This is a genomic window from Saccharibacillus sp. O23 (genome assembly GCF_002205895.1).
Classification (GTDB): Bacteria; Bacillota; Bacilli; order Paenibacillales; family Paenibacillaceae; genus Saccharibacillus.
On record NZ_NJDE01000003.1, the window covers coordinates 1 to 57,671 of the forward strand.

A 57,671-nucleotide genomic window follows, 5' to 3' on the forward strand; every position below is an offset into this window, starting at 1 on the left:
GCTCGTCGAGCAGCAGCAGATTGGGCTTCTGCCGCATGAGCACGGCGAGCCTCAGGCGGCTCCATTCGCCGCCGGACAAGCCGGCCACGGGCTTGAACACGTCCTTGCCGTAGAACAGGAACTTCGCCAAGCGGCCGCGGGCCTCGCCCTCTTCCATCCTCGCGTGCTCTTTGTAATACTCGAGCACGCTCGTCCGGTCCGCCGGGGGCGCTTCTTCCTGCGCCAGATAGCCGACGCGCACCCGCGAGCCGAGGCGCAGTTCCCCGCCGTCCGGCTCTTCTTGCCCCAACACCATTCGCATCAGCGTCGTTTTGCCCGCGCCGTTGCCGCCGATCAGCGCGGCGCGCTCGCCGTAGCGGAGCAGAGCCTCCGCCCCGCTCAGCAGCGTCCGGCCGTTGTAGGCTTTGCGTACTCCTTCAAGCACGAGCACGTCTTCGCCGGTCCGCTCCTCGGTCTGAAGCGACAGTCCGATCGCCGGACGTTCCATCACCGGACGTTTGACTTTCTCCATCCGGTCCAGCGCTTTCTGCATGGAAGCGGCTTTGCGGAAAAACTTCGGATTGTCGCCCTGCTTGCCCCATTCGATCAACCGTTTGATCGCTTCTTTCATCTGCTTGATGACTTTCTGCTGTTCTTTGTATTCTTCGAATTGACGCACCAGCCGCGCTTCTTTCTCTTCGCGGTAAGCCGTATAGCCGCAAGGGTACACGGTCGCTTCGCCGTCTTCCAATTCGATGACCTTCCCGACGGTCTGGGTCAAGAAATACCGGTCGTGGGACACGACGATGATCGTCGCGGCGGAATCGCGGATAAAGCTTTCCAGCCAAGCCGCCGCTTCCATGTCCAGATGGTTGGTCGGTTCGTCGAGCAGCAGCAGATCCGCTTCGCCCAGCAGCAGCGCGGCCAGCGAGACTTTGGTTTTCTCGCCGCCGGACAGCTCGGCGAACGGGCGCTGCCGCTGCTGAGGCGAGATGCCGAGGCCGGACGCCACGGCGTCCAGCTTCGATTGGATCTCGTAGCCGCCGGATCGTTCGAATCCTTCTTGGGCTTCGCCGTATTCTTTGAGCAGCCGTTCCAGCGCGGCTCCTTCGGCAAAGCTCATCTCGCTTTCCAATTCGCGCAGCCGCGTTTGCAGCGCGAGCGCCTCGGCGAACACGCCGAGCAGCACGTCTTCGACGCGGTCGTCACCGTAATCGGGAATCTGGTCCAAGACGCCGATCTTGGCGCCCCGGCGCAGAGAGACCGTGCCTTCGTCCGGCGGTTCGGCTCCGGACAGCAGCCGGAACAACGTCGATTTGCCGGCTCCGTTACCGCCGAGCAGGCCGACTTTTTCTCCTTCGTAGACGTCGAACGAGACTTCGCTGAGCACCTCTTGCGCTCCGTAATACTTTTTCGCCTGATGGCAGCCGATCATTAACATGGTCGTTCATCCTTTCGTTATCGAGGGTGGAGGCCGATAACAAGAGGCTTTTCCCCGGCGGCCGTCCGGCCCGCGCGAAACGGGCGGAGAGACGGCGCGGACTTCGTTCACGCGCAAAAAGGCCGCAGGGGAAATGCCCCCTGCGGCCTCGAAGTATTCGAATCGGGTACGGCTTGATACGCGCGGCCCGGCAAGCCGGACCTTTGCTTATCGGAACGGAAACGTCCGATAACAGGTCAAGGCTGCGGATAGCAAAGCGGCCGCGCGAAAAGCGCAGGCCCGATCCGCAGACGCGAGACAGGAGCGGCATTTCGCTGTTCGTTTTCGATTGCGGACAGACGGGTAGCGTCGACCAAATTTTTCGTCGTTGGCTCAAATTTGGACAGACTGATCCCGTTGTGCAATTGAACATGAACAATGCCGCACAGCGCCATCGGCAGCTGGTTCAGCACCACAAACAAACTTGCAAGCGAATCGTTCCTTTTCATCCTGTCTCACCTCCTTGTCGTCGTATGGCTCCATATTACCCGCCTCAAGCGGAGGATGGCAAGCTTTTTTTGGTCCGCTTCTCCTTTTCGGACGTTCGGTTCCGGCTTCGCCGCCGCTCGGCCGCCGCCGCGAATGCTCGCCGTTTCGTTTCTGAATCCGCCGGAGTGGTAAATAAGAAAGGTAGAGTTCATCCAATCCGACCGACCGAGGAGGTCCCCACCCATGAGCGAAAAATTCAACGTTCCGTCCGAACTTCCGAGATATCCGAGATCCATGTGGCGCACAGTCACGACTTTGCCGACCTTCCCCGAGCTGCGCGAAGACCTCAAGGTCGACGCGGCTGTCGTCGGCGCGGGAATCGCGGGCATCACGACGGCTTATCTGCTGTCGCTCGAAGGCTACAAAGTCGCGCTGATCGACGCGGGCCAGATTCTGGACGGCACGACCGGCTACACGACGGCGAAGATCTCGGCGCAGCACGGGCTGATCTACAGCGAATTCCTGACCAACTTCCGTCCCGAGATCGCCAAAGGCTATTATGAAGCCAACGTCGAAGGGCTGCGCTTTATCCGCGAGATGGTCGAAACGCACGGCATCGACTGCGATTTCAAGGAAGAAACGGCGTATCTGTATACCACCCAAGAAGACAAGCTCGACGACCTTCGCAAAGAGTTCGATGCTTATCGCGAGCTGGGAATCCCGGGACAATGGCATGATTCGCTGACGATTCCGGTCGACGCCAAAGGCGCGATCTCCATGCCGGGACAAGCGCAGTTCAACCCGCTCAAATATCTGAAATTCCTCGTGGAGAAGATCGTCGAGAACGGCGGCCTGATCTACGAAAACACGACGATCGAAGACACGAAATACGGCAAGCCGATCGAACTGTACACGAGCGACAACGCGAACACGATCTTCTGCAACGAACTGGTTGTGGCTTCGCACTATCCGTTCTGGAACAAAGCCGCGGGCTACTTCTCGCGCCTGACGACCGAACGCTCTTACGCGCTGGCCGTCAAGCCGGAAACGAGCTTCGAAGGCGGCATGTACCTCAGCATCGACGACGCCAAACGCTCGATCCGCTCCGCCTCGTTCGAAGGCGAAGAAGTGCTGATCATCGGCGGCGAGAACCATCCGACCGGCAAAAGCGACAATACGTTCGAGCATTATCTCGAACTCGAAAAATTCGCGGGCATGACGTTCGGCGTGCGCGAGATCCCGTTCCGCTGGTCGGCGCAGGACATCACCACGCTGGACAAGATCCCGTATATCGGCCCGTTCTCCGCGGACTATCCGTTCACGTTCGTCGCCACCGGCTTCAACAAATGGGGCATGACGAACGGCACATTCGCCGGCATGCTGCTGCGAGACAACATTCTGCGCCGCTCGAATCCTTATATGGATCTGTTCAATCCCGGACGGTTCAACGACAAGAGTATGAACCAGAATATCGCGACCGGCTTCAAGATGGCCAAAGAGATGATCGCGGGCAAATTCGCCGGCGCCCACGAGAAGATCGACAATCTGGAACCGGACGAAGGCGCGATGGTTCGCCACCACGGCAAGAAAGTCGGCGCGTACCGCGATCCGAAAGGCGAATTGTTCCTCGTGGATACGACCTGCACCCATATGGGCTGCGAAACGGCGTGGAACGAAGCGGAACGCTCTTGGGACTGCCCTTGCCACGGCTCGCGCTTCTCGTACACCGGAGAAGTGCTCGAAGGACCGGCGAAAGAGCCGCTGAAACGCGTCGAAGAATAAAATTTCGCGCTCGCGGCTTGGTTAACGCGGACGCAACTTCCGTTTTTCCCGCTTCTTTTTAAGCACCCGAGTTAAGCTCACCGGCAAGCGATTCGAAAAGGCCTTTTTCCTTCTTGAGAAAAAGGCCTTTTTCGAGCGTCGTTTCCTGTTTCTCCGCCGCCGATTCGCCGGGAAACGGGGTTCTTTTGGCGAAGTTTATCCTGTAGAATGGAAACAAACACAAATAATGAAAATTGCGCAAACCGAGGTGGCCCATGACTTCTCCCAAAAAATATCGCAGACCGAAACAAATTCCTTACGTGTTTTTAAGTTTCCTTTCTTTGATCGTATTGGCGTTGATCGGCGTAGGGGCATGGAAGCTGCTCGCTCCCGATACCGGAACGGACACGGCCAAAGGCAGCGGCGGAACCGAAGTCTCGTCGGGCGTCGCCGCCGCCGTTTCGCTTCCGATCTTCGAAGAGAACGGCATCAAGAAGACGGCTTCCGTCGTGGACGGACAGCTGGCTCTCTATGACGGCAAAGAATGGAAGACGTCGTTCTGGCCCGGCATCAACTTCGGCGCCACGACGCCCGGCCATTATCCCGGTCAGGTCTCGCCGACCCGCGAAGACTACGACCGCTGGTTCCCGATGATGCGCGACATGAACGTCAAAGCGCTGCGGATCTATACGATCCTTCCGCCCGACTTTTACGAAGCGCTGGCGGAATACAACGCTTCGCAGAAAGAACCGCTCATGCTGCTTCAAGGGATCTGGTCGCCGGAAGAAGAGCTGATCGGCGAAGACGGCGAAGGCCGGGACGCTTTCGATCCGTCGATCAAGCAGAGCTTCGAACAAGAGATCCGCGACGCGGCCGCGGTCGTGCACGGCAAAGCCGATCTGCCGGAGAATCCGGGACACGCCTCGGGCAAATACACGACCGACGTCTCGCCTTACCTGCTCGGTTGGGTCGTGGGCACGGAATGGTATCCGTACACCGTGCAGACCACGAACGAAGCCCATGCCGGACTGGCTCCGTACAAAGGCGAATATTTCCGCGCCAAGACCGGCGCTTCTCCGTTCGAGAGCTGGCTGGCGGAGATGCTCGACGTGCTGGCCAAAGAAGAGATGACCTACGGTTGGCAGCATCCGGTTTCTTTTACCAACTGGGTGACGACCGATCCGCTCGACCATCCGAACGAACCGCTGGAGCAGGAAGATCTCGTGCCGGTCGATCCGATGCATCTGGGGCCGACCGAAGCTTGGACCGCCGGCTACTTCGCGTCGTATCACGTCTATCCGTATTATCCGGACTCGCTTCGCCGGGACCAGAAATATCTGGATTACGTCAATTCGGAAGGCGTCAAAGACCCTTACGCCGGTTACCTGCACGAACTTCGCGCGCATCATAAAGGCATCCCGCTGGTCATCGCCGAATTCGGCATGCCGAGTTCGCGCGGCCTTGCCCACTTCGGACTGCTGGGCCGCAGTCAAGGCATGCACAACGAGAAGCAGCAGGGCGAACTGGACGCGGGCATGCTGCATCAGATCTACAACGAAGATTACGACGGCGCGCTGCTGTTCGAATGGCAGGACGAATGGTTTAAATTCACGTGGAACACGATCGAACTCGAACTGCCCGGCGATCGGCGCGCCATGTGGCGCAACCGCCTGACGAACGAAGAACATTTCGGCGTGCTGGCGATCGAGCCGGAAGAGAGCGCCGACAAGCTGATGACCATCGACGGCAGGACCGACGATTGGGAGAAACGCGGCTTGACGCCCGAAGACGTCGGAAACGGCCTCAGCATGGCGATCACCAGCGACTCGTCGGATCTGTACCTGCTGCTCAAAAAGAAAGACGGCGCTTGGAATTTCGATCAGGACGTGCTGACGCTGGGCTTCGATACGACGCCGGGCGGCAGCCCGAAAGCCGATCTCGCGCCGGGCGTCCGCTTCGACGGCGGACAGGAATTCCTCGCCCGATTCGAAGGCGGCAAAGGCGGACGGCTGTACGTGAACAGCGCTTACGATCCGTTCACGTGGCAGTACGGCTATAAGCTCAAGTCCGTGCCGTACAAAGCGGAATACGCCGACGATCAGGCGGGCATCTTCCTGCCGTGGAAACTGGCGTTGAACCGCGAATTGTATCTGCCGCAGAGCAAGGTTACCGCTCCGTTCGAAGCTTACGACGTCGGCAAGCTGCATTGGGGAATCAACGACCCAGACAGCGATCAGTTCAACAATCTGTCGGACTGGTATCTGCAAGGCGATACGCTCGAAGTCCGCATCCCGTGGATGCTGCTGGGCTTTACCGACCCGAGCCGTCTGCAGGTCTGGAAATATCCGTACCAAGCCGACGTGCTGACGCCGATCGATACCGAAGGCGTCTCGGTATCCGCGGCGCTGTCGCGGAGCGGTTCCTCCGCTTCCGGCGCCGTATCGCCGACCGCGCGCAGCTATACGTGGGACGCTTGGGATCTGCCTCCTTATCACGAACGCAAAAAGAAGAGCTTCGATATTCTCAAAGACGCGTTCGCCGAATACGTCGGACCGGTCGAAGGATCGACGCGTTAACGCGATCCGCCGGTTGTCGTTTCGCCCGAACGAATCGAAAAAGGCTGCTCCGCAAGTCCGATACCGGACCCGGGAGCAGCCTTTTTTCGCTTGCGCGCTGCCGTCTATACTTTGAATCGAGCCAGCAGATCCAACAATTCCTGCACGAGATGGCCCAACGATTCGGACGCGGCGCTGATTTCTTCCATCGTCGCCAACTGTTCTTCGGACGCCGCGGCGACGTCCTGCGCGTTGTGGCTCGAACTTCTCGCGATGCCGGCCAACTGCTCCACGGTCGCCAAGACCTGTTCGGTGCTCGCCGACATCTGCTCGGAGGCCGCCGACACTTCTTGAATTTGTTGATACACGTTCGACATGTCCTGCGTGATCGAAGCGAAGAGGGTTCCGCTCTCGGAGACGACTTCGACGCCTCGCGTCACTTCGGCCGTCCCTTGATCGATGCTCTGCACGGCCAGCTTCGTATCTTGGTTGATCTCGCCGATCAGATCGGCGATCTGCCGCGAAGCCGCGTTGGACTGCTCGGCCAGCTTGCCGACTTCGGCCGCCACGACGGCGAATCCTTTGCCGTGCTCGCCGGCCCGCGAAGCTTCGATCGACGCGTTCAGCGCAAGCAAGTTCGTCTGCTTGCTGATTCCGGCGATCACGCCGATGATATTGCCGATCGCGTCGGAACGCTCTCCGAGGCGGCGAATGACCGCCGACGTATCGCCGACTTTCTCGCGCAGCCGTTCCATTTGGCGCACGGCCAGCTGGATATTCTCGTTGCCCGCCGTCGTTTTGGCTCTGACGTCTTCGGTCGACTCCGCCACGATCGAAGTGGATTCCGCGATTTTCTGCACGCCGATCGCCATTTCCGTCATGGATCGGGCCGTTTCCTGCGCGTCGTTCACCTGCGTCTCGGCGCCGCCGGCCATCTCTTGAATCGAAACGGCGATCGTCTCGGCCGCCCGGCTGGTCTGTTCCGCGCTCGCGGTCAGCTGTTCGGAAGTCGCGCCGACCGACATGGCGTGCTCCGTCACCGTATGGATCATCGTGCTGAGCTCATCCACCATCGTATTGAACTGTTCGGACATCAGCCCGAATTCGTCCCGGCTTTTCACGACCAGTTTCTCCGTGAATTCGCCTTGAGCCAGCTTCGAAGACAGCCGGTTTACGGATTTGATCGGATTCAGGACGGCCAGGCGAATAATCAGGAACAACACGACGCCCATCACGATCAAGCAGACGGCCGCGATGGTCAGCGAAGTCGTCAATCCCGCGTAAAAGCCTTGCAGGATCGTCTGCTTCGGAATGACCGATTCCATGTACCAAGTTTTGTCGGAACCCGCGATACGAACCGGCGTGAACAAGTGGAGCGCTTCTCCGCCGCTGCCTTTCGCGTACTCGGCATATTGCCCCTGCTGCACCTTTTCCCACATCGCTTTGGCTTCGGGCGTGTCTTGATAAGGTTGGCCTACTTTGTCCGGTTCCGCGCCGTTCGCGACATACGTGCCCGCGGCCGATACCATCGAAGCGTAGCCGCCGAGCGGCTTTACCTGCCCGATCTGCTGCTGCAAGTCGCTCAGCGCCATATCGGCGCCCACGATGCCGAGGAAATTGCCTTGCCCGTCCAAGATCGGCAGGACCACCGACGTGATCAAGACGTTTTTGCCGCTGATCGGATAATCGTACGGCTCGATCAACGTGTTGGCTTTCGTCTTTTTGGGAATCTGGTAATAGTCGCCCGGTCCTTCTTTTTCGTAATCCACCAAAGGCTGAACGTCGATCGTATCCCCGGTACGAACCACGTAAGGAATAAAACGTCCGGTCCCGTCGTCGTACTTCAGTTTGTTGACGTGCGCGGCATCCTGCTGGTCGAATCGGTTCGGCTCCCACAGCGTGTAAAAAGCCAATACTTTCTCGTGATTGACCAACTCTTGATTCAGGATTCGGACAACGTCTTCCCGCGTGAGCGACTTGGAGACGCTCGCGTCGACGATCGTGCTTCTGAGCGTCGATAAGGTGGCGATCGTCTCGTTCATCTGATTCTGAAAGTCGTTGGACACGACGGACGAAGCTTCCTTCGCCTTCGATTCCCCTTGACTTAAGCTGCTATCATAGATTTGTTTGAGATTTACGCCGATCAGACTTCCGAAAGACAAGAGAAGAACCAGACCCATCGCGATTCCCAGTTTAAAAGACAACTTCCGATTACGTAACCACATGATCTTCAGTCACTCCCCTCTACACAGCTAATAACTATTTATCGACAACCGCTTATTCTTTTTAAATAGTCTCCAAGCAAAAAAAGCCCCGAAAAAGCCGAGCCGGGATATCCCGACTCGGCGTTCTTGCGTTTCCTTAATTATATGATCGGCGCGCCCGCTCAACTCTCGATGTTCTCCTCGGCTCCCGAAGCGGGCTTCAACGAATCCGGTTTCGACATATTCAGGTAATCGGCGAAATTCTCTTGCAGATAAGCCGCGTTGATATCTTCGTGCAGATGATGTTCGACAAGCTCCGCGATTCGCGAAGCGTCTCGGCGAAGCACGCAGTCGAGCAGCAGGCGATGTTCCGCCAGAATCGCTTCGAGCTTCTCTTTCTTGAGCATGTGCAGTCTCCGGTAACGCGCGTAATGCACGTTCGATTGCTGGATCAGGTCCCATAAGTAGCCTCGTCCGGCCAGCGCGAACAGCTTTTTGTGAAAAGCGTCGTCCCAATGCAGAAAAGTCTCGTGCGCTTGTTCCTCCCGGATCGCCTCTTCCTGTTTCTCCAGAATCTCTTTCAATTCCAGCGTTCCCCGGAGCGGAAGAGCGGCGGAACCCGAAGCCAGATTGCCTAAAATGTCTTTCTCCAGCGTGCTGCGCAAATAAATCATCTGTTCGACCGATTCCAGATCGATATAGGAAACCAGATTGCCCCGTTTGGGGTAGACGTCGATATATCCTTCGTGCGCCAACTGTTTCAACACGTCTCTCAGCGGCGTGCGCGAGATTCGGAAACGTTCCGATAGGGCGGTCTCGCTGAGGATGCTGCCCGGCTTCAGTTCCAGATTCAGAATCTCGCTTCGCAACTGGCCCAAAATAGCCGCCTTGCTGGTCATGCGGTCGCCCTCTTTCGTCGAGTAATTGAGTCTAGTATACAACCTGCGGAATAAAAGAAAAATAAATATTTCGGAAACTCGATAACCGAGTGTCTTGACCGAATAAAACCTTTAAAATATCCAATTGACAGGAAGAGCCGATCGCAATATGATAAGGCTGTTCTTGTATACAAGAAAATCGATCTTGCTATGCAAACAGCCGAAAACAAAGATTTTCGCTGAATAAGGAGGCTGCGTTATGAAGATGACCTGGCGTTGGTACGGCGAAGGCAACGACAATATCACCCTTGATCAGATTCGCCAAATTCCGGGCATTCACGGAATCGTCTGGTCTTTGCATCACAAAACGGCAGGCGAAACGTGGGAAGCAGAAGAGATTCGCCGAGAAGCCGAGCTGATCTTGTCCAAAGGATTCTCCGTCGACGTGGTCGAAAGCGTCAACGTGCATGACGATATCAAGATCGGACTGCCGTCTCGCGACCGTTATATCGAGATCTACGCGGATACGGTTCGCAAGCTGGCCGCGGTCGGCGTGAAAGTGATCTGCTACAACTTTATGCCCGTTTTCGACTGGACGCGCACCAATCTGTATTATCCGCTGCCGGACGGCTCGAACGCCTTGTTTTATGAAAAGGCTTCCATTGCCGCCGATCCGTACGAAATGGCGCAGATGATCATTCGCGGAGGCGGGAAATTCACCATTCCGGGCTGGGAACCGGACCGCCTCGCGCGGCTGGACGAACTGTTCGCGGCTTACGCCGACGTCACGGAAGAACGATTATTCGAGAATCTCGTTTATTTCCTGACGAAGATCGTTCCGGTCTGCGAAGAATGCGGCATCAAAATGGCGATCCATCCGGACGATCCGGCTTGGCCGATCTTCGGCCTGCCTCGCATCGTTCGCAGCCAAGAGACGATCCGCCGGATTCTGCAAGCGGTCGACAGCCCGTCCAACGGCCTGACGTTCTGCTCGGGATCGCTCGGCACGAATCCGGCCAACGACCTCCCCGCCATCGTGCGCGAGTTCGCCGACCGTATTCCTTTCGCTCATCTGCGCAATATCCGCGTGTTCGACAACGGCGACTTCGTGGAAGTCTCGCATAAAACCGGCGACGGAAGCGTCGATCTGACGGAGCTGGTGCGCGCGCTGCACGAGAACGGATTCGACGGGTACGTCCGTCCGGATCACGGACGCCATCTGTGGGGCGAAGAAGCTTACTGCCGCCCGGGATACGGGCTGTACGACCGGGCGCTGGGCGCCATGTATCTGCAAGGAGTCTGGGACGGATTGGAGAACGCCCGGATCGCGGGATCGCAAGGAGGCGGGATCGTTGCTGGAACTGAATGAACGCGGACTGCTGAACGTCGAAGCTTGGGAAGCGGCCGGCATCGAACTGCCGCGCTTCGACCGGCGCGCGGCGGCCGAGCATACGCTGGACCATCCGCGCTGGGTCCATTTCGGCGCGGGCAACATCTTCCGCAGCCTGATCGCCAAAGCGCAGCAGAAGCTGCTGAACGAAGGGCTGACCGACACGGGCATCATCGCGGCCGGCACTCCCGATTCGGAGACGATCGATCTGGTCTATCGGCCGCACGACAATCTGACGCTGCTCGTGGAGATGGGCGCGGACGGCAAGCTGCGCAAAGAAGTGCTCGGCAGCGTCGCCGAAGCGCTCTGCGCCGATCCTTTCCGCACCGACGACTACGTCCGGCTCGTGCGCGCGTTCGAGAATCCGAGCCTTCAGATCGTGTCGTTTACGGTAACGGAGAAAGGCTACGCTCTGACGGAAGCGGGCGGCGGATTCACCGAAGAAGCGATGCGCGACTTCGAAGCCGGACCGAACCGCGCCGAGCAGGTCATGGCCGTCGCCGCCGCGCTGGTGTACCGCCGTTATCTCAAAGGCGCTTATCCGCTGGCTTTCGTCAGTCTGGACAACTGCCCGCATAACGGGGACGTGCTGCGCGAAAGCATCTTGACCGTCGCCCGGGAATGGGCGGCGCGGGGCCATGCGCAAGAAGGCTTCGTGCGGTATCTCGAAGAACGCCGCAAAGTGTCGTTTCCGTTGACGATGATCGACAAGATCACGCCTCGGCCTTCGGCGCTGATCCGGGAAGAACTAAGCCGGGACGGACTGGTCGGTTTGGAAGAGAAAACGTCTTCCCGCCATACGTATTCGGCTCCGTTCGTGAACGCGGAAGCGGCCGAATATCTGGTCATCGAAGACCGTTTCCCGGCGGGACGCCCGCCGCTCGAAGCGGCCGGCATCCTGTTCGCCGATCGGGAAACGGTCAACCGCACGGACACCATGAAAGTCACCGCCTGTCTCAATCCGCTCCATACGGCGCTGGCCGTGACGGGCTGCCTGCTCGGGTACGCCTTGATCGCCGACGAGATGCGCGATCCGCTGCTGCGCGAACTGGCCCGGCGGATCGGCGAAGACGAAGGGCTGCCGGTCGTGGTCGATCCCGGCATCTTGTCGCCGGCGAAATTCTTGGACGAGGTGCTGAACGAACGGCTGCCGAATCCGTTTATCCCGGATACGCCGCAGCGCATCGCGTCGGATACCTCCAAGAAAGTCGGTATCCGCTTCGGCGGGACGATCCGCGCTTATACCGAGCGCGAAGATCTGGACGCGGCGTCGCTGACCGCCGTTCCGCTGGCCATTGCCGCTTGGTGCCGTTACCTGCTCGGCACCGACGACGAAGGCCGCTCTTTCGAGCCGAGCCCGGACCCGATGCTCGGGGAACTGCAAGAGCGGCTCGGGCATACCGTTCCCGGCCCGGACGGCCGTGCTTACCCGGACGTCCGCCGGATTCTGGCGGACGATAAGCTGTTCGGCGTCGACTTGTACGCCGCCGGGCTGGGCCCCAAGATCGAGCGGATGTTCCGCGAGATGCTGGGCGGCTCCGGCGCTGTGCGCCGGACGCTGGAGCGCGAATTGGGATTTACGCCGAAAGGAGCGAACGACCCTGATGAATAAGAACTCGAGAGGTTATCGGGCTTGGCTGCCCGCCGAACGGTGGACGGACAAGAGCCGCATCGAAGCTTGGAGCCCCCTGCTCGGCCGGATCGCCGCCGGCATGGAACTTCGCCCGGACGAAACCGGCGGTCCCGGAGCGTCCGCGCTTCGCGAATTGGTCGGCGGCATCGGAACGCTGACCGGACTGACGCCGGAGACGAGCCTGCAGGCCGGCCCGCCGGTCGTACTGCTCGGCTCGCTTGCGGCGGCGCGGCGCGCGCTGAACGAGCAGGCCGCGCTTCCTTCGGCCGAAGAAGCGTACGCGGTACGCGTCGGCCGTGACGGTTCGGACGACTCGTCCGGCGAAGGCTGGTACGCCGTGCTGCGCGGCGGCTCGGAGTGCGGTCTGCTGCAAGCCGTTTTCGCTTTCCTCCGGCTGCTGGGTACCGCGACGGGCGGGCCGAGCGAGCTGGAGATCGTCGAATCGCCGCGCAACCGGCTGCGCATGATCGACCAGTGGGATAATATGGACGGCAGCGTGGAACGCGGGTATTCCGGCGATTCGATCTTCTACCGGAATAACCGGATTCTGCTCGAATCGCCGCGCATCGCCGATTACGCCAGACTGCTCGGTTCGGTCGGCATCAACGCGATCTGCATCAACAACGTCAACGTGCACCGCGAAGAAACCAAGCTGATCACCGCTTCGCTGCTGCCCGACGTATCGCGCCTGACGAAGATCTTCGCCGATTACGGCATCAAGCTGTTCTTGAGCGCGAACTACGCCGCGCCGATCGAACTCGGCGAGCTCGAGACCGCCGATCCGCTGGACGAAGACGTGCGGCGCTGGTGGTCGCGCAAAGCGGAAGAAATCTACGCGGCCGTGCCGGACTTCGGCGGTTTCGTGGTCAAAGCCGACTCCGAAAACCGCCCCGGTCCGTTCACCTACGGACGCGATCATGCCGACGGCGCCAACATGCTCGCCGACGCGCTCGCGCCGTTCGGCGGCCTGGTGCTGTGGCGCTGCTTCGTCTACGACTGCCATCAAGACTGGCGCGACCGTTCCACCGACCGGGCGCGCGCCGCTTACGACCACTTCAAACCGCTGGACGGCCGTTTCCGGGAAAACGTGGTGCTTCAGATCAAGAACGGTCCGATGGATTTCCAAGTCCGCGAACCGGTCTCGCCGCTGCTCGGCGCGATGCCGAACACCAATCAGATGATGGAATTCCAGATCGCCCAAGAATACACCGGGCAGCAGCGGGACGTCTGCTTCCTCGTTCCCCAATGGAAAACGTATCTGGACTTCGATACTTGCCTGAACGGACCCGGCACTACCGTGAAACGGATCGCCGCGGGCGAAGTGCATCCGTTCGCGCACAGCGGCCTCGCCGCCGTCTCGAATATCGGAGACGACGACAACTGGACCGGCCATCATCTGGCGCAGGCCAATCTGTTCGGCTTCGGCCGTCTGGCATGGAATCCGGAACTGAGCGCGGAGAGCATCGCCGAAGAATGGAGCGCGCTGACCTTCGGCGCCGGCACGAAGGCGGCCGCGTTCGTCGAAGAACTGCTGATGGCTTCGTGGCCGACGTACGAAAGCTACACCGCGCCGCTCAGCGTGGGTTGGATGGTCCAGCCGCATTATCATTATGCCGTCGACGTCGACGGATACGAATACTCCAAGTGGGGTACATACCATTTCGCGGATCGCGACGGCGTCGGCGTCGATCGCACGATCGGCACGGGTACCGGCTATGTCGGCCAATACGCGCCGGAGAACCAAGCGCTCTACGGCTCGCTCGACTCGTGTCCGGACGAACTGCTGCTGTTCTTCCACCACGTGCCGTATACGCATCGATTGAAGTCCGGCAAGACGGTCATCCAATATATCTACGACAGCCGCTTCGAAGGCGCGTCGAAGGTCGAAGCTTGGCTCGAACGCTGGCAAGAGCTTGAAAGCGGCGTCGATCCGGAACGTTTCTCCCATGTGCTTCGCAGATTGGAGATGCAAGCCGAGAACGCCCGTCAGTGGCGGGACGTCGTAAACACTTACTTTTACCGCAAATCGGGTATTCCCGACGAACAAGGACGACAGATCTACGCTTGATTCCGCAACCATTTTGCACGTCGAGGAGGACGATCGGATGGGCAATATCACGGAGAATACGGAGAAAATCGCGAGTTACAAAGAAAGGGCCAAGCAGCTGGTCGCGCAGATGACGCTCAAAGAGAAGATTCATCAGATGGTGCATTCCGCCCCGGCCATCGAGCGGCTGAACGTCAAATCCTACAATTGGTGGAACGAAGGACTGCACGGCGTGGCGCGGGCCGGCACGGCGACCGTGTTCCCGCAGGCGATCGGCCTCGCGGCGACGTTCGACGAAGAACTGCTGGAAGAAGTGGCGGACGCCATCTCGACGGAGACCCGTTCGAAGTTCAATATGCAGCAGCGCTTCGGCGACACGGACATCTACAAAGGGCTGACGCTCTGGGCGCCGAATGTCAACATTTTCCGCGATCCCCGTTGGGGCCGCGGGCACGAGACGTACGGCGAAGATCCGCATCTGACGTCCCGCTTGGCCGTTCGCTTTATCCGCGGCCTGCAGGGCGACGACGAGAACTATCTCAAAACGGCGGCCTGCGCCAAACATTTCGCCGTCCACTCCGGTCCCGAAGATATCAGGCACAGCTTCAACGCCGTCGTCTCGGACAAAGACCTGCGCGAGACTTATCTGCCGGCTTTCCAAGCCTGCGTGGAAGAAGCGAAAGTCGAAGCGGTCATGGGCGCTTACAACCGAACCAACGACGAACCCTGCTGCGGCAGCGAACTGCTGCTGAAGCAGATTCTTCGCGGCGAATGGGCCTTCGACGGCCATGTCGTCTCCGACTGTTGGGCGATTCGCGATTTCCACCTGCATCACAAAGTCACGGCGAACGAAGTCGAATCCGTGGCGCTGGCCGTCAATAACGGCTGCGACCTCAACTGCGGCAGTCTCTTCTTGTTCCTTCAAGACGCGGTCGCGCAAGGACTGGTCGCCGAAGAACAGATCGATACGGCGGTTACCCGCCTGTTCACCACCCGCATGAAGCTCGGCTTATTCGACGAGCCGGCCGACGTGCCGTTCTCTTCGATCGGCTATGCGGAGACCGATTCTCCGGCCATGAAGCAGCTTAACCTCAGAGCTTCGCGCGATTCGCTGGTGCTGCTCAAGAACGAAGGCCTGCTGCCGCTCGACAAGAGCAAGCTGAAGACCGTCGGCGTGATCGGACCGAACGCCAACAACCGCCGCGCGCTGGTCGGCAACTACGAAGGAACGGCATCCCGCTACGTCACGCCGCTGGAAGGCCTGCAGGATTACTTGGGCGACGACGTGCGCGTGCTGTATTCCGAAGGCTGCCATCTGTTCCGAGAAAAAGTCGGCGGACTCGGCGAAGCGGGCGATCGGCTCGCCGAAGCCAAAGGCGTCTGCGCCGAAAGCGACCTGATCGTCGTCTGCCTCGGTCTGGACTCCGGTCTGGAAGGCGAAGAAGGCGATCAAGGAAACGCGTTCGGCAGCGGCGACAAGCCGAACCTCGAACTGCCGGGACAGCAGGAAGAACTGCTGCGCATCGCTCGCGAGAGCGGCAAGCCGGTCGTGCTGGTGCTGCTCGCGGGCAGCGCGCTCGCCGTCAACTACGCCGACGAGCATATTCCGGCGATCGTGCAGGCTTGGTATCCGGGCGCGCAGGGCGGCCGGGCGATCGCCGAGCTGCTGTTCGGCGAGTTCTCGCCGTCGGCCAAGCTTCCGGTCACTTTCTATCGCACGAGCGAAGAACTGCCGGCGTTCACGGACTATTCGATGGAAGGCCGCACTTACCGTTATATGCGCCAAGAAGCGCTGTATCCGTTCGGCTACGGCTTGACTTACGGCGGCATCGAGATCGAATCCGCCGAATTGAGCGCCGCCATCGTCGGCGAAGAAAGCATCCGAGCTTCGGTCCGTCTGGTCAACAACGGCAGGATCGCCGCGGCCGAAGTGGTGCAGGCTTACGTCCGGTCCGAACAAGAAGGCGCGCCGAACGCCCAGCTCAAAGCGTTCCGCAAAGTGCATCTGGAACCCGGCGCTTCCGCCGAAGTCGAATTGACGCTTCCGCTCGGAGCGTTCGCGCTCTATGCCGAAGACGGAACCGCCTCGATCGCCGAAGGCGACTACACCGTATCCCTCGGCTTCAGCCAACCGGACGCGCGAAGCGTCGCGTTGACCGGGCAAACGCCGAAGTCTTTCGTTCTCAGAGCCTCCGCCGCTCCGATCGCGGCAGCCCGACCTCGTTCCTGATTCCGATTTCAGTCAAGCGATACTGCGTATCGCTTGACTTCGCTTTCATAACTGGGTAATCCGCTGCGAAAAGTATAGTTAATCGTTTTTTGTCTACGATTTCCACTTTTTCTCAATAGGAGGCGATCTATCCATATGGGGATCTTGACCCGCAAGCAAGTCCGCGTTCGGCAAACCGAGCAGGAGTCGTTGATGCGCCACGTCCGCAAAGAATGGGTGCTCTATTCGTTCCTGATTCTGCCCGTGCTCTACTTCCTCATCTTCAAGTATGCGCCGATGCTCGGCAACATCATCGCTTTTCGCAAATACCGGGGCGGTCCGAATTTTCTCGGCACCGAATGGGTAGGCCTCAAATATTTCGAGATGTTCCTCAAAGACCCGACCTTCTGGCGGGCGTTCCGCAACAATCTGCTGCTCAGCGTCTTCTACCTGCTTGTCCGTTTCCCGTTGACGCTGATCTTCGCGCTGCTGATCAACGAGCTGAAGAATATCGGGATCAAAAAGTTCGTGCAGACGGTCTCCTACCTGCCGCACTTCATCTCGACGGTCATCGTGGCGGGCATGGTCAAAGAACTGCTGTCGCTCAACGGACCGATCAACGGCCTGCTTCAACAATTGGGCTTGCCCAAACTGGCCTTTATCTCGCTGCCGGAATGGTTCCCGACGATCTACATATCCTCCGGCATCTGGCAGGCGCTCGGCTGGGGCACCATCTTGTATCTGGCCGCGATGACCACCATCAATACGGAGCTGTACGAAGCGGCCCGCATCGACGGCGCGAACCGGCTCAAGTTGGCTTGGCACGTGACGATTCCGGGCATCCTGCCGACGATCATGACGCTGCTTATTCTCGATATCGGCAGCATTCTGGGCTCCAATTTCGAGAAAATCCTCCTGCTGTACAATCCGCTCACCTACGAGACCGCGGACGTCATCTCCACTTACGTTTACCGGATCGGGATCAGCGGAGGCAGCTTCAGTTACGCGACCGCCGTGGGACTGTTCGAAGGCATTATCGGCCTGATCCTCGTCACGACGGCCAATTACGTCTCTCGCCGAACCACCAAAACCAGCCTTTGGTAGAAAGGAGCCTTCGTCATGGACAATTCCTTATCGTACCGGATCTTCCGGGTGTTCAACGCCGTCGTCATGCTGCTGGTCGTCCTGTTCACGCTGTATCCGTTCTTGTATCTGGTCGCCCAATCCTTCAGTTCGGAAGAAGCCATCTACGCCGGCAAAGTCAGCATCTTCCCGGTCGACTTCACCGCGGCTACCTATAAGCTGATCTTGGGCAAACCGGACTTCTATCTCTACTACTGGAACACGATCCTGTATTCCGCGCTCGGCACGTTCATCGCCGTCATGGGCACCGCGATACTGGCTTATCCGTTATCCAAAGACAAACTGCGGCTGAACAAATTTTTCATTCCTTTCGTGCTGTTTACCATGTATTTCAGCGGCGGACTGATCCCGAACTTCATTCTGATCTCCAAAACGCTGCATATGCGCGATACGATGTGGGCGATCATCATCCCCGGCGCGATCAGCGCGTTCAACGTCATTTTGATGAAAACGTTCTTCGCTTCGATTCCGAACGAAGTCGAAGAAGCCGCGAAAGTCGACGGGCTCGGCGGGTACCGCATCTTCCTGCGCATCGTGCTGCCGCTGTCCAAACCGATCCTCGCCACGATGACCCTGTTCTGCATCGTCGGCATCTGGAACAACTGGTTCGGTCCGGCGCTGTTCCTGCAATCCAAAGAAAAATGGCCGGTCGCGCTGTATCTCAGACAGATCATCGACAGCACGGTCAGCACGGCGGAAGTCGGCGCGAGCGCCGAATCGACCACGCAGATCGCCGCGACCATCAAGTCCGCCGCCATGGTGCTCACTTCCCTGCCGATCATCTGCATCTATCCGTTCGTGCAGAAATATTTCGTTCAAGGCATGATGATCGGCTCGGTCAAAGGTTGACGAACCGCGCAATTCGTAAAGATAGAGCCGGAGACTCAAGCCCGAAAGCGGCCGATGCCGCTGTCCGCTTTTCTCCGTTTCTATAAAGCCAAACCAATACACGGGAGGTCTTTATGAACAAGTTCAGCAATTTCGGCAAAATCGCGCTGGCGGTCCTGCTCGCTGCCGGCACCGCCGCGTGCGGAAGCTCCGACGGCGACACCGCGGCCAATGCCCCCGATCCGGAAGGCAAACAGGAAGCGCAAGGGTATACTTACGGCGCGGGCAAGACGTTCCGTTCCGACGAGCCGGTGACTTACTCCATGATGTTCAGCGACAACGAAGCGTATCCGTATCAAGCGGATTGGCCGTTCTGGTCTTCGCTCAAAGAAAAAACCAACGTCTCGTTCGATCTGTCGATCACGGCGCGCGCGGAATACGAAAATCAGAAAGCGCTCGTCATCAACTCCGGCGACGCTCCGTACATCATTCCGAAAACGTACGACGAAAGCGCGTTCGTCGCCGGCGGCCAGATCGTGCCGATCAGCGAATGGACGCAGTACATGCCGAACTACACGGAAGCCGTGGAGAAATGGGGCATGACCGACGATTTGAAAGCCAAACTGCGCGAAGACGGCAAATATTACGTGCTTCCGGGCATGTGGGAATCCGCGGGCGGCGGTTATTCGTACGTGATCCGCAAAGACGTGTTCGAAGCGGCCGGCGTCGACGTCGAAGCGTTGGAAAGCAAATGGACCTACGAAGATTTCTACGAAGCGCTCAAAAAAGTGAAAGCGTATACAGGAGCGGATTATGTCTGGTCCGATCAGTACGAAGGCGACTCCACGCTCGGGATCACCGGCGTCGCTTACGGCGTCACCGGCGGTTGGGGACTGGCGAACGGCGTGAAATTCGACGAAGACAAAAAAGAATTCTATTTCGCCGACTCCACGCCGGAATTCAAAGAGTATCTGACTTATCTCAACAAATTGGTCAAAGACGGCCTGCTCGATCCGGAATCGTTTACCCAAGACGACGAATCGGCGCGCGCCAAATTCTATAAGGGCGAAACGTTCGTCATCAACGGCAACTACCAGACGCTGGCCGATTCCATGAGCAAAATGCAGGACAAGAACAGCGAATTGTACATGGTCGTGCAGCCGGGCGGACCGGAAGGCCTGCTTCAGATCGAAAACTCGCGTCTGGAGAACGGCATCATGATCAGTCAGAACGCGCTCAAAGAACTCGGCAAAGAAGACTTTATCAAAATGCTCCGCTTCATCGACTGGCTCTGGTATTCGGACGAAGGCCAGACCTTCGCTCTATGGGGTAACGAAGGCGAGACCTATACCCGCGACGACAGCGGCAAGATCGTGCTGAATCCGGACATCACGTATAACGGCCTCAACGCCGATACCGGCACCAAGAAACTGAACGTCGATCTCGGTTACGCCGGCGGCGTGTTCGCTTACGGCGGTTCGGACGAACTGCGTTTCTCCAAGATGACCGAAGGCGAGCAGGATTATATGGAACGGATCAAGAAATACCGCGAGCCTAGACCGATCCAACCGCCGATCATGGCGACGACGGACGAAGCGGAAGAAATGAACCTGATTTCCAAACCGCTGATGGACTACGTGGATACGATGACGCTCAAGTTCATTACCGGGCAGGAAGACTTGAACGCCGGTTGGGATGCGTACGTCGCGCAAGTTCAAGCCAACGGCGCGGACCGTTATATCCAGACGGCGAACGAAATCTTCAATCGCACCAAAGAAACGCTGGGTTATTAAAACGAGATTCACGCCCGGACGCCGCTCAGGCGTTCGGGACCTTTTTTTGAAGAACGGAATCGAACAGGAGGAATGTTTATGGATATTTCGCACCGCGAACCGGTCACCGTACGAACAGTGATCGATTCCCTGCTCCGCCCTCTCGCTTCTCCCCTGCCGGAGAACACCTCGGACCGGCTGCTGATCGGCGACCTCGACGCTCCGGTCACGGGTATCGTTACCGCGTTCATGCCGACGCTCTCGGTCATCGAGCGGGCGGCGGAATCGGGCGCCAATCTGGTGATCGGGCACGAAGGATTGTTTTTCTCGCATCATGAACGCAAGGAAGAGGTTCCCGAAGGACGGATCGCCGCGCTTAAACGGCAGAAGATCGAAGCGCTCGGCATGAACGTGTTCCGTTTCCACGACGGCCTGCACCGTTATGCGCCGGACGGCGTGACCGAAGGACTGATCCGAGCGTTGGGATGGACTTCACATGTACGCGAACAGCGTCCCGAAGCGGCGCTGCTGACGCTGCCGGAAGCTTCGCTCGAAGAAATCGCGGCGGAGATCAAGCAGCGTTTGGGCCTTGCCTCTCTGCGGATCGTCGGCGATCCGGCTATGCGCTGCTCGCGAACCGGCGTGCTGGTCGGTTACCGCGGCGGCGGCGAAGCCGTCATTCCGCTGCTGGAGCGGGGCGACGCCGATCTGATCGTCTGCGGCGAAGGCCCGGAATGGGAAACGCCGGAATACGTGCGCGAAGCGAACCGGCTCGGCCGCCCTTGCGGGCTGATCGTGCTCGGTCACGCCGAAAGCGAAGTGCCGGGCATGCAGCTTTTAGCCGAACGTCTCGCCGAGCAGTTCCCCGGCCTTCCGGTCAGCCATCTGCGGGAAAACGCGATCTTCCGGACGTTGTAGCGGCATGGGCATCTGCCCGACGTGCCGAAAGCGAAGCGAACGATTGCAAAAAAGACAAAAAAATTCCGGCCCGCCTCCTTCGTGCAAGGATGGCGAAGCCGGAATCTTGGATGAATCGACAGCGGACGGACCGCTTTATGCCGTCGTGGCGGCAGACTGCGTATACTCGGCATATTCGGGCAGAACCTCGTAATAGCTGTACAGCGATTGCCCCATGATCGTATCGAACATGGCAGGGTTCTCCATACGGATCAGGTCGTTCGCATAGCGCCAAGCATTCTCTTCCAATCGCAGCGATACGCGGGTTCGAGACAACCTGCCGCGAATCTTCATCAGACGTTCCGATAGATATTCCAATTCCGGATCGTTGGCGTGCCCGAGTTCATGCGCCAACACGACGCGCACGTATTCCTCGAAAGACTCCAACGTTCCGAACAAAAGCTTGCATTGTTCTTCGAGCACGCCGAGATAAAGCGTGATTCGACGATCATCCAGACTGTACTTGCCGCCGACCAACCGTTTACCGGGGAAAAGATTCTCCAGCACCACTTCGATTTTGCTGTTCGAACGGGTTAAAACGTCTAGGACGGTATGTTCGATAAGGGTTCTGTTCATGCGGCTGCTCCCGTTCCTTTTTTTACTCTAAATATCGGCATAAGCTCCCTTTTTTTATAGGGAAGACGAAGAATAGTATACCGCTAATCAGAGAAAATGGAAACAAACAATAATTTTACCCGCTTTCTAACTTTTTGAAACAACTTACCAAGTACGATACGCAAAAAAATCATCTGTTTCTTTTCTTGGCGGTCGTTCGCTTGGAAAATCCGATCCGGTCCGTTACACTTTTCAAGGAGAGATTTTTTATTCCTAAGGAGGATACGAATCGTGGCTATGCTAGAACTTAAGAATCAGACGGCCGTCATTACCGGAGCAGGCAAAGGCATCGGCCGGGCCGCTGCCGAAGCGTTGGCTGCCGAAGGCGTGCATCTGGGCCTGATCGCCCGGACGGCTTCCGATCTGGACGCGCTCGCCGGCGAACTGAAAGAGAAATACGGGGTCAACGTCTTCACGGCAGCGGCGGACGTGTCCGTTCGCGCCGATATCGAAGCGGCGGTCAACTCGCTGCATGATCAGCTCGGCGCGATCGATATCTTGATCAACAATGCGGGGATCGCGACGTTCGGCAAACTGGCGGAGATGGACCCGGAAGAGTGGGAACGCATCATTCGCGTCAATCTGATGGGCGCTTATTATACGACTCGCGCCGCGCTTCCGTTCATGTTGGAGCAGAACAGCGGCAGCATCCTGAACGTCGCTTCGACCGCGGGCGAACGCGGCTTCGCGACGGGTTCGGCGTACTGCGCGTCCAAAGCGGCGCTGATCAGCCTGAGCGAATCGCTGATGCAGGAAGTCCGCAAATCGAACATCCGCGTGACCGCGCTGACTCCGAGCACCGTCAACACCGAACTGGCCTCCAGCAACAACCTGCCGATCGGCGACGAAGACCGCATGATGCAGCCGGAAGACGTAGCCGATCTCGCGATCGCGACCTTGAAGCTGCCTGCGCGCGTATTCGTGAAATCCGCCGGCATCTGGACGACGAACCCGCAGTAAGTCCGCTGCGCGCACGGCGAAAAGGCTTCGGATTCGCTTAACGAATATTCGAAGCTTTCTCGTTTCGCTTTTAAGAGCTTTTTGCCCGATCGGCAAAAAGCTCTTTTTTTAATGGAAAGGACAGCCGCTCGGCGCTCCGGCCGCGCCGCTATGCGCCGAACGGCCGCGAAGCGTTTCGCGCGTTTCCGGCTGTTCGCGCGGTTCGCCGGCCGCTGCCGCGGATTCTTCGCTTTTGGCTCCGGTCACCGGACAAACGCCTGCCGTAGAAGCGGAGACCGCTGCGGCGCCGTAAGGCTTTTTCCCGTAGAAAAAGTTCGGCTTCACGATCGTATTGTCATAGCGCTTGTGGAACACATGCGTAGTCGCGGGCGACATCGGCGGAATCAGCCAAGCCCAGTTGCCTGTCACGTCGCGGCCCGCTTCTTTCTCGCGACGCTCGAACGTCTCGAACTGCGCGGCCGCCGTATGGTGGTCGATCATGCTCACGCCCGCTGCCCGATACGATTCCAATACCGCGACGTTCAGTTCGACCAGCGCCCGATCCTGCCAGAGCGTGCTGCGGCGGCTGCGGTCGAGTCCCATCAGATCCGCGACGGCGGGCAGCTTATCGTAACGTCCTTCGTCCGCGAAATTGCGCGCCCCGATCTCGGTTCCCATATACCAACCGTTGAAAGGCGCGCCTCCGTAGCGAATGCCCCCGATCTCCAACCTCATGCCGGAAACGGCCGGAACGGCGTACCAGCGCAGGCCGAGTTCGTCGAAACCCGGCAGGCCCGCATGGCGTATCTCCACTTCCAGCACCTTTTCGCGCGGCAGTTCGAACCACTTGGGCGCTCCCCCGTCAAGCTGGATCACCAGCGGCAGCACGTCGTAATCGGTCCGCTCGCCTCGCCAACCGAGTCTTTCGCAGACCTGCGTGAATTCCAGCGAAGCCGGATCGCCGATTCGTTCGCCGTCTTCGCCTCCGTAACCGGCATAGCGGATCAACTGCTCGTTCCAGACGCGCGCGCCCGGACGTTCGCCGCGTTCCGGCTTCAGAATCGTGATCGTCGGACGGATCCTTCCGCCGTTCGTCGCGTAATCCAGATGCTCGATCAGCGCTTCGGCGATCTCTTCTTCGGTCCCGGCTTCTCGCTTATCGATGACGTGCAGGCTGTCCCACGGCAGGCGTCCGATGCAGCGATTGCTGTTGCGCCAAGCCATACGCGCTCCGTGCCGAAGTTCGTCGTAGGTATGGGTATACGTTCCGCTTGCTTCGATCTCCCGAACGATCTCTTTCAGTCGCAGCTCGGCCTCTTCTTCCGTACGTTCCAATTCCGCATAACACCGACGTATAAATAGTTCCGCTTCCGCAAGCAGAATCGAACGATCGTCCATACCTCTCACACTCCGTCATGTAAATGATCTGAATCACATCTATCTGTATCATAAGGCAGTAAGGTAAAAAATAAGCAGATCATTCGGGGCGATTTGGTGTCGAAAAGGCGGGTAGATGACTTCACGTCAAAAACCGGTCCGGAAGCTGCATACGCAGACGTTCCGAAACCGGCTTGATCTTCGTTATTCATGTTCGCTAATGCACGCGTTCCGTTCGACGCAGCCGAGCGGCCCTGCCGAAGCGGGTCTTAGCGGCCCAAGTAAGCTTCCAGCATCCAAGCGTCTTTGTCTACGGCGCTCTTGATGCCGATCAGCAGGTCTTCCGTCGCTTTGTCGTTCAGGGAACCGGCGATCTCGATCGCTTCTTCCAGTTCGGCCGCTTCGGCGCGGAAATCGCGAACGAGGATCTCGACCATTTCTTCGGCCGTTTCTCCGCCTCGGGCTTCGGCCACGCTCGTCAGTTCCAACTGTTCGCGCAGCGTCGCCGCCGGGGCTCCGCCGATCGTCAGCAGGCGTTCGGCGATCTCGTCCATGCGCGCGGTCGCCGCATCGTAGAACTCTTCGAATTTCGCGTGCAGCGTGAAGAAATGCGTGCCTTTCACGTACCAGTGGAAGTTATGCAGTTTCGTATAAAGGACCGACCAGTCGGCGACTTGTTTGTTCAGCGCGCGATGCAGTTCCGCGGAGGCATTGACATTCACGTTCGTTTTTACGGTTTCCATAGATAAATACGCTCCTTTTATTTAAATTTAGACTTATTCTAAATCTTATTTAAATTATAGCACCCTTTGCGGGAAAAAGCGAGGGTTTGCGGAAAGTTTTTTACCGAGCAGCCGAGCGCGCCGCGTGATCCGAACAAGGCGCAAAAAAAGCGCGCGACCTCTAAGAGGTCGCGCGCTTTTCGGATGAATTCGGTTTGGTGCAGAGTGCGCAAAGCGCGAGCACTGAACGTTTAACGACGTTCAGGTATCGACTTGCACGGCAAGGCGCAAGCACGGAACGTTTAACGACGTTCAGGTATCGACTTGCACGGCAAGGCGCGAGCACGGAACGTCTATTTACGTTCCGGCGCGGCCCCTCTCGCCAACTCCGTGATATAGTCGAAGAATCCGGCTCCGTCCACGTCGTACACGAGCTGAACCGGGCGGCCTTCCGCCGTTTCGACCGTGCGGCCTTGGCTCGGTCCGTCCGGGATCACGATCGCGTTTACCGTGCGGCGTTCGACCAGTTCCGGTTTGCCCAGCGAAGCGGTCGTCAGCACGTCCCACAGATAATACGTCGAGTTCGTCTCCATGTAGACGAGCGGCGGACAGAACGCGTAGGATTGGCCCAAGAAATCGATGCCTTCGAAACGGCGCTCCGAAGCCCAACGATTGCGCACCGCCAAAGTCAGCGGCACTTTGTTCGTGCTCTCCAGCGCGACCAGATCGATCTCGATGCCGCTGCGGAATACGCGATCCGCGGCTTCCGGGTCCCAGAAGACGTTCCATTCGGCCGTGCCGTCATGTTCCGGTTCCTGCACGTTGCCCGCTTGGAACGTTCCGCCCATCCAGAACAGGCGCGAGATCTTCTCTTCGATCTCCGGCGCTTCGTCCAGCGCGCGCGCCAGATCGGTCAGCGGACCGGTGAACAGAAGCGTCGTCTGTCCTTCCGTCTTCTTGACCGTTTCGATCAGGTGCCGATGCGCCGGAAGCGGCGACAACGGAGCTTCCATCTTGCCGGATTCGTTCAGGATCGGCAGCGCGTCCACGAAGAACGAATGCATGCGCCATTCGGCCGGGAACGGATTTTTGCCGCGCGAGTTCGACTTGGCGACCTCGACGGTTTTTCCTTTTCCGAAACGGTCGATAATCTTGCGGCTGGCGTCGGTCGCCGGCTCCAGATAACCGTCCGCCGGAATCACCGATACGCCGGTGACCTCCACGTCTTCCATTTGCAGCAGCAGGAACAGCGAGACCAGATCGTCCACTCCGCCGTCATGATTGAAATATACCGGTGTTTTCAAACGTTCCACTCCTTACATACCCGTCAGTTAAGCCTCATTTTCGCTCATCGTTACGTCACTTGCTTTACCGTTGCATTTATATGTTACATACCCGTCACAACACTATTCATTATGCCCGGTTCGGCTCGCGCAGTAAAGATACTTTCGAAAACAAGCTTTTAACGGAGAGCGGAAATTTCGGAATTCGCGGCAGCGGCGGACGCTGCGCCGTCGACGTCCGGACGAGGCGGGCGAGCGGGCCAGAATGCGGCTCCGCCCAGCAAACGCGTGATCGAAGGAACCAAGAACGGCCGAACGATGAACGTATCGAGCAGCACGCCCAGCGCCGTCACCACGCCGAATTGCACCAGCACTTGAATCGGCAGCGTCGCCAACACCGCGAACGTTCCGGCCAGAATGACGCCCGCCGAAGTGATGACCGTGCCCGTCTCGCCGACGCCTTCGCGGATCGCCTGCTTGAGCGGCAGGCGGCGGCTTTTGCTCCAGATGCTCGAGATCATGAAAATGTTGTAATCCTCGCCGAGCGCGACCAAGAACACGAAAGCGTAGAGCGGGATCGCGCCTTGAACGGCGTCTTGGCCCAGCACGTAATGCAGGATCAGCCAACCGAGACCCAACGCGGAGAAATAAGACAGCACGACGGTCGCGATCAGATAGACGGTCGCCACGATCGAACGCAGGTAAGCCAGCAGCAGGATCGCGATCAATCCGATGACGACCGGAATGATCAGATCCGTATCGCGGTCGGTCGCCGCGCGCGTGTCGGTCTGGGTCGCCGTTTGTCCGCCGATCCAGATCTTGCCGTCCGGCGAAGACGCGCCCGCATCGGTCAGCGAAGTCTCGGCGGCGCTTCGCAGCTCCGCGATATCGTCCATCGCTTCGTTGGAGTACGGGTTGATATTCAGTTTGACGCTATAGAGCCGGATGTTCGCGTTCTCCGCTCCGTTCTCGGGTTCCGCCACGCTCGCGACGAACGGCAGCGCCGCCAAGCGGTCCGCCAGATCGTTGTCTCGGCCTTCCGTATCGACCATCACCTGTACCGGAGCCAATTCCCCCGGCGTGAAGCCTTTGCCGATCGCGTCGAAGCCTTCCACCGATTCCATGTCCGACGGGAACGAAGACAGCAGATCGTAGGTGAAGCGGATCTGCGAAGAAGCGGCGGCCAGGCCGCCCAGCACGATCAAGGAAGCGATCACCACGGTCCACGGACGCTCGGTGACGATGCGGCCGATCGCGCTGTCTTTGTTTTTCTTGCGCGGTTTGACCGGTTTGTTTTTCCGGCGCGCGCGTTCTTCTTCCATCTCCGGCGTGCGCGGCACGAACGGGAAGAACGAAGCCCGGCCGATAATGCCGAGCAGCGCGGGAACCAGCGTCAAGCTGGCGACGCCCATGATCAGGATCGCCACGCCGAACGGCACGGCGAACCGATGATAAGCCCCGTACTTCGCGAGCAGCAGCGTGAACAGCGACAGCACGACCGTCAAGCCGCTCATCGCGATCGCTCCCGACGAATCGGCTAGCGCGGCTCTGAGCGCCGCTTTCTTGTCGGCCGTCTCGGTCAAGCAGTGTCTGAACCGAGTAATCAGGAACAAGCAATAATCCGTTCCCGCTCCGAACAGCAGCACGGTCATGATCGAGATGCCCTGCGCGTCGGCCGTGATCCAGCCCCGATCGGCCATCGTGCCGAGAACCGGGCTGATGACCAGATACGCGAAGCCGACGGCGACGATCGGGATCAGCGCGAGGATCGGCGAGCGATAGATCAACAGCAGGATCACCAAGACCAGAACTACCGTGGCGATCAGCAGCGAGACGTCGGCGTTCTGGAACAACGCTCCGGCGTCGATGGCGATGCCGACCGGACCCGTTACGCGGGCCGACAGCTCCGACGTTCCCGTATCGACGGCGAACGGATCGCTTCCGAATACGGCGTTGATGCGTTCTTTGAGCAGCGTCACGTCTTCTTTGAGCGCGTCCGTGTCGGCCGCTTCGTCGAAGGTCACCGGAAGCACGATCGTGCCGCCGTCTTCGGACAGCAGCGACTGGCGCGCGGGAGCCGGAAGTTTATGCAGCGGCAGCACGCCTTTCTGCTGCGGAAGCGGATCGCTCTCCAGCGACTCCGTCAATTTCGCCAGACCGTTCAAGTCTTCGCCGCTCAAGCCTCCGCTTCGATTCCAGACCAGCAGCGCCGGCTGGCCGCCGTCGCCCGGAAACTCTCGCTCCGCGACCTGCGCGGCCTGCACCGACGGATACTGATCGCTCAGATCGGCGGCGTTGTTGTTTTCCCGTTCGTTGATTCCCGGCCAGAGCACGTTGAGCAGCACGGCAGCCGCGATCCATACCGCCAGCACGACCCATCTTCCTACGCGGCCGGACAGCGCGCCGAAGATCCCTTTTCTCTCGTTCATGTTCTCCTCCTGTCGGCATGTTCGTCATGCCTCGATCTTTCTGTCAAGTCGCACGTTTCCCCCGAAATGTCGGCTCGCTCCCGAATGACCGACGAGTCATCTGGCTCTATTATGACTCATGGGTCATACGCGGTCAAGAGCTTCGGACAGGAGCCGGGAAATAAACTTCGCGTCTCCGAGAGACGCGTATCGCCGCGGCAATCTCCTGTCCGAAGAACGCTTTGTCCGCGATATTCCTCGCGAACCCCCTTTAATCCTCGAACGTGTTCCGGCGCGAATCCCGCTCGCCTGCCGTCTTCGTTCGCGTCTCTCCGTCGACTTTGCCCGAACCGCCCAGTCCGCCGAGGAGCCCGCCCGAAGGCGCTTCAGGCCCGTAGAAGAAACGCAGCTTGGAAGGAAGCACCGAGATCTCGGCAGGCGTCTCCAGATACACTTCGCCGTCGCTGTCGATCCGTTTGGGCTCGTCCGTTTCGACCCGCAGGGAGGCCGTTTGCAGATATTCGATCACCCCGCCGCCCGCTCGGTAATCGGTCAGATCGCCGCCGTTGATGACCTGCCAAGCCAGCGATAATCCCGCTTCGCGCACGATCAGAACGTCCAACAGGCCGTCTTGAACGCCTTCCCCCGCGAAAGGCAGCTTGGCGGTTCCCAGCGAGCGGCCGTTCGCCACCAGAATCATCACGGCTTCGCTGTCGATCGTGCCTTCGTCATGCGTCAAGCGGAAAGCGAAAGGCTCGGCTTGGCGCAAAGTCCGCAGCGTGCTGAGGAAATAACTGAGCTTGCCCATCCGCTCTTTCTGATCGGAATCGATATTTTCCGACGTATCGGTGATCAAGCCGATTCCGACGAAATTCGTGAACACCCGACCGTTTACGCTGCCCAGATCGGTCTCTTTTAATCGGCCCGCCAACACTTCTTCCGCCGCGCGGCCTACCTGAAGCGGCAGGCGCAGCGTACGCGCGAAATCGTTGCACGTTCCGCCCGGCAGCACGGCCACGGCGGGCGCGGGATCGGCGAAAGCCGCCCCGTTGATGCATTCGTGCACGGTTCCGTCGCCTCCGAGCACGAGCAGAAGCTCATGATCGCCGCCGCGCTCCCGGCAAGCTTTCTCGCCGTCTCCCGGCTCTTGCGTCTGTACCAACGTAAGTTCTCCGACTTCTCCCGCCAACGCCGCGACGGTATCGCCGAGCTGCGCGGCTTTTTCTTTGCCTGCTTTGCTGTTGTAGACCAACATCGCGCTTTTCCAACGCATTTCTTCATCCTCCGTTCGCCTGAGAGCGATTCTGTCGTCGACATTCTCTTATCATTACCCCGCGCGGCTCCGCAAGACCGCAGGAGGATCGAACGCAAACGAAAAACCCGGCAAACCTGATCCTTCGTCAACTTCTAATCCAAGGTTTACGTTCTCCCGAGAGCGCGTAAACCTGTTGTTAGTTAGCGTTGACAAAGACCTAATCGGCTTGTCGGGTTCCTATCGGTGCAGCATTGACGCGCCACGCTCCGGCTTCGACTTCATCCGGCAGCATGGGACGTCCATAATAATAACCTTGCATCAGCACGCAGCCGCGCGACAGCAGAAAATCGGCTTGTTCCGCCGTCTCGACGCCTTCCGCCACCACTTCCAGATCGAGCAGGCGCGCGATGCCGATGATGCCTACGATCAGCGCCTGTTTGGATAGCAGATTGCTGTTTTTAACGAACGACTGATCGATCTTGAGCGTATCCACCGGAATCTCGTCCAGCCTTCCGAGCGACGAATGTCCGGTTCCGAAATCGTCCATCGACACCCGGACTTTCAGGTCGCGGACCTGCTGAAGCTGGGACAGCGTGATCGCCATGTTCTTCATCGCGATCGATTCGGTGATCTCGAGTTCCAGCATCGTGCCGGGCAATCCGCTGGAGCGCAGCGCTTCGTCCACCATCTGGAAAAGCGTCATGCTCTCGAATACGCGATAAGACATATTTACCGAGATGCAGACGCGGAACTTCCCTTCGTCCTGCCAACGTTTGTTCTGGCGGCATACTTCGCCGAGCATCCAGCGGGTCATCGGCACGATCAGGCCCGTTTCCTCGGCGATCGGGATAAATTCGCCCGGCGAAACGACGCCTTTCTCCGGATGCCGCCAACGGAGCAGCGCTTCGAATCCGGCTTCGCGGCTCGAACGGGCATCCCATTTGGGCTGGTACACGATAAAGAATTGGCCGTGTTCGAGCGCGACGCGCATATCTTTCTCCAATTCCATCTTGCGGGTCAACTGCCCGCCGATTCCCGCGTTGAAGAAGACGGTCTTGTCTTTGCCCGAAGCTTTCGCTTGGTACAGCGCGGCGTCCGCCGCTTTGAGCAGCGACGAGCGATCCTGTCCGTGCCCGGGAAACAGACTGATGCCGGCGCTTGCCGTCACGTACAGCTCGTTGCCTTCGATCAGGTAAGGACGGCCGATCTCGTTAAGCATCATGTTCACCCGATGCAGCAGAAGTTCCGGATCTTTCTCCGAGCCTACCAACAGAAACTCGTCGCCGTCCATGCGAAACAATGCTTCTTGATCTTGGATTCGGGTACGGATGCGCTGTGCGGCATGGCTCAACAATTGGTCGCCCAGATCCCTGCCCAACGTATCGTTGATCACTTTGAAACGATCGAGATTGACCAGCACCATCGAACCCAACCGATCTTCGGCAAGACGGCGATCGGCGTATTCGGCCAACGCGTAACGGTTTCGAAGACCGGTCAACGGATCGAGAAAAGCAAGCTGCTTGAGCATGCGGCGTTCGAATACCATAAACGTCCACGTAATCGCCAGAATCGCGGCTACCAAGATCGACGCTCCGGTTACGAAATACGAAGAAGGCAGGCCCGTATACCCCAACGCGGCAGCGGGAGAACGTATGCTGTCGATGCGCAGCGCGCCCAGTACCGCATGCTGCGTGGCGAAAAGACCCGACCCGAGAATGAGCGCGGCGACCGGAAGCGACAAAGAGAAGCCGGACGAACGGCGAAAATTGCCAAGCACATAAAGCGCAAAATAAGCGGAAATGAATATAATCGCGATCGAAAAAAATCCGACGATCGGATCCACGCCCACGATGATGCCGGGACGCAGCGAGAGAATGCCCAATGCGGACATCAACGTGACGCCGAAACCGAATGCGGCGCCGGCGAGCCGACTCGTTACGGGCTGCTGCTTGACGAACAGTCGAAGCATTATGTATGCGGACAAACTGACCGCGACGAACGCCGATCCGGCAATGACGGGGTCGTAATGCAGCGAGACGCGGCGATGGTACGAACACAAACTCATCACGTGAACCAACCAAGTTCCCGTACCGAGAACCGTCCCGGCCGCGACCAGATGGATTCGTTTGTCTCCCCGCCTCGTTCGTCCTTTTCTTCCGGCCAGGCTGAAGCTCAAGTAACAGGAGAGCACCGCGACCGACAGCGATAGGACGATCCATATGCCGTTCCAATTCTCCGTTAAACCTGTGTCGAGGACAGAGATCATAAATCGGTACCCACTTTGCGTTATGATATTGGTTCGAAATTCGCCTCATTGCTCTTGCTTGAAGCAAGTAAAACCTTTCCCTCATTATATCGAATAAATGAACGAAATCCATTAGGATGATAGGTATCTATGCAAAAAAATGCATGAGTTTACCTGATGCGCGCGCAAAAAAGAACCGGCGAGATCGCCGGTTCCGCAAGTTCGGATTCGTTAAGGTGTTCTTTTGCGGACGAATGACGGATTCGACAACCGAAAGCCGGATGTTTACACGGCTTCTTCGGAGAATTGGCTGTTGTACAGGTCGGCATAGAATCCGCCCGACGCCAACAGTTCTTCGTGGGTGCCCTGCTCGATGACTTCGCCGTGGTTCATGACGAGAATCAGGTCCGCGCCTTTGATCGTCGACAAACGGTGCGCGATCACGAAGCTGGTGCGTCCTTTCATCAATTCGCCCATCGCCTGCTGAATGAAGATCTCGGTCCGCGTATCGACGCTGCTCGTCGCTTCGTCGAGAATCAGGATGCGAGGGTCCGCCAATACGGCGCGCGCGATCGTCAGCAGCTGTTTCTGACCTTGTGAGATGTTCGACGCTTCTTCGTTCAGCACCGTGTCGTAACCGTCCGGCAGCGTTCGGATGAAGTGATCGGCTCTCGCCGCTTCCGCCGCGCGCACGATCTCTTCTTCGGTCGCCCCTTCGCGTCCGTAAGCGATATTCTCGCGAATGGTTCCGCCGAACAGCCACGTATCTTGAAGCACCATGCCGAACAGCGAACGCAGACGATCGCGGTCGAGCTTGGCCGTATCGACGCCGTCGATCTTGATCGCCCCGCCGTTCACTTCGTAGAAACGCATCAGCAGGTTGATCAGCGTGGTCTTGCCGGCCCCTGTCGGACCGACGATGGCTACGGTCTGCCCCGGAAGCACGTCGATATTCATGTCTTTGATCAGCGGCTTGTCTTCCGAATAACCGAAACGGACATGTTCGAATTTGACTTCGCCTTTGCCGGTCATCCGCTGCTCCAGCTTCAGATCGGGCGATTGCTCTTCTTCGTCCAAGACTTCGAATACGCGTTCCGCGGAAGCGACCGTGGACTGAATGATATTGGCGATGTTCGCCGTCTGGGTGATCGGCTGCGTGAACTGTCTGGCGTATTGAATGAACGCCAAGATGTCGCCGATCTTGATCCGTCCGTTGGTCGCGAAGATGCCGCCGACCACGCAGATCAACACGTAGCCGATATTGCCGATGAACGACATCAGCGGCATGATCAAGCCGGAGATGAACTGCGCTTTCCAGCCGGATTCGTACAATTCGGCGTTATGCTTCTCGAACTGCCGCTGCGAAGCATCTTCCCGGCCGTAGGCTTTGATGACGCGTTGGCCGTTGTACATCTCTTCGACATGGCCGTTGAGATCGCCCAGCGCGCGCTGTTGGCCGGCGAAATGTTTCTGCGAGCGCTTCGCGATCACGATGACCACCACGAGGCTGAGCGGGATCGTCAGCACGGTGATCAGCGTCATGATCGGGCTGATCGTCAGCATCATGACGATGACGCCGACGATCGTCACGAGCGACGTGATGATCTGCGTCAAGCTCTGCTGCAGCGTGTTGCTGATATTATCCATATCGTTGGTCACGCGGCTCAGCACGTCGCCGTAAGGGTGGTTGTCGTAATATTTCAGCGGCAGGCGGTCCAGTTTTTCTTTGACCTCTTTGCGCAGGCCGTAAGAGGTGCGCTGCGCGACGCCCGCCATGATGTACTGCTGAAGATAACCGAACAATGCGCTCGCGACGTACAGTCCGGCGAGAATCATGACGATCTGCCAGATGTATTCGAAATCGACTGCCGCGCCCGGAATCCCCTGCATCTTGGCGATGACGCCTTCGCTGAGTTTGGTGACGGCTTTGGACATGATCTTCGGTCCCAGAATATTGAAGACCGTGCTCAAGATCGCCGTGATCAATACCGCGAGCAGATGGAACTTGAACGGAGCCAAATAACCCGTCAAGCGCTTGAACGTCGCTTTGAAGTTCTTCGGTTTGGCTCCCGGCATCATCATGCCGCCCGGTCCGTGTCCCATGCCGGGCCCGGGACCTCTGCGCGGAGCCTGCGCTTTGCTGTTTTGTTCGCTCATTGCACTTCCTCCTCTAACCGTGCGGCGATCTCTTCTTCGGACAATTGCGAAGAAACGATCTCGCGATACACTTCGCTGGTACGCATCAATTCGCCGTGGCGGCCGACTCCGGCCACCCGGCCTTGGTCGAGCACGATGATGCGGTCGGCATCCATGACCGTGCTGACGCGCTGCGCGACCATCAGGACGGTCGAGTCTTTGGTCTCATGCTTCAACGCGGCGCGAAGTCTGGCGTCGGTCTTGAAGTCGAGCGCCGAGAAGCTGTCGTCGAAAATATAGATTTCCGGACGACGCACCAGCGCTCTGGCGATCGACAAGCGCTGTTTCTGACCGCCGGACAGGTTCGACCCGCCCTGCGAGACCGGCGAATCGTAGCCTTCTTCGAGGCCGTCGATAAACTCGGCCGCCTGCGCGATCCGGGCCGCTTCGCGAACTTCTTCGTCGGTCGCGTCTTCTTTGCCGTGGCGGATATTCTCCGCCACGCTGCCCGTGAACAGCAGCGCTTTCTGCGGCACGTAACCGATCTTGCGGCGCAGCGATTCCTGCGACAGATCGCGGATATCCACGCCGTCGACCAACACGGCGCCGGAGGAGACGTCGTAGAAGCGCGGAATCAAGCTGACGAGCGTCGATTTGCCCGATCCGGTGCCGCCGATGATCGCGGTGACTTCGCCCGGCTTGGCATCGAACGAGATATGTTCGATCGCCGGCGCTTCCGCGCCTTCGTAGCTGAAGGACACGTCGCGGAATTCCAGATGGCCGCGTTCGGAGACCGTCTTCGGCGACGGAGCGTCTTCGATATCCGGCACGGCTTCGAGGACTTCGTTGATCCGGCCGGCGGATACGGAAGCCCGCGGAACCATGACGAAGATGATCGAGACCATGATCAAAGAGAACAGAATTTGCATCGCGTATTGGATGAACGCGATCAGGTTGCCGAGCTGCATATGCCCGGCGTCGATCCGGATACTGCCGAACCAGATGATCGCGATCGTGGAGAAGTTCAAGATCAGCATCATGGCCGGCATCATGGCCGCCATCAGCTTATTGACGCGGATCGCCGTATCCGTCAGATCGCGGCTCGCTTCGTCGAACCGTTTGCGTTCGCTGTCTTCGCGGCCGAACGCGCGGATGACGCGAATCCCGGTCAAGTTCTCGCGCAGCACGAGGTTCAATCGGTCGATCTTTTTCTGCATCGCTTTGAACAGCGGCAGCGCGCTGCGTCCGAGGACCAGAATCAAGAGGGCCAGAATCGGAATGACCACGACCAGCACCAGCGACAGTTGGGCGTCTTTGGACACGGCCATGATGATCCCGCCGATCATCATCATCGGCGCCATCGCCAGCATCCGCAGCATCATGATCAGCACCTGCTGAACCTGCGTGATATCGTTGGTGGTCCGGGTGATCAGCGAAGCCGTACCGAACTTATCGAATTCTTTGAGCGTGAATCGCTGCGCGTGCGAGAAGACTTTGCTGCGCAGATCGCGGCCGAATCCCATCGATACCCGGGCGGACAGATAGCTGCCGACGATCGAACAGACCATGCCGGCCAGCGCTACGCCGAGCATCAGTCCGCCGATCTGCCAGATGTACGGAATATCGCTTTTGGCGATGCCTTCGTCGACGATGTCGGCCATGAGAGTCGGCAGGTACAATTCGGTCAACGCCTGCACGAACACGGCCAACAAGACGAATACCACGCCGACCCGATAAGGCTTCAGCATGCGGAACAATTTCATCATAACGGTCTCTCTCCTTTGTCGGACGCCTCCGCGTCCCGTTCTTGCCCGATCTCTTCTTCCTCCTGCCGTTCCCGTTCTTCGCGCAAAGCGAAATAATCGTGAGTCCGGTTCAGCAGGTGAATGAACTGCCGAGTGTCGTCTTCGCCCAAGTATTCCGTCAGCCCGCCGACCATCGATTCCATCTCCCGAATAAACGAATCGGTCACGCGGACTCCTTCGTCCGTCAGCGTAATCCGTACCGCCCGGCGATCCGCCGGATCGGGAGAACGGGCTACCAGGCCGTCGCTTTCGAGCCCCTTGATCAACTGCGTGACGGTCGGCGAGGTCACGTCGAGAATTCGGCTCAATTCCGATACCATGATGCCCGGCTCTCCGTGATCGACGTGAGAGCGAAGAACCATCAGCAGCATCCCTTCGCTTTGTTTGCGCCCCGCCATCGGGCCTCGATGATTTTTTTTGCCTCGGTGCTGGAAGCGTCTGAACGTGATCATCAATTCCCGGGCCAGCGGGCTGATTCGCGATTCCATCTCGGTCTCCTTTCCATGGATCCTCCATCAGTTGTTGCGTTTTCCAATTTAAGGTGGAGTTTAATATTTAGGTTGACTAATATTTAGGCATGCAATCTATTAGCTACCTAATTGTATGCCCGTAAAAGGCGAATGTCAACTTCGACATACGAAATTTTTCAGAGACCCGATAAGGCCTCCATCATGTATCGGTACAGCCGTTCGTCCAAACCGAAGGAGAGTTCCGAATCGGGATTCGCCGCGTGGAAACGTTCGGCGTTGGCCATCATCTCGGCGCTGCCGCGGGCATAAGCCGACACGATATCTTTCCATTCCCGCGCCAGTCTGCCCGCCTTCTCGGACTGCGGCGGAGTGCCTTTCTCGAATTCGATCCGCAATTCTAGGACGATCCGGGCAAAACGTTCCGATTCGGCGCGCTCGGCGTCGGAATCTCCGTTTGCGTAATCGGCATGCAAAGTCTCGATCTGCCGCCGGGTGAAGTATTTCTCCCGGTCCGATTTCATCGCGCCGAGCAGAAGGGTCAGTTCTTGCGCATTCATCTTCCGCCGGGTTCGCGCCGCGCGCAGCGCTTCCTCCAACTCGCTCAGCAGACGCTGCCGCGCTTCCAGCTCCGAACGAAGCCGACCGATCTGGAGTTCGAGCACCCTCGCCGCTTCGTCGTTTCCGCCGCTTTGCATATCCCGGATTTCTTCCAGCGACAGGCCGATCGACTTGAGCAAGAGAATCCGCTGCAAACGGGACAAATCTTCGGTATCGTACAGCCGGTGACCCGATCCGGTCCTTGCGGAAGGCGAGAACAGCCCGATCTGGTCGTAGTAACGCAGCGTTCTGAGCGTCAGTCCGGTCAAAGCGGACAGCTCGCCCGTTTTCCAATATTTCCGCATGCCGGTTCCTCCTTTCCGTTTCGTTTTCGGTCGCGTTCGGTCGTCATAGATCGTAATGCCGGCCGCAGATCCGGCATACGGCTTCGCGGGCTTTGCCGTTTGCGCCGGACCCGTCCGTCCCGTCCGATCGCTTCAGCCGATCGGCCATTCCCGCCAGCATCTCGCGCGAACAATAGCATTGCCACCGGACAGGGAGCTCGTCCAGCTTGCGCATGCGGCGGACGGGTTCGAGGTCGCGCAGCGCGCCGGGCCGTTCCAGACTTGCCGCAATCCGCCGCAGCAGGCCTTCCGGCGCATTCGGCAGCAGTTGGACAAAGACGGCCTCGGACGATTCGCACCGGCCTTCGTCCATCGCGATCCGGGTTCGCAAGCAGATCTCGTTCTGCTCGCTCTGCCGGAAATAATGTTCGATGCCTCGGGCAACGCTTCGATCCGGCAGATCGGCGATTCCCGTAAATTGTCCGGAAGCGGAACTTCTGACGCCGCGAACCGTTCCGTACGCGCCGAAAGCCGACCGTTCTTCGACATACGCGCGGACGCTGCCGGACGCTTCCGCGTCGACCCGAATCCGCAGCCCGAGCGGGGGCGAGTCGATATTGAAAGTCAGCCGCTGGCCGTCTTTGAGCGTACCGCTCAGCAGGCAGGCCGCGGAGAAGCTCTCGGCCAACGCGTTCGCCGTTTCCGGCCGCTTCGTTCCGGTCCGTTCCAACAGTTCGCGGATCGGGACCGTATTGTCGATCCAGAACACGCGTGCCGCATCTTCATAAGCCAAACCCCGAATCAACGGCGCTTCGGCCGCTTCGGTAATCGTAGGTCGATTCATCGTATCCGCTCCTCTCTACAGCCACTATAAAACATGACGTTACGTCACGTTCAAGTTTTAATTTTCGACGGCTTGCCGTTTTGCGCAAAAAGGCGGCGGCGAACCTCGACGTTCGTTCCGGCGAAAAAAGAAAAGACCTTCACCCCAATCGGTGAAGGTCTTCACGCCGCGTCTACCGCGCGCCCCATTCTTCCGGCAGCAGCGAGCGATACGGCTCCTGCATGAAGCGGTCGTCGGCCAGAATCAGCACTCCCCGGTCTTCTTCGGTGCGAATCAGACGGCCGCCGGCCTGCTGGACTTTGTTCATGCCGGGATAGACGTAAGCGTAGTTGAAACCGCTGCGTCCGCGTTCGTTGAAATAATCGCGAATGATATCGCGCTCCAGCCCGATCTGCGGCAGTCCCACGCCGATGACCGCGACGCCCGTCAGCCGTTCGCCGGTCAGGTCGATGCCTTCGGAGAAGACCCCGCCCATGACGGCGAAGCCGACCAACGTTCGTTCCCGATCCGCCGAGAACGCTTCGAGGAACGACGTGCGTTCCTCTTCGCTCATGCCGGAATCCTGCCCGATGATCTCGATCTTCTCGCGGTCGATCCGCGTCTCGAACGCCTGCCGGACCTCTTGCAAATACGCGTACGAAGGGAAAAAGAACAAATAATTGCCCGGCCTTCCGCTCACCGCTTCGGCCAACGCGATCGCCAGCGTCTCGCGCGTCCGTTCCCGGTCGCGGAACCGCGTCGACACCGGCAGCACCCGCACTTCGAGCTGCTCGGGGCTGAACGGGGAGGGAATCGACAAGGTATAATCGTCTTCCGCCGCGCCGAGCATCTCCCGATAGAAGCCGAGCGGAGCGAGCGTCGCCGAGAAATACACGGCGGAACGGTAATTCTTCGAAGCTTGCAGCAGCAGCTCCGAAGGATCGAGGCAGAACATCTTCATCCGGACTTCGTTTCCGTCCGTTTCCACGTACGTCACGTATTGATCGCCGTACAGCCGGCCGATCCGCAGGAACGTCTGGGCGGCGAAATACGCGTTCAGCAGTTCTTCTTCCGCTTCCGCCCCATGTACGCTCACCAACGCGTTCTCCGCCTGTTCGACGAACGGTTCCAACAGTTTGAACATCACTTCGGGCGGTTCGTTTCCGACGAACTTCCCTTCTTCGCCCGCCTGCTTGCGCAGCAGGATCAGATAGGCGTTGATGCGGTCGGCCGCCGCGCGCACGCCTTCGTGCACGCCTTTGTAACCGCGCTTGATCTCCAGAAAAGCGGACTTGAGCAGATCCGCCGAGAACATCTCGCGGCCCCGATCGACCAAGTTATGCGCTTCGTCGACGAGCAGCGCCGATTTGCCGCGCTGTTCGTCGGACAGCCGTTTGAACGCGATGCGCGGATCGAACACGTAGTTATAGTCGCAGACGACCACGTCCGCCGCGTAGGCCGCGTCGAGCGAGAACTCGAACGGGCAGACCGTATGCTTGCGGGCATACGTCTCCAGCACGTCGCGCGTGATTCTCGTTTCGTTCTCGAACAGGTCGATCAGCGCCTCGTTGATGCGGTCGTAATAGCCGATCGCGAAGCGGCAGCCGCCGCCCGCGCAGTCTTCTTCTTCCTTGAAGCAGACTTTGTCTTTGGCCGTGATCGTCACCGAACTGAGATAAGCGCCTCCGCGTTCGAGCAGCGACAGCGCTTCTTCCGCTCCCGCTCTTGTCGTCGTCTTCGCCGTCAGGTAATAAATCCGTCCGATCAACCCTTCGCCGATCGCTTTGACGGCCGGGAACAAGGTCGAGATCGTCTTGCCGGTTCCGGTCGGCGCGCGCGCCAGCAGATTCTTCTCTTCGCGCACCGTCTTGAACACCGCGCCCGCGAACAGCCGCTGCCCTTCGCGATAGCGCCCGAACGGAAACGCCATCGCCATTGCTGCGGCATTGCGTTTCTCTTCCCGCCGCTTGAGCAGCAGCGCGAACGGCGCGTACCGTTCGGCCACGTCCTGCACGAACGCGGTCAATTCTTCGCGCGTTTTCGTTTCGGTGCGCACGCTGCGTTCGCCGCCCGGCTTATGCACGTACGTCAGCCGCACGCCGACCCGCTCCAACTCCATCTCCTCTGCGAACATGTACGCATAGAAGCGCGCCTGCGCCCAATGCACGTCGCGGCCTTCGCCGATCTGTTCGGGCAGTTCCGACGTCGATTTGATCTCGTCGATCGTATAGAGGCCGTCTTCGCCCAGCAGCAGGCCGTCGCATCGCCCTTCCACCTGCACGAGCAGCTCGCCCGCGGCGCAGGTCAATTCCGTTTTCAGAAATACTTCTTTGCGGTCGTTCTCTCCGTATTTCTCCTGCACTTCGCGGTGGATCCGCGTACCTTCCTGAAGCGTCACGCCGAAACGCGTGCCCGATTCCAAGCTGCCGCTGCGAAATACGTACTCCACCAACGGTCGAACCGAAGTTTTTACCGTATAAGGCATGCCTACTCCTCCTTTCCGAAAAAGCCATGGTAAGTTGACCGCATTGAGTCCAAGGTTTGAGCCTTTCGGAAACACGCACGGTTCAAGCGGGTTTTTGAAGAGCGAAACCTAACCTCTTAAGCGGTCAGCGCAGTGGGGTGCGCTCCGCGATTTTCGCCGTTTTTTTTGTTCATTCAGGGTGACGAAACCGGGGTCTTGCGCGTCTATCCTATTATAGGCCGAGCGGAGATCCGCTTCGACCCTATACGTCTGCCGCCGAAACAGCTTGCGAGCCGTCAGCAAAAAGCGGCCTTCGCCGCAAAGCGAAAGCCGCCTTCTTATTTACCCGTCGATCGCCCGTTTGCCCTTATTGCAGCACGCGTCTGGCCGATACGTAATGGTCCTGCCAATACTGCAAGCTGAGATCGGAGACCACTACGCCGTTCTTGCTGGCGCTGTTGTGCACCAGATGGCCTTCGCCGTCGTAGATGCCGACGTGGCCGATCAGGCCGGGCACGCTGCTCCAGAAGAACAGCAGGTCGCCTTTTTGCCATTGGTCTTTGTCGACCGCGATCCCGACGTCTTTCTGATACGCCGTGCCGACGGGGATGTTCACGCCGGACAAGCCGAATACATAACGCGTGAACGAAGAGCAGTCGAACAGCACCGGCGCTTCGTTCTTGCCGAAGCCGTAATGCGTGATGCCTTGAAGCGACAAAGCGCTCGCGATGATCTGATCCGCGGACGCCGGCGCGACCGCGCCGGTTGCAGGAAGACCGGACGGCGGCAGAAGCAGCGACGGGTCGGACGCGGACGAATCGTCGTCCGTCTGCGGCGCGCTAACGACGGTCGACGGCGCGGAAGCCGGAACGCTCGGCGTCGCCGAAGCGTCGGCGTTCGTCGACCCGTCCGCCAACGTGTACGAGACGTAACCGGTCGAGACGTAGCCGGTCACGCCGCTCGCATCCGTGATCTTCAGCCAAGCGGAATTCGCCAGCTCGACGGCGGCGAAGTTCTCGCCCGCCGGCAGCACGCGGTATACGTCGCTGCCCGTTACCGGTTGGGAACGGAAATTGACGTTCTTGGTCACCACTCCGCTGCCTGTCGGCTGCGCGGAAGGCTGAACCGAAGGCGCTGCCGCTGCAGGGGCGGCCGGCGCGGCCGGCGTCTTAACGGACGAAGGCGCCGCTGCAGGGGCCGAAGCCGGTTTGACCGTCGAGGCGGCCGGTTTGCCGGAAGCCGCGGACGACGACGAAGAAGCGGCGGCCGGATTCGGCAGCACGGAGACTTCTTTGATCGCTTTGGCATAGCTTACGTAGGCGGCGGACACGTATCCCACTTTGTCGCCGGCTTGGACTTTGAGCCAGTACGCGTTGGGTTCCGCCAGCACTTCGAATTTGGTGCCGGGCTGAAGCGTGCGGTACACGCTGCCTTCCGAAGCCGAAGGAGCCGAACGGAGGTTGACCGGACGTTCCACTTTGCCGGGAGAAGCTTCCGCGACGACGGGGACGGTCACTAGCAGAGCGGATGCTGCAAACAGACTGAAGACGTTTCTTTTCATGAGAGCCTCCTTGTAAGTCGTTGGGCGCTTCCGGACGGAAAACGGCCGAAAACGGTAAATTCTTGCGTTCAAAGCCGACTGACGGGTTCACTACCGCCATTTTATCTTTTATCGTCCCGAATCGCCAGCTTTTTAGCCGGAACGACGCCGAATTTATTAACGAATCTTTAAATGGGAAAAACGTTTTTGACATCTTTCGCAAGCAAGAGCATAATAGCTAAGGATTTAGGGTCGGACGCCTCGAAAATGGGGCAAATCGCTCCAAACGGGTTAACGCTATATAACAGGTTCTCCGAGGCCGCTCGCGCCCGACGGAAACCCTTATCGCGATCGCCGGGCGCTATCCCGACTCCGCCGCTTGCATGCCGGCGCTTTTTCCGTTCCGCGTCGATCGGATCGGACGGACGCTCGCGCAAGCGCGCGCATTTTATCACTATCCGAATAAAGGAGCTCTGTACCGTGGAAGCTATCAAAAATTGGCGGTCATTGCTGACTCGCCCTTTCATCTTGTTCACCTTGATCCTGTTGGTCAAAGGATACATCGCTTGGGGCCCGATCTTCGAAGATACGCCGCTCTGGGGACCGCTCCTGACGGAGATTCCTTTCCTGTGGATCATCTTCTGCCTGTTCGAATGGCTCGCGACCAAACGCAAACTGTTGTGGTACATGATCACCAACCTGCTGGTGACGGCGCTGTTCTTCACGGCGATCATTTACTTCAAATATTACGGCGTCGTGGTCAATTACCATGCGCTCGATCAGAGCCGTCAGGCGGTCGAAGTCAGCGACAGCGTCGTCTCGCTGCTCGCGCCGCAGTATCTGCTGATCTTCACCGACATCATCGTGCTCACCGTCTGGTTCTTCGTCAGCAAGAAGGCGCGGAAATGGCGGCAGAACGTCGTGCATCACCGGATGAGCCGCCGCGTCGTCGGCAGCCTGCTGATCGTCTCGCTCGTGCTGTGCACGATGAACGTCTGGCCGAACCGCGCCAGCATGAACGAAGTGGTCAAAGCCGAGAAAATGGGCATCTTGAACTACGAAGCGTATACGCTGCTGACGGACCGCGAAGAAGAACCGGTGCCGCTGAATCAGATCACGCAGGCGAAGATCGACGGCCTCAAAGGCATCGAAGAACCCGCGAAACCGAATTACTTCGGAGCGGCCAAAGGCAAAAACCTGATCATCCTGCAGATGGAGTCGCTTCAGAACTTCATGGTCGGACTCAAGATCGACGGTCAGGAGATCACGCCGAACCTGAACAAACTGTCGGAGGAAGGCTTGTACTTCCCGAACTTCTATCAGAGCGCGGGTCAAGGCAATACGTCGGACGCCGAGTTCACCGTCAATACGTCGTTCTATATTCCGCCGCGCAAAGCGGCCGTCATCGCCTACGGCGAGAAAGATCTGCCGAGCCTGCCGAAGCTGCTGAAGTCGAACGGTTACCAAACGGCCACGTTCCATACGAACGACGTGACTTTCTGGAACCGGAACCAGTTGTACGCGGCGCTGGGCTTCGACAAATATTACGATAAGAGCTTTTTCGGGACGGACGATACGGTCTTCTTCGGTTCTTCCGACGAAGTGCTGTACGCCAAGACGACGGACCAGCTGCAAAAAATGGACGAATCGGATCAGCCGTTCTACGCGCAGCTCATCTCGATGAGCTCGCACCATCCGTTCACCATTCCGGAATCCAAATATAAAATGAAACTTCCGGAACGCTACGAAGGCACGCTGGTCGGCGATTACATCCGGGCGCAGAACTATGCCGACTACTGCCTCGGACTGCTGATCGACGAACTCAAAGAAAAAGGCCTGTGGGACGACAGCCTGCTGATGCTCTACGGCGACCATCTCGGCCTGCCCGTTCATTCGATGAACGAACAGGATCTTGAGCTCGCCAAAGAAATCTTCGGCCACGATTATACGTACAGCGACATGCCGAACATTCCGTTCATGATTCTGGGCGCCGGCGCGACGGGCGCTTCGAACGTGCAGAAGCAGCTCGGCGCGCAGGTGGACATTCTGCCGACGGCCGCGAATCTGCTGGGCATCTCGCTCAAAGATCATATCCACTTCGGGCAGGATCTGCTGAATCAGCAGGAGAACATGATACCGGAGCGCTATTATTGGCCTTCCGGCTCCCTGATCGCGGGCGATACGCTGTTCATTCCGGGCACCAGCTTCGAAGACGGCACCTATTATCCGCTCAAAAAAGGCGGAACCTCGACAGGCGGCGTCACCGAAGACCAGTTCAACCGGATGCTGGAACTGTTCGAACTGTCGAGCAGTTACGTTCGCCAGCAGCCGGACCGGCCGGAAGCCGCGGAAGAGTAGGATTCGATTCGGAAGCGAATATGGCGTACAAGAAAAAGAACCGCCGCACGGGCCGCGAAAGGCTGCTCGTGCGGGCGGTTCTTTTTTATTTCGCCGGGGTTGCGGGATAAGCGGCGGAGCGGCGGATGTTGAATCGAATCGCCGATCCGGCAGTCGTCGATCCGGCAGTCGTTCATGACCGCATCGGCGGCATTGACGACGTCGGCGGATGGATGTCAAAGTCCGGCGCATCACTTCGCGGCGCGTGCGTTCAAAGCCGAACGCCCGCTAACGGATCGTAGATTCGTTAGCGGGCGTTTTCGCCAGGTTTGAAATTTTTAACGGATCGTAGATCCTTTAAAAGAAGATTTACGGCGAAAAAGCGAAGAATTCGACGCGATTTCGCTTCTAAGCGTCGCCTCGTTCCGTTAGAAAACGAAAAGGCCGAATTTCGGGCTCTAAGCGTCATCTGGTTCCGTTAGAACGCCCAAAGGCGAAAAAGCGAGGAAATTCCGCATGTCCGAAGCGGCGGAATCGCTCAAAAGGCAGGACCTGACTCGGCGAGCGGGGATGCGCGGATTCGGGCGTTCCCTCCGCGCGGCTCGCCCTAGGGCCGCCTTCGATCTAAGGCGCCTAAGCGCATTTGCGCTCAGCGTACTAGTCCAGCTCCGATACGGAGAAGCGGACGCTGGCGCCGCCTTCGGGGCGGTTCTGCGCGGCGATCTCGCCGCCGTGCAGGCGCACGACGGTCCGGGCGATGAACAGCCCGAGACCCGAGTGCCCGCCGCCCGGATCGGCGGCGGAAGACCTTGCCGCATCTTCGCGATAGAACTTCTCGAAGATGCGGCCGCCCCCGGCTTCGGCGAAGCCGGGGCCGTCGTCGCGCACTTCGAATTCGGCCCCGCCGGGCCGAACGGTCAGCTTCAGCGCGACGGTGCCGCCCTCCGGCGAATAGCGGAGGGCATTGTTGATCAGGTTGTCCAGCACCCGATTGATCCGGTGCTGGTCCAACCTCAGCGGGCCGCGGTCGCCCTCGGCCCGCAGGTCCCGCATTTCCGGCGCGAAGACGACGCCTCGTTTGCGGCACAGGAACGCGTACTCCCGCCCTTTGGCGCGGACGGCCTCCGCCAGATCGATCGGTTCCGGACTCAGCGAGAAGTCCGGACGTTCCACCCGGGCGGCCTCCGACAGATCGGCCGTCAGCGCGATCGAACGCTCCGCCGCGCCGAGAATCGTCTCGGCGTAGCGCAGCGCGCGCTCGGGGCGTCGGCCTCCGTCTTCGAGCATGACTTCGGCATGTCCGCGGATCACGCTGAGCGGCGTGCCCAGATCGTGCGCGACCGCCGCGATCATGTCGCGGCGCTCCCGCTCCGATTCCCATTCGCGCCGAAGCGATTGGCGCAGCGCTTCGCGCATCTGCTCGAACGCCGCGAGCAGTTGGTTCAGCTCGCGGACGCCCGTCCGCCGTCCGCCGAGCGAGAAATCCAGATCGTGTTCGCGGATCTTCTCCGCGCCTTCGATCAGACGGTCGAACGGCTCTTCGATCCGCCGGCTGAGGCGGCGGCCGCTCAGGACGGTGAACCCGTACAGATAAGCGAACGGCGCGGCCGCCATCAGCAGGCCGCCCAGAATCAGAACCGCGCCGCGTTCCGGATTGGCCGACGCTGCCGTCAATTTGTAGCGCAGCGCGATCGCGCCTTCGAACTGTCCGTCCGCGCCGAAGAGCGGCTCGTATTGAATAAAATAGCCGCCGGACGACACATGGTCGTTCAGCCGCTCCAGCAGCTCGGCTTCGCCCCGAATCCGGGCGTCGCCGGACGATTCGAACGAGCCGTAGACTTTGCGGCCCTGCGGATCGTAGACTTCGTAGGCCATGCCTTCGGCGGGCACGATCGCGTCGACTGCGGCGCGCGCGTCGGGCGCGGCCGGATGTTCCAGCGCGCGGACCTGCGCCGCGATCTCGGGAATCCGGCTCTCGTAATAATTCGCCGGACGCAGCGAAGACGCCGTCAGCGTCAACAGGCCGAGGAGCAGCGCCCAAGTCAGCGCGGTCGCCAGCACGCTCAGCAGCAGCGTGCGATGGAAAGCCCGCTGGATCAGCGCCTTGAGCGGCCGCTCTTTCGGCTGCCGGTTTCGCCCCTCGCGTCCGCCCGATCCTTGCCCGAACGTCGTGCCTTTCGACTCCGCTGACGTTTCGCCCTTTCCTGCGGCCTTTTCGGCAGACGCTCCAGCTTCGGCTTGCCCCGCTAATCGTTCCGCTCTTCCGCTTTCGAGCAGGCCGGAAGTATCCGCTCGCGTCCGCCGGCGCTCCTCCCCGCTTCCGTTCAAGCCTGCCATCGATAGCCCACTCCCCATACGGTCCCGATCGGATTCGATCCGGGTTCGGCCGCGGCGAGCTTGGCCCGAACCTTCTTGACGTGTTCGGTGACGGTCGCCGAATCGCCGTCCGCTTCCAGTCCCCAGATACGCTCGTAGATGTCTTCGCGCGCGAACGCTTGAGACGGATGCAGCGCCAGCAGCAGCAGGATGTCGAACTCTCTCGCCGTCATCGGCACGTTTCGTTCCCCGACTTTCACTTCGCGCCCTTTGGCGTCGATCGCGAGCTGCCCGAACCGCAGAAAACGGTCCGCGGCCGCCCGCTCTCTTTTTTCCCGGCGCAGATGCGCGTAGATTCTCGTCTTGAACTCGCGCAGACCGAACGGCTTCACCAGATAATCGTCGCCGCCGGCCATCAGGCCGCGCACCCGGTCTTCTTCCGATCGACGCGCGCTCACGAACAAGATCGGACAGGACGCGCTCTCGCGGATCGCTTCGCACAGCGCGTAGCCGTCCATGCCCGGCATCATCACGTCCAGCACCACGACGTCCGGTTTGCGCGGAAGAAGCGCCAGCGCTTCTTCCCCGCCGTACGCGCACAGCACTTCGTATCCTTCGTCTTCCAGCGCGTCGCGCATAAACGCCACGACGTCCCGTTCGTCGTCTACCAGCAGGACCCGTTCCGCCATGCCGTCGCCTCCTTTTCCCCGGCTTTCGCCGGATTCATTGCGTCCATTCTCTTCGTTTCCAGCTCCATGTTCCCATTATAGCGCAGACCGCCAACACGGCGCAGACGATCCAGCCGAGCGAAGCGTCGCGCCCGCCGAGCCAGCCGAACACGGAATCCGAGACCGACAGCAGGAACGTCAGTCGGTCCGAGACGTAGATGCCGCCCAAGATCACCGCCAGCACGCCGATATACGCCAATACGGGATTCGGCAGCAGGCGCGCTACGACCCCGCCGATCCCCAGCAGCGCCGCGAACACGCAGAGCGCCGCGCCGTAGAACGCCAATCCGAACAACAGCGCGCCGGACAAGCCGACCGTTCCCGCGCCGATCAGCGTCGTTTCTTCGACGCGCGGCATGAAGATCAGGCCGAACGCCGTGCCGATCGCCCAAGTCGCCAACGTCAGCGCGCCGACCGTCAGGACCAACACCAGCCATTTGACGACGAACAGTTCGGCTCGCGAGACCGGACGGATCAGAGCGAGGCGCAGCGCGCCGGACGATACGTCGCCTCCGAAGCTGTCCGCGGCAAGCATGGGAATCAGGACGAAATTCATCAGAATCGCCAATTCCCGCAGCAGAAAAGGCGAAGTATTCAGCGAATCCAGCTTCACGCTGTGCGCCGGGTCGTAGAAGCTGGTACCGCCCATCGCCAGAAACGCGCATTCGAGCAGCACGAAGATCAGATAGGCGAAAGCGGCCGCCCACGTTCTTTTGCGTTTGAACACCCGCTGGGCTTCGCTTCGGATCAGATTGCCGAGCTTGACGGACGAACCCGCTTTTTTACTCATAAGAATCTCTCCTTTTCCATATCCATGCCGTCAACCCGCCGAACAACAGGCCGTACCCCGACAGCACGGACAGATTCCAGAAAAATAATCCGTGCAGGTTCGCCAGCATCGCGGCCAAGCCTTCCCATTCGATCGTCAGCAGCGACAGAAAATATATCCGCACGTACGCCTCGGCTTCGAACCACGGCCGGAAATACGACAAAGCCGTCGGCAGCGCGTAAGACAGCAGCAGAAAGCCGATTCCCAGACCGAGCGAAGCCGTCGCGGAACGCGCGATGGAGGCGATGCAGAAGATCACGGTCAGCAGCACCGCCGAGGCCAGCGCGGCCAGCGCGTAATAGCCGAGATCGTATATCAAACCCTGCGCGTACGTGACCGTGCCCGCCCCGTAAAACAGCGGATACCGTTCCGGCTTCGGAAACCCGATCGCTCCGATCGCCGCCGAACACACGAAATACGTTCCCAATTGAATCCATACATACAGCAGCGAGACCAGCCATTTGGCCGCCATGATCCGGCGCAGCGAAACGGCTCGCAGCATCCCCATGCGAAGCTGCCCGCTCCGATACTCTTCCGTGACCGACAATCCCGCCAATACGAGCATCATTCCGCTGAAAGCGGTGATGAGCATCTCCGCCAGCGCCAGCACCGGCATATTGCCCGCCGTCGCGTACTCCGGCAGCCCCGGTTGCAGCGAAGCGTTCTGCAGCAGCAGGTATTTGGCCGAGATCAGCGCGAGCAGAGGAGCCGCGCAGGCCATCCATCTCACGCCGCGCCGTTTCCACAGCCGCTGCCATTCCGCCGCGAACACTCGTCCGAACCCGATGCGCTCGCCGCCGGCTTCCCGCCTACCGGCATCCGGCCGACGCTGCCGCGCCGGAGCGCTGCCGGAATGTCCGACCGAACGTTCGCCCGTCTGCGCAAGCGGCCCGACCGATGTTTCTTCGCGGCATGCGCCGAGCGACACGTCCGCTTGTTCGTTTCCGCTCATCGGATCATCATCTCCACGAACGCTTCTTCCAGACTGTCGCGACTGCCGATCATTTCGTCGCGGCTGCCCGCAAACACGTTTTCGCCTTCGCGGATGACCACGATGCGATCGCAGATCTTTTGCAGCTCGTCCAACAGATGGCTGGAGACGAGCACCGTTTTGCCGAATTCCAGCTTGAGCCGCAGAATCAGTTCGCGCAGTTCCCGGATGCCCATCGGATCGAGCCCGTTGGCCGGTTCGTCGAGAATCAGCAGTTCCGGATCGCCGAGCAGCGCCTGCGCGATGCCGAGCCGCTGCTTCATGCCGAGCGAATACGTTTTGACTTTGTCGTCCGCCCGTTTGTCCATGCGCACGATCTCCAGCACTTCGCTTACTCTGCGATCCCGGGCGGCGCGGTCCGGCAGGTTCGGATGCAGCAGCGCCAGATTATGCAGATTCTCGCGGCCCGTCATATAAGGGAAGAAGATCGGGGATTCCACGATCGCGCCGACATGCAGCACCGCTGCTTCCCTCTCCTGCGCGACGCTGCGCCCGCCGATCCGGACATCGCCGGAATCGGGACGGATCAACCCCGTCATGACGCGGATCAGCGTCGTTTTGCCTGCTCCGTTGGGTCCCAGCAGCCCGCAGATTTCGCCGCGTTCCACTCGAAACGAGACTTCCTTCAGCAGCGTGCGCCGACGGGCTTTTTTCGTGACGTTTCCGATCTCGACCAACGGATGTTCCGCCTGCGGGACGTCCGTTTCGTTCCTTTTCGCGTTTCGCGCAATTTCCATTTTCGTTTCGCCTTCTTTCTTCGGACCGCGCGTTTTCCGCATCCGGTTCCGCTTCGTTGATCCCAGTGTAGAAGGCAAATCTAAAGAAAGCATAAAGGAGCGGTACGACAGCGAAGCCGAATATTTTTTCGCAAAAAAAGTCAAAACGCCGCTTCGGGCCTTCTGGTACTCTGTACACGAGGGAGGCGTTCACGTGAGCTATCTACCCGCCGTACAAAAAACGATCGATTATATCGAGCGTCATCTGGAGCAAGAATTGACGGGAGAACGGATCGCGGCCGAAGCCGGGTTCTCGTTCCACCATTTCCATCGCATCTTCCAAAGCGAGACCGGCATGACGATGTCGGATTACGTCCGCTCGAGAAGATTGGCCGGAGCGGCGTCCGCGCTGCTGCATACCGACGAACGCATACTCGATCTCGCGCTGCGCTGCGGGTTCGAGTCGCAAGAAGCGTTCGGACGGGCATTCAAAAAAATCTACGGGCTGCCGCCCGCGCGTTATCGCAGATGGATGGGCGGCATGCTGGACAAGGAGGACGATTCGATGCAAACGAAGCAGAATCAAACGGAATCGACGATCAAAGGCTGGTTTTTGAGCGGCAGCCATCCTTTTCATTACGAGATGGGGATCGACCGCAAAGAAGCGCATCGGGGCACCGGCTCGGGCTATCTGAAATCGGTCCTGTCCGAATCGCCGGAGCAGTTCGGCACGATGATGCAGGCGTTCCGCGCGGACGACTATCGGGGCAAAAGGCTGCGTCTGTCGGCGTTCGTCAAAACGCGAGAAGTCGATCCGGGCTTCGCGGCGCTGTGGATGCGGGTAGATTCGGCCGACGGCGACGTGCTTCAGTTCGACAATATGGCGAACCGCCCGCTGACCGGGACGTCGGAATGGAACCATTACGCGATCGTGCTCGACATACCGACAAGCAGCGACAGCATTTCGTTCGGCGCGCTGCTCAGCGGATCCGGACAGATCTGGGTAGACGGCTTCTCGTTCGAAGAAGTGCCGGATACGGTACCGACGACCAATCTGGAAACTTCCGGCGCGCTGCATAAGGATCCGGTCAACTTGAATTTCGAGGAGGACCTGAAGTGAACCGTAATGCATTTGCCTCCAAAACGGTCGCCGCTCTCGCCGTCGCCGCGCTCGTCTGCCTCGCCAATTATCTGATCTCGTGGTGCCTCGGCGGCGTGCTTGGCAAGTTTCCGTTCGAAGCCGATTCGCTATGGTCGGTTCGAAGCGGCGTCATCTTTGCGATCGCCTTCGTATTCGCTCTCGCCGGAAACTGGAAAATCTCGGCGGCGAAACGACGCGCGTGAACATTCGTTTTCGTTTATCCGCGCATGCGGAAAAGCCGTCTACAGAGAGTGCGACTCTCTGTAGACGGCTTTTTGCGCGTTTTTCCGACGCCGCCGCTTTATTTTCTTGTATCTTCGACCGGCGTGCCGCCGAGCCATTCGCGGGTGAACGAAATCCATTCCCGCGCCGCGTAAGACTGATAACGATCTTTGTGCCAGATCACGCCGAGCCTCCACCAGATCGAAGGTTCTTCCATCGGGACGACGGCGACCGCTTTGCCCGACGCTTGGCGGCAGATGGTCTCGGGGAGCAGCGCCACGCCGAGGCCGGCCGCCACCATCTCGCTGATCAGGTCCCACTGCGAACTTTCGTAGACGATTCTCGGATGGAACCCCGCTTGCAGGCATTCGTTGATGATGCGGTCGTGAAGCGTGAAGTCTTCCCGGAAAAACACGAAGTTCTCCTGCGCCAGCCCGGCCAACGTCGCGCTCGCGGAACCGGCCAGCGGATGCGAAGCGGGCACGATCAGATTCAGGCGTTCTTCGGCGAATTGGAACGAGTCGAAAACGTCGAACGTGAGCGGCAGCACCACCACGCCGATATCGAGCCGTCCTTCCGCCACGTCGGACTCGACCTTTTTGGCGCCGTCTTCGAACACTTGCAGCGTCACGTCGGGATAACGGTCATGGAACGCGCCGATGACTTTGGGAAAAAAGCTCGATCCGACCATCGGCGGCAGTCCGATCCGGATCTGTCCGCGTTTGAGGTCCGCGAGATCGCCGAGCTGAGCCGACAGATTGGAGAACGACTGCGTGATCGCCTGCGCCTGCTCGACCACCACGCGGCCCGCATCGGTCAATTCGATTTTTTTGCCGATCCGATCGAACAAGGTCACGCCCAGTTCTTCTTCGAGCTGCCGGATCGCTTTGCTGATCGCCGGTTGGCTGAGATACAGCGATTCCGCCGCTCGAGTGAAGCTCCGAAGCCTCGCCGTTTCCAAGAAATAATGCAAATGCCGGATATCCATCGTTTTCCGCTCCTATCATAACCATAAGGAATGATTTTCATTCTTTATATTCATTTTACTTATGAAAAGAATGGTTGTAAAATTTTCATTACAGAGAATAACTTACAGAACGTTAGGAAAGGACAGGGCATCTTCCATGAAAAAAATGCTGCTTGCCGTTATTCAAGTCGCGGCTCTGATGGGTTTCTCCGAGCTGATGAACCGCATCGCGATCTGGACCCATCTGCCGATCCCCGGCAGCATCCTCGGCATCTTCGCGCTCTTCCTGCTCCTTCAGTTTCGCATCGTCAAGTTGGAATGGATCGAGCTGGGCGCCGCATGGCTGCTCGCCGAACTGCTGCTTTTCTTTATCCCCGCCGCCGTCGGCGTCATGAATTATATCCCGATGCTCGAGCAAGACGGCATCCGCATTCTCGCCGTCGTCGTGTTCAGCACATTGATTGTTATGATCAGCTCGGGCCTGCTGGCCGGAGCTTTATCCCGAAGAAAGGAGACCCGCCCGTCATGATCGGACAAGCGATTACTTATCTTACCGCGACCCTCGTCATCTATTATGCCGCCAAATGGGTCTACCGCAAACATCCGAAAGTCTATCTCTCGCCGCTGCTCGTCACGCCGCTCCTGCTGGTGCTGATCCTGCTGGTCACGCATTCTTCGTATACCAGTTATAACGCCGGAGGCGTCTGGTTGTCCAAACTTCTTCAACCCGCGACCGTGGCTTTCGCGGTTCCGCTGTACAAGAATCTCCAAACGCTCAAAAAGCATGCCGGCGAGATCGTCGCCAGCGTCCTGTTCGGTTCCTTGATGGCGATGTCGTCGTCCGCTCTGCTGGCGCGAATGATGCATTTGAACGGCGAGCTCGCGCACAGCCTCGTTCCGCGTTCCGTGACCACGCCGATCGCCATGAACGTCTCGCAGATGATCGGCGGCGTGCCGACGATCACGGCAGTATTCGTCATCATGACCGGCCTGCTCGGCGCGATGATGGGACCGTCGGTCGTGAAGCTGCTCCGCATCGAAGGCGACATCGCCCGAGGCGTGTTGTTCGGCACGAGCGCTCACGGCACGGGCACTTCGAAAGCGTTCGAGATCAATCCGCTTGCCGGCACGATCTCCAGCATCTCCATGATTCTGGCGGCGCTGTTCACGCTGGCCGCTGCTCCGGCGCTGCTCGGCCTGCTCGGTTAATAAGGAAAAGGAAATCCGCGATCGTTCCATCAAAAAGACCCCCGATTCTCTCAGAGGAGAATCGGGGGTCTTTCGTTTGCCCGAGCGGCGATCGCCGCCCGGCCTGTGCATATCGGATCAAGCGATGCGTTATTCCGTGAAGTTGTCGCTCATGCGCTCGATCAACCGGACGAGCACCGCGGCCGCTTCCGCGCGCGTCGCGTCGCCTTTCGGATCGAGGATGCCGTTCGTTTTGCCGAGCAGGATGCCTTCTTCGAGCATGCGGCTGACCGGCTCTTTGGCCCAGTTGCCGATGCGTCCGTAGTCGCGGAAAGCTTGCGCGGACGTGTAGTCCGGCGCTTCGGCAAATACGTCGGCGTTCAGCCACAGCATCGCATCCGTCAGAATCTTCGCCATTTCTTCGCGGCTTACCGGTTCGTCAGGCTTGAAAGTGCCGTCTACGTACCCTTTGACGACGCCTTCTTCGAACGCCCCTTGAATCGAAGCGGAATACCACCGATTCGCCGGTACGTCGGAGAAGACCGGCTTGGTCTGCGAAGTGATGCCGAGCAGCATCGCGACCATCTTCGTGAACTGCGCTCTCGTCAGCGTCTCGCGCGGACCGAAACTTCCGTCCGGTCTGCCGTCGAGAATGCCGAGCGAGGCCAAACGTTCGATAGCGCTCTGCGCCCAGTAGCCTTTGATGTCGTTGAACGAACGCGGACCTCGGTTCGTCAGAGTTACGATCCGGCCCTCGACATCCAGTTCTTCTCCATCGCCCGTCGTTTCCGGGGTGACCGGATTGACCGTCTCCGGCGTGACCGGGTTAGCCGGCGCGGCCGGCGTTCCCGGATCTCCCGGAGTACCGGTGCCCGGATCTCCCGGCGTTCCCGTGCCCGGTTCGACGCGGGCCGGGTAACTTACCGGCGTCAACGGACCGGATGTCGTACCTCGAGTCAGATTGACCTGAATCGACCCGCCCGCTTCGTTCAGCGAGACCGGAATCGAGATGCTGGATGCGCCCGGAGCAACCTGCCCGCGGCCGATAATGGTCGTTCCGTTAGCTGCATAGATCGTGACCACGTCTCCCGGCTGCACGCCAGACACGATGACGCTGCTGCCTGCCGCGCCGTTATTGACGACTTGCACGCTGCCGTTCGCCGGAGCCGGCACGTTGCTGCTTTCCGCTCCGTAATTGACCGGCGTCGGCGAGCTTTCGACGCCGCCGCGCGTGATGGTGACCTGCACGCTTCCGCCCGCAGGCGTCAGCGTGACCGGAACGACCCAGGTCGCCGGATCGGAGCCGACCGTGATACGATCCAGAATCGTCGTGCCGTTCGCCGCGTAGACGGTGATCGTGTCGCCCGGCTGAAGATTTCTGAGCGTCACGGTGTCGGAGCTGCCCGTGTTGTTCGCGACCGTGATGTCGCTCGCCGCAGGCGCCGCCAGCGTGTTCGGTTCCGAACCGTAAGTCTTGGACGTCGGTTCGCTTTCGACGCCGCCGCGGGCGATCGTGACGCGCACGCTCGTCTCGCCGCTCGGCAGAGTAACCGGAACGGTCAGCGTGCCTGCCGTCGTGGCCGTCACCCGATTCAGCACCGTCGTGCCGTTCGCCGCGTAGACGGTCACGACGTCTCCGGCCTGCACGTCGCTTACGACGACGGTATCCTGCGGACCGAGATTATTATTGACTTCGACTTGACCCGCATCAGGGCCCGGCGCGCTGGCCGGTTCCGGATCGTAAGTCTTAGGCGTTCTTGCGCTTTGAAGCGTTCCGCGCGTGATGCCGACCCGTACGCTGCTGCCTGTCGGATCCAACACGACGTTCACGATAACGGATCCGTCTGCGGTAGCGGTCTGCTGGCCGAGTACGGTTGTGCCGTTCGCGGCGTATACGGTCACGATATCGCCGTTCTGCACGCCGCTCACCGTGACGGTATCGCCGGAACCGGCATTATTGGCAACCGTGATCTCGCCTTCGGCAGGCGCCGTTACCGAAGTCGGCTCGGCGACGTAGTTTTTCGGCGTTTTGGCGCTGGTCAGCGTGCCGCGAACGATACCGACTCTGACGCTGCCGGCCGCCGTGTTCAAAGTAACGCCGATCGTGACGCTTCCCGTGCTGCCCGCCGGTACCCGCTCTTGACCGAGCACCGTCGTGCCGTCCGCCGCGTAGACGATGACCAGATCGCCGACTTGTACGTCGTCCACTTGAACGGTATCGCTCGCTCCCGGGTTGTTGGTGACGATGATCGCGCCGGCGTCAGGTCCCGGAAGGGTCGAGTCTTCCGCACCGTACGTTTTAGACGTCGGCGTGCTGCGTACCCCGCCGCGCGATACGACGACTTCGATGCCGTCGCCGAGCGGATCGAGCGTCACGCCGATCGTGACCGACGTTTCTCCGTCCGGCACGATCTCTTGGCCGAGAACGGTCGTGCCGTCTTCCGCATAGATGATCACCAGATCGCCGGCTTGGACGCCGCCGACTACGACGGTGTCGTCGGAGCCCGGTTCATTATTGATCTGAACCTGCGCGGCGGTCGGACCGGTTACGGTAGCCGATTCGGCCGGATAGGTTTCATTCGTTCGCGCGCTCTCCAGATTGTTGCGGGTCAACGTGACGTCCACGCTGCCGCCCGCCGCGTTCAACGTGACGTTGACCGTAACCGGGCCTGTGGCAGAAGCGGTAACTTGGCCGAGAATCGCCGATCCCGGCGACGCGTAGACGGTAACCGTGTCGCCGGCTTGCACGTTGCCCACCACGACCGTGTCGGCCGTACCCGCATTGTTGGTCACCGTAACGGTTCCCGGCGCATTCGGCGCTTGCGGCGCGGCTTCCGCCGGATATCCTGTCGTCGTTGTCGCGCTTTCCAGATTATTGCGGGTAATCGAGACCTGAATGTCGCTCGCCGTCGCTGTCGGCAGCGTCAGCGGAATTTCGATGCTCGAACCGGTCGCGGTGGCGCGCGCCAACACGCTCGATCCCGTCGCATTGTAGACGGTGATGAGGTCGCCGGCTTGGACGCCGTTAACCGTAACCGTATCCGAAGCGCCTACATTGTTGACCGCCTCGATATCGGAGGCGACCGGCGCGTCAGGCGCCGTCGGCGGAGCCGCTTCGTACGCGATGCTTACCGGTGCGCTATTATCGCTGCCGCGCGTCACGTACACCTGCAAGATGCCGCCGTTCGGCGAGAGGGTTACCGGAATAGTCGCGGTACCGTCAGTCTCAACAACCGGCGTCAGAGGGTTGCCCGTCGCGTCGGTCACGGTTACGGTATCGCCCGACGTAAGGCCCGAAACCGTGACTACGCCGCTTGTGGCATCCGTCGCGTTAAACGTAATTTGCGATCGTGTCAGAGAAACATCCGTAGCGGTCGGAGCCGGGTCGTACGTTACGGAGACGGAAGTACTGTCGACGCCGCCGCGCGAACGCACCGCGTCGAACGCGCCTCCTCCCGCTGCCAATCCGCTGGACACGTCGACCGTAATACTGCCGTCGGCCGTCGCGGTCGCGCTGCCGAGCGGCGCTCCCGCGTTCGTTAATGTCACGGTATCGCCGGCCAGCAGCCCGCCGATCGTCACGACCCCGCTGCCGTCGGCATTATTGACGACCGAGATGTTCGCGGTATCCAGAGGCGGTACCGTTTCGGCATCGTACGACACCGCCAGAGGCGAACTTTCCAATCCGCCGCGGGAGATCGTCACGTCGACCGTGCCTTGGGCTACCGTCAAGGTGACCGGAATCTGCAAGCTTGCGCCGCCCGTATAGGTCGCTTGGCCGAGCAGCGTCGTGCTGCCCGCCTCGTAGACGCGCACGATATCGTTCGTTTGCAGCGCGCTCGTATCGACGAATTGAACCGTATCGCCCGCGCCTTCGTTATTCGTCGCGGTCACCGTTCCGGATGCCGGAGCGGCCGGCGCTTGCGGCGCCGTTTCCGCATCGTAAGGAAGGAGCGCGGACAGGTTGCCTTCCGCAGCGCCGCTTCGCTCGATCGAGATTCTCACGTT

The 57,671-nt window shown here is 59.4% G+C and carries 42 protein-coding genes (1 of these 42 running past the window's edge); 16 read left to right on the forward strand and 26 right to left on the reverse strand.

What is annotated here, in order from left to right:
* Both CDO73_RS04140 and CDO73_RS04145 read right to left on the reverse strand, forming a co-directional pair.
* Positions 1–1,420, reverse strand: a 1,420-nt coding sequence (locus CDO73_RS04140) for an ABC-F family ATP-binding cassette domain-containing protein (protein WP_088487248.1), incomplete at its 3' end; no start/stop codon positions are given.
* 236 nt (positions 1,421–1,656) lie between these two features.
* Positions 1,657–1,908, reverse strand: a complete 252-nt coding sequence (locus CDO73_RS04145; protein WP_088487249.1) for a hypothetical protein — start codon at positions 1,906–1,908, stop codon at positions 1,657–1,659.
* Positions 1,909–2,131: 223 nt separating this feature from the next.
* Between CDO73_RS04145 and CDO73_RS04155 the strand changes: the two genes are divergently transcribed.
* Entirely contained in the window at positions 2,132–3,670 is a 1,539-nt protein-coding gene (locus CDO73_RS04155; protein ID WP_088487251.1) for an FAD-dependent oxidoreductase, read from the forward strand.
* A 58-nt stretch (positions 3,671–3,728) separates the two neighbouring features.
* Here CDO73_RS04155 and CDO73_RS04160 read toward each other — a convergent pair whose 3' ends face one another.
* Entirely contained in the window at positions 3,729–3,926 is a 198-nt protein-coding gene (locus tag CDO73_RS04160) for a hypothetical protein (RefSeq protein ID WP_088487252.1), read from the reverse strand.
* On the opposite strand from CDO73_RS04160, the gene CDO73_RS04165 reads away from it, so the two are divergent.
* Entirely contained in the window at positions 3,925–6,225 is a 2,301-nt protein-coding gene (locus CDO73_RS04165; RefSeq protein WP_088487253.1) for a hypothetical protein, read from the forward strand. The genes CDO73_RS04160 and CDO73_RS04165 overlap by 2 nt on opposite strands.
* A 104-nt stretch (positions 6,226–6,329) precedes the next feature.
* On the opposite strand, the gene CDO73_RS04170 is transcribed toward CDO73_RS04165, so the two are convergent.
* A complete protein-coding gene (locus CDO73_RS04170) occupies positions 6,330–8,429 on the reverse strand; it encodes a methyl-accepting chemotaxis protein (RefSeq protein WP_088487254.1) in 2,100 nt (699 codons plus the stop codon).
* A gap of 161 nt (positions 8,430–8,590) precedes the next feature.
* Positions 8,591–9,307 (reverse strand): GntR family transcriptional regulator, encoded by a 717-nt coding sequence (locus CDO73_RS04175; RefSeq protein ID WP_088487255.1) that lies wholly within the window; start codon positions 9,305–9,307, stop codon positions 8,591–8,593.
* A 238-nt stretch (positions 9,308–9,545) separates the two neighbouring features.
* Here CDO73_RS04175 and uxuA point away from each other — a divergent pair, with 238 nt between their 5' ends.
* The 8 genes from uxuA to CDO73_RS04215 all read left to right on the forward strand — a co-directional run bounded on the left by uxuA (position 9,546) and on the right by CDO73_RS04215 (position 21,226).
* Positions 9,546–10,655 (forward strand): mannonate dehydratase, encoded by a 1,110-nt coding sequence (uxuA, locus tag CDO73_RS04180; protein ID WP_088487663.1) that lies wholly within the window; start codon positions 9,546–9,548, stop codon positions 10,653–10,655.
* Positions 10,639–12,288 (forward strand): mannitol dehydrogenase family protein, encoded by a 1,650-nt coding sequence (locus tag CDO73_RS04185; protein ID WP_088487256.1) that lies wholly within the window; start codon positions 10,639–10,641, stop codon positions 12,286–12,288. The genes uxuA and CDO73_RS04185 overlap by 17 nt, the downstream gene beginning before the upstream one ends.
* On the forward strand, positions 12,281–14,377 hold the full coding sequence (locus CDO73_RS04190; RefSeq protein ID WP_373446965.1) for an alpha-glucuronidase: 2,097 nt from the start codon (positions 12,281–12,283) through the stop codon (positions 14,375–14,377). The genes CDO73_RS04185 and CDO73_RS04190 overlap by 8 nt, the downstream gene beginning before the upstream one ends.
* Before the next feature lie 37 nt (positions 14,378–14,414).
* Positions 14,415–16,586, forward strand: coding sequence for a glycoside hydrolase family 3 C-terminal domain-containing protein (locus tag CDO73_RS04195; protein ID WP_088487257.1), 2,172 nt, complete (start codon positions 14,415–14,417; stop codon positions 16,584–16,586).
* A 135-nt stretch (positions 16,587–16,721) separates the two neighbouring features.
* Positions 16,722–17,669 carry an ABC transporter permease gene (locus CDO73_RS04200; RefSeq protein WP_088487258.1) on the forward strand — a complete coding sequence of 316 codons (948 nt, stop codon included), beginning with the start codon at positions 16,722–16,724 and terminating at the stop codon, positions 17,667–17,669.
* Positions 17,670–17,684: 15 nt separating this feature from the next.
* Complete coding sequence (locus CDO73_RS04205) at positions 17,685–18,557, forward strand: carbohydrate ABC transporter permease (protein ID WP_088487259.1); 873 nt, start codon at positions 17,685–17,687, stop codon at positions 18,555–18,557.
* 113 nt (positions 18,558–18,670) lie between these two features.
* Positions 18,671–20,329, forward strand: coding sequence for an ABC transporter substrate-binding protein (locus tag CDO73_RS04210; protein WP_088487260.1), 1,659 nt, complete (start codon positions 18,671–18,673; stop codon positions 20,327–20,329).
* 78 nt (positions 20,330–20,407) lie between these two features.
* The gene (locus tag CDO73_RS04215) at positions 20,408–21,226 is read left to right on the forward strand and encodes a Nif3-like dinuclear metal center hexameric protein (RefSeq protein ID WP_256972558.1); all 819 of its coding nucleotides are present in this window, start codon (positions 20,408–20,410) and stop codon (positions 21,224–21,226) included.
* A gap of 135 nt (positions 21,227–21,361) precedes the next feature.
* On the opposite strand, the gene CDO73_RS04220 is transcribed toward CDO73_RS04215, so the two are convergent.
* Positions 21,362–21,841 (reverse strand): hypothetical protein, encoded by a 480-nt coding sequence (locus tag CDO73_RS04220; RefSeq protein ID WP_088487261.1) that lies wholly within the window; start codon positions 21,839–21,841, stop codon positions 21,362–21,364.
* A 276-nt stretch (positions 21,842–22,117) separates the two neighbouring features.
* Between CDO73_RS04220 and CDO73_RS04225 the strand changes: the two genes are divergently transcribed.
* Positions 22,118–22,840, forward strand: a complete 723-nt coding sequence (locus CDO73_RS04225; protein ID WP_088487262.1) for a 3-ketoacyl-ACP reductase — start codon at positions 22,118–22,120, stop codon at positions 22,838–22,840.
* Between the two features lie 108 nt (positions 22,841–22,948).
* Here the strand turns inward: CDO73_RS04225 and CDO73_RS04230 are convergent, their stop codons facing one another.
* The 13 genes from CDO73_RS04230 to CDO73_RS04290 form a co-directional block, all read right to left on the reverse strand.
* Positions 22,949–24,217, reverse strand: a complete 1,269-nt coding sequence (locus CDO73_RS04230) for a nitric oxide synthase oxygenase (RefSeq protein WP_088487263.1) — start codon at positions 24,215–24,217, stop codon at positions 22,949–22,951.
* 248 nt (positions 24,218–24,465) lie between these two features.
* A complete protein-coding gene (locus CDO73_RS04235) occupies positions 24,466–24,939 on the reverse strand; it encodes a Dps family protein (protein WP_088487264.1) in 474 nt (157 codons plus the stop codon).
* Positions 24,940–25,271: 332 nt separating this feature from the next.
* Entirely contained in the window at positions 25,272–26,222 is a 951-nt protein-coding gene (locus CDO73_RS04240; protein WP_088487265.1) for a nucleoside hydrolase, read from the reverse strand.
* A 158-nt stretch (positions 26,223–26,380) separates the two neighbouring features.
* Positions 26,381–28,630, reverse strand: a complete 2,250-nt coding sequence (locus CDO73_RS04245) for an MMPL family transporter (protein WP_088487266.1) — start codon at positions 28,628–28,630, stop codon at positions 26,381–26,383.
* Positions 28,631–28,880: 250 nt separating this feature from the next.
* A complete protein-coding gene (locus CDO73_RS04250) occupies positions 28,881–29,882 on the reverse strand; it encodes a diacylglycerol/lipid kinase family protein (protein WP_088487267.1) in 1,002 nt (333 codons plus the stop codon).
* Positions 29,883–30,081: 199 nt separating this feature from the next.
* A complete protein-coding gene (locus CDO73_RS04255; RefSeq protein WP_088487268.1) occupies positions 30,082–32,130 on the reverse strand; it encodes a putative bifunctional diguanylate cyclase/phosphodiesterase in 2,049 nt (682 codons plus the stop codon).
* A 264-nt stretch (positions 32,131–32,394) separates the two neighbouring features.
* Positions 32,395–34,266, reverse strand: coding sequence for an ABC transporter ATP-binding protein (locus CDO73_RS04260; RefSeq protein ID WP_088487269.1), 1,872 nt, complete (start codon positions 34,264–34,266; stop codon positions 32,395–32,397).
* Entirely contained in the window at positions 34,263–36,011 is a 1,749-nt protein-coding gene (locus CDO73_RS04265) for an ABC transporter ATP-binding protein (RefSeq protein ID WP_088487270.1), read from the reverse strand. The genes CDO73_RS04260 and CDO73_RS04265 overlap by 4 nt, the downstream gene beginning before the upstream one ends.
* Entirely contained in the window at positions 36,008–36,538 is a 531-nt protein-coding gene (locus CDO73_RS04270; RefSeq protein WP_256972559.1) for a MarR family winged helix-turn-helix transcriptional regulator, read from the reverse strand. Before CDO73_RS04270 ends, CDO73_RS04265 begins: the two co-directional genes overlap by 4 nt.
* A gap of 158 nt (positions 36,539–36,696) precedes the next feature.
* Positions 36,697–37,422: a MerR family transcriptional regulator gene (locus tag CDO73_RS04275; RefSeq protein ID WP_088487271.1), complete on the reverse strand. Its 726-nt coding sequence runs from the start codon at positions 37,420–37,422 to the stop codon at positions 36,697–36,699.
* A 43-nt stretch (positions 37,423–37,465) separates the two neighbouring features.
* Positions 37,466–38,245 carry an Hsp33 family molecular chaperone HslO gene (locus CDO73_RS04280; RefSeq protein ID WP_088487272.1) on the reverse strand — a complete coding sequence of 260 codons (780 nt, stop codon included), beginning with the start codon at positions 38,243–38,245 and terminating at the stop codon, positions 37,466–37,468.
* Between the two features lie 172 nt (positions 38,246–38,417).
* A complete protein-coding gene (locus CDO73_RS04285) occupies positions 38,418–40,709 on the reverse strand; it encodes a helicase C-terminal domain-containing protein (RefSeq protein ID WP_088487273.1) in 2,292 nt (763 codons plus the stop codon).
* A 346-nt stretch (positions 40,710–41,055) separates the two neighbouring features.
* A complete protein-coding gene (locus CDO73_RS04290) occupies positions 41,056–42,249 on the reverse strand; it encodes a C40 family peptidase (RefSeq protein WP_088487274.1) in 1,194 nt (397 codons plus the stop codon).
* Between the two features lie 459 nt (positions 42,250–42,708).
* Here CDO73_RS04290 and CDO73_RS04295 point away from each other — a divergent pair, with 459 nt between their 5' ends.
* Positions 42,709–44,586: an LTA synthase family protein gene (locus CDO73_RS04295; RefSeq protein ID WP_088487275.1), complete on the forward strand. Its 1,878-nt coding sequence runs from the start codon at positions 42,709–42,711 to the stop codon at positions 44,584–44,586.
* Between the two features lie 636 nt (positions 44,587–45,222).
* Here the strand turns inward: CDO73_RS04295 and CDO73_RS04300 are convergent.
* Genes CDO73_RS04300 through CDO73_RS04320 form a run of 5 tightly spaced genes read right to left on the reverse strand, consistent with a single transcriptional unit; the run spans position 45,223 to position 50,166 of the window.
* On the reverse strand, positions 45,223–46,902 hold the full coding sequence (locus tag CDO73_RS04300) for a HAMP domain-containing sensor histidine kinase (RefSeq protein ID WP_179218562.1): 1,680 nt from the start codon (positions 46,900–46,902) through the stop codon (positions 45,223–45,225).
* The gene (locus tag CDO73_RS04305; protein WP_088487277.1) at positions 46,890–47,570 is read right to left on the reverse strand and encodes a response regulator transcription factor; all 681 of its coding nucleotides are present in this window, start codon (positions 47,568–47,570) and stop codon (positions 46,890–46,892) included. The genes CDO73_RS04300 and CDO73_RS04305 overlap by 13 nt, the downstream gene beginning before the upstream one ends.
* A 34-nt stretch (positions 47,571–47,604) precedes the next feature.
* On the reverse strand, positions 47,605–48,399 hold the full coding sequence (locus tag CDO73_RS04310) for an ABC transporter permease (protein ID WP_088487278.1): 795 nt from the start codon (positions 48,397–48,399) through the stop codon (positions 47,605–47,607).
* Positions 48,392–49,390, reverse strand: a complete 999-nt coding sequence (locus tag CDO73_RS04315) for an ABC transporter permease (protein ID WP_088487279.1) — start codon at positions 49,388–49,390, stop codon at positions 48,392–48,394. Before CDO73_RS04315 ends, CDO73_RS04310 begins: the two co-directional genes overlap by 8 nt.
* A complete protein-coding gene (locus tag CDO73_RS04320; RefSeq protein WP_088487667.1) occupies positions 49,387–50,166 on the reverse strand; it encodes an ABC transporter ATP-binding protein in 780 nt (259 codons plus the stop codon). The genes CDO73_RS04315 and CDO73_RS04320 overlap by 4 nt, the downstream gene beginning before the upstream one ends.
* 193 nt (positions 50,167–50,359) lie before the next feature.
* On the opposite strand from CDO73_RS04320, the gene CDO73_RS04325 reads away from it, so the two are divergent.
* Positions 50,360–51,265, forward strand: coding sequence for a helix-turn-helix domain-containing protein (locus tag CDO73_RS04325; protein WP_088487280.1), 906 nt, complete (start codon positions 50,360–50,362; stop codon positions 51,263–51,265).
* Entirely contained in the window at positions 51,262–51,489 is a 228-nt protein-coding gene (locus tag CDO73_RS04330; protein ID WP_088487281.1) for a hypothetical protein, read from the forward strand. The genes CDO73_RS04325 and CDO73_RS04330 overlap by 4 nt, the downstream gene beginning before the upstream one ends.
* A gap of 98 nt (positions 51,490–51,587) precedes the next feature.
* On the opposite strand, the gene cidR is transcribed toward CDO73_RS04330, so the two are convergent.
* Entirely contained in the window at positions 51,588–52,496 is a 909-nt protein-coding gene (cidR, locus tag CDO73_RS04335) for a cidABC operon transcriptional activator CidR (protein ID WP_088487282.1), read from the reverse strand.
* 136 nt (positions 52,497–52,632) lie between these two features.
* Here cidR and CDO73_RS04340 point away from each other — a divergent pair, with 136 nt between their 5' ends.
* Positions 52,633–53,004: a CidA/LrgA family holin-like protein gene (locus CDO73_RS04340; protein ID WP_088487283.1), complete on the forward strand. Its 372-nt coding sequence runs from the start codon at positions 52,633–52,635 to the stop codon at positions 53,002–53,004.
* Positions 53,001–53,684, forward strand: a complete 684-nt coding sequence (locus CDO73_RS04345; RefSeq protein ID WP_088487284.1) for a CidB/LrgB family autolysis modulator — start codon at positions 53,001–53,003, stop codon at positions 53,682–53,684. The genes CDO73_RS04340 and CDO73_RS04345 overlap by 4 nt, the downstream gene beginning before the upstream one ends.
* A gap of 129 nt (positions 53,685–53,813) precedes the next feature.
* Here CDO73_RS04345 and CDO73_RS04350 read toward each other — a convergent pair whose 3' ends face one another.
* On the reverse strand, positions 53,814–57,671 hold the final stretch of the coding sequence (locus tag CDO73_RS04350) for an S-layer homology domain-containing protein (RefSeq protein WP_088487285.1). It continues 7,260 nt past the right edge of the window; only the last 3,858 of its 11,118 coding nucleotides appear in the window; its start codon lies off the right edge, out of view; its stop codon occupies positions 53,814–53,816.

Coding starts and splice junctions, on each gene's coding strand:
- CDO73_RS04260 (WP_088487269.1), bottom strand. CDS start 34,266: ATGAGCGAACAAAACAGCAAAGCGCAGGCTCCGCGCAGAGGTCCCGGG.
- CDO73_RS04310 (WP_088487278.1), bottom strand. CDS start 48,399: ATGAGTAAAAAAGCGGGTTCGTCCGTCAAGCTCGGCAATCTGATCCGA.
- CDO73_RS04145 (WP_088487249.1), bottom strand. CDS start 1,908: ATGAAAAGGAACGATTCGCTTGCAAGTTTGTTTGTGGTGCTGAACCAG.
- CDO73_RS04245 (WP_088487266.1), bottom strand. CDS start 28,630: ATGAACGAGAGAAAAGGGATCTTCGGCGCGCTGTCCGGCCGCGTAGGA.
- CDO73_RS04190 (WP_373446965.1), top strand. CDS start 12,281: ATGAATAAGAACTCGAGAGGTTATCGGGCTTGGCTGCCCGCCGAACGG.
- CDO73_RS04215 (WP_256972558.1), top strand. CDS start 20,408: ATGGATATTTCGCACCGCGAACCGGTCACCGTACGAACAGTGATCGAT.
- CDO73_RS04280 (WP_088487272.1), bottom strand. CDS start 38,245: ATGAATCGACCTACGATTACCGAAGCGGCCGAAGCGCCGTTGATTCGG.
- CDO73_RS04305 (WP_088487277.1), bottom strand. CDS start 47,570: ATGGCGGAACGGGTCCTGCTGGTAGACGACGAACGGGACGTCGTGGCG.
- CDO73_RS04315 (WP_088487279.1), bottom strand. CDS start 49,390: ATGAGCGGAAACGAACAAGCGGACGTGTCGCTCGGCGCATGCCGCGAA.
- CDO73_RS04320 (WP_088487667.1), bottom strand. CDS start 50,166: ATGGAAATTGCGCGAAACGCGAAAAGGAACGAAACGGACGTCCCGCAG.
- CDO73_RS04160 (WP_088487252.1), bottom strand. CDS start 3,926: ATGGGCCACCTCGGTTTGCGCAATTTTCATTATTTGTGTTTGTTTCCA.
- CDO73_RS04285 (WP_088487273.1), bottom strand. CDS start 40,709: ATGCCTTATACGGTAAAAACTTCGGTTCGACCGTTGGTGGAGTACGTA.
- CDO73_RS04220 (WP_088487261.1), bottom strand. CDS start 21,841: ATGAACAGAACCCTTATCGAACATACCGTCCTAGACGTTTTAACCCGT.
- CDO73_RS04205 (WP_088487259.1), top strand. CDS start 17,685: ATGGACAATTCCTTATCGTACCGGATCTTCCGGGTGTTCAACGCCGTC.
- CDO73_RS04175 (WP_088487255.1), bottom strand. CDS start 9,307: ATGACCAGCAAGGCGGCTATTTTGGGCCAGTTGCGAAGCGAGATTCTG.
- CDO73_RS04255 (WP_088487268.1), bottom strand. CDS start 32,130: ATGATCTCTGTCCTCGACACAGGTTTAACGGAGAATTGGAACGGCATA.
- CDO73_RS04155 (WP_088487251.1), top strand. CDS start 2,132: ATGAGCGAAAAATTCAACGTTCCGTCCGAACTTCCGAGATATCCGAGA.
- CDO73_RS04290 (WP_088487274.1), bottom strand. CDS start 42,249: ATGAAAAGAAACGTCTTCAGTCTGTTTGCAGCATCCGCTCTGCTAGTG.
- CDO73_RS04250 (WP_088487267.1), bottom strand. CDS start 29,882: ATGCGTTGGAAAAGCGCGATGTTGGTCTACAACAGCAAAGCAGGCAAA.
- CDO73_RS04200 (WP_088487258.1), top strand. CDS start 16,722: ATGGGGATCTTGACCCGCAAGCAAGTCCGCGTTCGGCAAACCGAGCAG.
- CDO73_RS04170 (WP_088487254.1), bottom strand. CDS start 8,429: ATGTGGTTACGTAATCGGAAGTTGTCTTTTAAACTGGGAATCGCGATG.
- CDO73_RS04210 (WP_088487260.1), top strand. CDS start 18,671: ATGAACAAGTTCAGCAATTTCGGCAAAATCGCGCTGGCGGTCCTGCTC.
- CDO73_RS04235 (WP_088487264.1), bottom strand. CDS start 24,939: ATGGAAACCGTAAAAACGAACGTGAATGTCAATGCCTCCGCGGAACTG.
- CDO73_RS04300 (WP_179218562.1), bottom strand. CDS start 46,902: ATGGCAGGCTTGAACGGAAGCGGGGAGGAGCGCCGGCGGACGCGAGCG.
- CDO73_RS04265 (WP_088487270.1), bottom strand. CDS start 36,011: ATGATGAAATTGTTCCGCATGCTGAAGCCTTATCGGGTCGGCGTGGTA.
- CDO73_RS04225 (WP_088487262.1), top strand. CDS start 22,118: ATGCTAGAACTTAAGAATCAGACGGCCGTCATTACCGGAGCAGGCAAA.
- CDO73_RS04340 (WP_088487283.1), top strand. CDS start 52,633: ATGAAAAAAATGCTGCTTGCCGTTATTCAAGTCGCGGCTCTGATGGGT.
- CDO73_RS04195 (WP_088487257.1), top strand. CDS start 14,415: ATGGGCAATATCACGGAGAATACGGAGAAAATCGCGAGTTACAAAGAA.
- cidR (WP_088487282.1), bottom strand. CDS start 52,496: ATGGATATCCGGCATTTGCATTATTTCTTGGAAACGGCGAGGCTTCGG.
- CDO73_RS04270 (WP_256972559.1), bottom strand. CDS start 36,538: ATGGAATCGCGAATCAGCCCGCTGGCCCGGGAATTGATGATCACGTTC.
- CDO73_RS04345 (WP_088487284.1), top strand. CDS start 53,001: ATGATCGGACAAGCGATTACTTATCTTACCGCGACCCTCGTCATCTAT.
- uxuA (WP_088487663.1), top strand. CDS start 9,546: ATGAAGATGACCTGGCGTTGGTACGGCGAAGGCAACGACAATATCACC.
- CDO73_RS04275 (WP_088487271.1), bottom strand. CDS start 37,422: ATGCGGAAATATTGGAAAACGGGCGAGCTGTCCGCTTTGACCGGACTG.
- CDO73_RS04230 (WP_088487263.1), bottom strand. CDS start 24,217: ATGGACGATCGTTCGATTCTGCTTGCGGAAGCGGAACTATTTATACGT.
- CDO73_RS04165 (WP_088487253.1), top strand. CDS start 3,925: ATGACTTCTCCCAAAAAATATCGCAGACCGAAACAAATTCCTTACGTG.